Genomic DNA, 57671 nt, shown 5'->3' with positions numbered 1-57671 from the left:
GAGAAAACTCTACTTTCACACTCGGATCATCCCGGTGATCAAGGAATGCGAAAATCGCTGAGAAGAACAAATACGCAACCAGCCACGGAATAACGAACCAGATCAGCCAAACTCCGATAATGAAAAAGCCAGTGCGTAAGAAACCATCCTTAGAAAAGCTCTCAGCCAAAAATAACAACACTACCGGCGCAAGCATTAACAACACATTTATAAGAAACTGCCCAGATTTAATGGTGCGCCACTGTTGCCGCCCCATCAGCAAGACCGCAATCAAGGGCCCCACAATCACAAGAATCACTAAGTCCCCCAAAAACTGGATGGCATACCAGACATCCGGTTCGGGATCCATGAACCCATGCATAACATAAGAGGTAGTACGCGCTAGATAACTCCGATATTCAGTCATCCCGGCCGACCACAACCACAGCAGTCCCCAGGTCAGCAAATATCCAACCAGGGCACTCAAGTACTTGGAAACTTTGAACCAAGCACGCAGGATCGGGTTATCTATAAACCTGTTCCATAAACTACGCGGCTTCGTGTCTTGCGCATCCATAAACCCATTATTGTGCACATACCGACACTTTATCAAGGCCTGATTTACACACTGATCACCTATACTTAAGGAGTATGACAGGTCGGATTGATACCGTAGAGCGCCTAATCAAGGCCACCCGCGAAGTGCTCATTGAGCACGGCTTCGCAGGAGCAACTTTAGAGCGAATTTGCGCCACCGCCGGCTTTACTAGAGGCGCCTTCTACTCCAGCTTCGGTGACAAGGATGCCCTCTTCACCGTCGTCGCCGAAGACGAATACACCGAATCCATCAAACGACTCAAAGCCGTCTCTGACCAGTGGGAAGAAGACCTACACCCCAGAGCCGTAGCCCGCGGGGAAGCCAGCGTCGTCATGACCCAACTACTACCCCACGCACTCAAAGCCATTGGCCTGGGCCGCGACTTCTTCATCCTGCACAACGAATTCCTGGTCCGCGCCGCCCGCGAACCCGCCTGGGGACTACAGTTCCGCGAAGTAAACCGCGACTTCGTCCTCTCCCTATCCCAAGTTCTCACCCAAATCCTGGCAGCCGTCGGAAGGGAACCCACCGTCCGCGGTGAAGCACTCTCACAGGCTGTCATCGGGATCGCCCTTCGAGCCACCGGTGTAGACGCTTGGCGACACGAACTACCCAACCACGATCCCGAACATCCCGCCCCGCGCGGCACCATGCTGGACCTGAACGACATCAGCGCCCTCATCATTAACCTGCTAACCGCCTGCTCCAAGCCGGTTGGCACCGCTGAGCTTCCTGCTCAGTAATCTATAGAAAAGTCCAGGGCCCGTCCCATGAACCCCCAAGTCCCCATTATTCAGTTACCTGAAGTGACCTCCACCCAAGATGAAGTTCGCTTCGCTTGGAATCCAAAAGCACCTCTACGAATCCCCGCTGAAGAGCTAGAAACCAATGCAATCGACTTAGACGCAAGGCTCCCCGTCACCGACCTAGTCCCCTTCGGCCTACAAGCCTCCCACCAATCCCAGGGACGAGGACGCTTCAACCGCACCTGGGAAGACCACCCCAGTGGTAGCATCCTACTTAGCTTGGCCGTCCAACTCCCCCAGCAACAAGCTCACCAAGCCGGCTGGCTACCCGGACTATTGTCCCTAGCTGCCGCCGAAAGCATCAACCAACTAGCCCCGGAAGTCAAGAACGAATGGTCACTAAAGTGGCCAAATGACCTGTGGCTCTCTGGGAAACTCGCGGGCACCCTAGCCCAAGCGCTAACTGTTGCCAACCAAAAAGACGGTTCGGGAGCGCCCTCGGCAAAAGAAAATGGAAGCCAAACGGTCGAAAATAGCGAGGCTAACGGACTGGAACCTAAAAACTCCAAAATGGCCGCCCAACCGCAACGCTATATCTGCGGAATCGGCATGAACCTCAAAGCGCCCGTAACCACAGAAGAACTGCCGTACGTGGCCGACCTAGAAAGTCGCCTACTGAACCGCGCGCCCCAAATCGAACTGGACCCCTGGGTGTGGGGACAGCAGATTGCGGACAACTTCCTGCGCATCCTCAAAAGCTGGCAAGAAGCAGATTGGGACATTTCACATTCTCTGCTCCCCTACTTCGAATCCAAACTCCTGGGATTAGGCCGTGAAGTAACCTTCCAGCAGCCCGGACCAGACGGGGAACTAGCTCCTGCCCGGACCGGGGTGATCCGCGGAATTACCAGTGAAGGCGCGCTAAAACTAGAAGTAGATGACAACCTATTAATCTTCACCAGCGGGGAACTCACCTTCCCCAATAAGGAAGAATTCAAACGCTACTAGGCACCCATTTTGAGGTTCCTGGTGTGCCTCGATGCGCCCAAAATCGGCCGCTAGCAGCCGGCTGACAGAACGCTAATACACAAATGTATTTCCCTCAAAGAAACCCAGAAATTACGGTTGGAACATTCCAAACAGTAATAAGGGGGATACATGCAGATCACCAAGGTACTGGTAGCCAACCGGGGCGAAATCGCCGCCCGCGTCTTTCGGACGCTCACTGAAACCGGCCGCCAATCCGTCGCGATCTACGCTACCCCCGACCGTGGCTCCGCCTGGAGTCAACTAGCTGACGAAGCCATTCACCTGCCCGGGGAAAGTGCCGCAGAAACCTACCTGAACGGCCCCGAAATCCTACGGATTGCGCAGGAAAGGGGCGCTCAGGCCATCCACCCCGGCTACGGGTTCCTCTCTGAAAACCCCGAGTTCGCCGCGCAGGTCGTTGAAGCTGGGCTGATCTGGCTGGGCCCCAGTGCCGCCGCCATTACCGCCCTGGGTGACAAGGCGGAAGCTCGGGCCCTAGCGCAGAGCCTGAACGTGGGCACCATCCCCGGCACCAACGAACCCGTCCGCACCTGGGCGGAAATCCGCGCGTTCGCGCAAACAGCCGGCTACCCGATCCTGCTGAAGGACCCCGCCGGCGGTGGGGGTCGCGGCATTCGTGAACTAGCTGACCTGAGCGCGCTGATCCAGTTGGCTGCCGACCAGGGCGTAAAACTAGCCGCCGAGGACGCACCAGACCAAGACAGTTGGGGCCAGCAGATTGGGGCTGACTCTGCCCTGCGCACTTCCTTCCTAGAAAAGCGCCTAGTTGGCGCTAGGCACATTGAAACCCAATGCCTGCGTGACCAGGCGGGGAACTTCTGGCTGGCATCCACCCGCGACTGCTCGGTCCAGCGTCGCAATCAAAAACTTATCGAGGAAGCCCCCGCCTTCCTGCCCCCGCATACCGAAACACAGCTGCGGGAATGGTCCGAAAAGCTCTTCCAGGCAGTGGACTACGTGGGCGCGGGAACCTGCGAATACCTGGTCGATAAGGACGGGAACGCCTACTTCCTAGAGGTCAACCCGCGACTACAGGTCGAACATACCGTGACCGAGGCCGTGACCGGCACGGACCTAGTGGCCCTACAGTTGGCGATCGCGGAAGGCCAGGCCCTACCCCAGGTCCTGCCGGCAGATCCCACTCCGCGTGGTCACGCCCTGCAACTACGTATTACCAGTGAGGATCCGGCCCGCGGACTGCTACCGACCGGCGGTACCGTCAGTGAGATTAAGTGGCCGGCAGGCCCGGGGATCCGCATTGATGCGGCCCTAGCCCCCGGGGAAACCATCCCCACAGCTTTTGATTCCCTGATTGCCAAACTGATTATTAGCGCCCCGACCCGCCAGCAGGCGGTCGCCCGGGCACTGCGGGCACTAAGCGAACTGCAGATCGCGGGCGTACCGAACTCTGCCAGCCTGTATACGGAACTACTTTCAGATGCGACTCTGGCTGGGGATCCGCAGCAGATTCATACTCGCTGGCTGGAAAGTACTCACTTGGATCCCGCTTGGCGTGAGGCTCAGGGATTGCCCGCCACTCCGAGCGGTACCTCTGGGATGGCGGCAGAGGCGACTGATACGGCAGGTCAGCACGTCGGACCAGCTAATGCTGCGGGTCAACAAATCGGAGCGGCTAATGCTGCGGGCTCCGCCACTAGCAGCGGCCCGGCGGAAAGTGCCCCTACCTGGGCTGAAATCCAGATCGAACTGGGCGGGAAACTACAAAGCCTGGCGGTCAACACCGTCCAACTGCGCGAAGCCCTAGGCCTGTGCGGGGTTGGTGGGCAAAACCTAGGGGGCGTACCTGTCCAACCCGTTCGGCGTGCTCGTCGAAATACTGTCGGAAGCGCCGGCGGGAACGCGGGCGGCAAGGACAACGCGGTAACCGCACCTATGCCCGCCACCCTCATGAAACTACCGGTTGAAGTGGGCCAAAACGTCCAAGCCGGGGAACTGGTTGCCCTGATTGAAGCCATGAAAATGGAGCAGCCGCTCTACGCCCCCAAAGACGGGGTGGTCAGCGAAATCCTCGCACAGGTGGGCGATTCACTAAGTAGCGGACAGACCATCATCACGCTGGCTGACCAAACCAAAGAAAATGCGACCGACGAAGGGCAGGTAAACGATGCTAGGTAACCTACTGCGCCGAATCAAACCCACCAACGAGCGCCCCGCCCGCGACCGCAAAACCTACAGCGAACACGTCGACAAGCTAGCCGAACTGGCCGAAAGTCGCGCCCAAAAAACCCAGCACGCCAAAGGCAAACTCACCGCCCGGCAACGCATCCACACCCTGGCCGACCCCGGCACCTTCCAAGAAATCAACCGCTTCCTGGGCGGCGACATTGACGAAGACTACCTAGGCAGTGGGGTCATCACCGGCTTCTGTAAAGTTGGCGGACGCCCCGTGGCCGTCTACGCCCAAGACTTCTCTGTCCGCGGCGGTTCCCTAGGGCAAGTTGAAGGCCAAAAAATGATCCACCTGATGAACCAAGCCGTCCAGCTGGGCATGCCGCTGGTTTCCCTGCTGGACTCAGGTGGTGCGCGCATCCAGGAAGGAGTGGCCGCGCTAGCCCAATACGGGAAAGTCTTCCAAGCAACCTCGCTAGCATCGGGGGTAATCCCCCAGATCAGCGTGATTCTAGGCCCCTGCGCGGGCGGCGCCGTCTACGGTCCCGCCCTGACCGACTTCGTGATCATGACCAAAAACTCCTCCTTCATGTTCGTCACCGGGCCCGAGGTCGTCAAAGCCGTAACCGGCGAGGACGTCACCAGCGACGAACTGGGCGGCGCACAGCTTCACTCCGCAATCACCGGCGTCAGCCACTACCTGGCCGAGGACGAGGAAGACGCCCTGGACTTCACGCGCACGCTACTTAGCTACCTGCCCTCCAATAGTGGCGAAAAACCACCCACTTTTGCCTACCAGCCCAATGCGGAAGATGAGGCCCGGGCACAGAAAGTAGGCGAGCTAGTCCCCGCGAACCCCAAGCAGTCCTATGACATGAACGCCGTCATTGAGTCCCTGGTGGACTATGGGGAATTCCTTGAAATTCAAGAGCTTTTTGCCCCCTCGATCATTACCGGATTCGGGGCCTTCTGCGGGCAACCCGTCGGGATCGTCGCCAACCAGTCCCTAGTCGATGCGGGCACCCTGGACGTTAACGCGTCCGAAAAAGCCGCCCGCTTCGTCCAGTTCTGTAACGCCTTCTCACTACCGATCGTCACCCTAGTGGACGTGCCCGGATACCGACCTGGCACGGAACAGGAACGCGCCGGAATCATTCGCCGCGGCGCGAAAGTCATTACCGCCTACTCCACCGCCACCATCCCCCTGATTACGGTGATTGTCCGCAAAGCCTACGGGGGTGCCTACATTGTCATGGGCTCCAAGGCAATGGGCGCAGACTTCAACTACGCCTGGCCCGGTGCCGAAATTGCCGTCATGGGCTCTGAAGGTGCGGTCAACATTGTCTACCGCAAAGAACTCGCCAAAGCCAAAGCTGACGGGGACGACCTAGAGGCAGCCCGCAAACGACTCGAAGAAACCTACGCCACCCAGGCGGTCTCACCCAACCTGTCCCTACAAATCGGGGAACTAGACGGGCTGATCTCACCCGAGCAAACCCGCCAAACCATCTGCCAGGCGCTCATGGCTACGCGACAAAAACACCGCCGGGCAGCCCCCTGGAAATACGGGACCAACCCGCCACTGTAGGCCGCCAGCGGCCTCGGCAAAATCAAGCCGACCAGACCTAAAAACCCAAAACCGAAAACTTTAGACCTTGCTCCCAAGCCGGAACCCAAAGGAACAACATGGAAAACCAAAACAACAACCGCTCCTTCCCCGCCCTCTTCGCCGGGCAGGCCGCTGACTGGCAACCCGCCTGGCAGGACGCCCCCACCCAGCCCAGCTGGCAGGTCGCCCGTGAAACCTGGGAGCAAGCACAAGCTCTACTAGTGCCGGTTACTCGCGAACTAGTCACCATCGCCCCGCACGCCACTGGGCAGATCCAGGCCCTCTTCAACGGCGAAAACCCCAACCTGAACGACGCGGACGTGACCGTGTCCATGCCCGCCATCCTGCTGGCCCAGATTGCCGCCCTCGCTGAAGCCCAGGCTTCCGGACTGCGGATCGACGCCGAAAACTCCCTTGGGCATTCCCAGGGTTCCTTGGCTGTGGCCGCCGCTCAGGCTTGGAATCGTGGGGACCGCGCGACCCTCGCCCAAGTAGTGGCCCTGTCCGTCCTGATTGCCAATGCCGCCCAGGCCCAGGTGGCCGCCGCCGGCTGGCCCCGCCACCAAAGCTGCATGCTTTCAAGCCGCGGCCTGTGCCGAAACGCCATCAACAGCATCCTCGAAAAACAGGGTCAGGACGTCCAGGTTGCCCTACAAAATGGCTCCCAAACCTTCGTCCTCTCCGGGCATCCCCAACAGTTGGCCGCCTTCCAGCAGGTCGCGGAAAAACACGTCCAAAAACGCAACCAAGAACTGGCCGACAAGCAGCGCGGGGGCACCGAAATCAACCCCATCTTTGAAGCTCTCCCCGTCGGCGTCCCCTTCCACCACCACGTCCTAAAGCCCGCCCTAGAGCGCACCCTGGCCTGGGCGGAAAACTGCCAGCTACCCGCGGACCTCAGCCGCGACCTGGCCACCGCGATCCTAGTCGAGGCCCACAACTGGCCCACCGACCTAAGCGAACTAGCCCAAGCACACGACTGGGTGATCAACCTGGGCCCCTCGGACGGACTCACCCGCCTCTCCCAGGCCACCGTCAGCGCCCAAAAACTACAAATCCTAGAGGCCGGCACCCGCACCCAACGCGAAAAGCTAGCCAACCCGCAAGAACTAACCCGCGCCCTGGCCAATGGGGAAGCCCGCCGGGCAGCCGCCGACTACCGACGCTTCCAGCCCCAACTGATCGCCCTGCCCGACGGTAGTGTCCGGGTCGAAACGGCCTTCACCCGCCTAACCGGTAACTCCCCCGTCCTACTAGCAGGCATGACCCCCACGACCGTGGACGCAGAGATCGTCGCCGCGGCCGCAAACGCCGGCTACTGGGCAGAAATGGCCGGTGGCGGCCAATACTCCCCTGAGGTTTTCAACCACAACCTCAAGAACCTGACCGCCCAGCTGGAACCGGGTCGCTGCGCCCAGTTCAACTCCATGTTCTTTGACCGCTACATGTGGAACCTGCAGTTCGGCACGCAGAAGATCGTCTCTAAGGCCCGCGCGGCCGGCGCCCCCTTCAACGGCGTCACCATTTCTGCCGGTATCCCCGAGGTCGCCGAGGCCACCGAACTCCTCGAATCCCTAGCGGCAGACGGCTTCAGCTACGTGGCCTTCAAGCCCGGTACCGTCGCCCAGATTAAGGCTGTCCTAGAGATTGCCGCCGCTAACCCGGAACGTCAGATCATTATGCAGGTCGAGGACGGTCACGCTGGTGGTCACCACAGTTGGGAAAACCTAGACGACCTACTTTCGGCCACCTACCCGCAGATTCGCGCACATGAGAACGTGGTCCTGTGTGTCGGTGGTGGGATTGGTACGCCCGAGCTGGCCGCCCGCTACCTGCTGGGTACCTGGTCGGAGCAGCTCACCGGGGATCGCCGTCCCGTCGATGGCATCCTGGTGGGCACGGCCGCGATGACCGTGAAGGAAGCAAAGACTTCCCCGCAGGTCAAGACCCTACTGCGTGATACTCCCGGCGTTGACGCCCAGGATCAGGGTGGCTGGGTTGGTTCGGGCCAGGAACGCGGTGGCGTCACCTCTGGTTTGTCTCACCTACACGCGGATATGTACGAGGTCGCTAACGACTCGGCCGCCTGTTCGCGCCTACTGAGCGAGGTGGGTAGCGATATGGAGGTCATTGAGGGCCGCCGCGCAGAGATTATTGCGGCCCTGAACCGGACCGCGAAGCCCTTCTTTGGGGACCTAGAAGCCATGACCTACCTGCAGTGGGTACAACGCTTTGTGGACCTGTCTTTCCCGTGGACCGACCCAACTTGGCCCGATCGTTTCCTAGACCTACTGCACCGGATCGAGGGCCGCCTGAACGAGGCGGACCACGGCCAGATTGACACTCTATTCCCCAGCCTAGCTGAGGTTGAAGACGGCCCGGCCGCAGTGGAAAAGCTGGCCGCCGCCTACCCGCAGGCCGCTGAAATCTTGGTGAATCCGGCTGATGCCGCCTGGTTCCCCACCCTGTGCCGCAAGCACCACAAGCCCCTACCTTTTGTGCCGGTAATCGATGGCGACCTGGCCCGCTGGTGGGGCATGGATACCCTGTGGCAGTCGCAGGATGAACGCTACCCGGCCAGTGCCGTGCGGGTCATCCCCGGCCCGGTTTCAGTAGCCGGTATCGACCGGGTTGATGAGCCGGTAGCCGAACTACTGGGGCGTTTTGAAGCTGAAACTGTCAACCAGTTGCAGCAGCAGGGAGCCAGCGCGACCCGCACCTACGCCCGTCTGGGTGGGGCCCGTGAGGCGGCCGATTTCATCCGTAACTGCCCGTGGCTAGATTGGCGCGGTCACCTAATGGCTAACCCGGCCGCTAGCGCGGACCCGGAGGCCTGCCAGGTCGTGCAGACCCCGCAGGGTTGGGATCTGGTGATTAACTGTGATACCCGCTGGGATGACCTACCCCAGTCCCCCGCCTTTGCGGTCAAGGAAGTTCGCATCCCCGTAGAGTTGCCCGCGTCGGTAGCTACCGGTGCGGTCCTTCCCGTGTCTGATGAGCGTCTCTCTGAGGCCGTTTACGGCCTGCTAGCTTGCGTGGCCGGGATTGGTTCGACCAGTGCCAGCGGTGATGAACTCACCGCCCTCCCCCAGGTTTCGAAAGAGGCAGGCTCGGTCTTTGGGCGCGTGGATTATCAGTTCACCCTCAACGGGCGCGTCTTTGCCCAGCACTTGGCGACGACCGGCGCAGGCCTTGAGGTCGTGCAGGATGCCAGTGGCGCAGAGGGGTTTAACCTTCCCGCTGCCCTTCCTGATGCGCTGGTGGGTCCGTGCTGGCCGGCAATTTATGCGGCCTTGGGCTCGGCTTACCTGCCCGATGGTTTCCCCGTGATTGAGGGCCTACTACAGGCCGTGCACTTGGATCACTGCGTGGACTTTACCGCTGACCTGCGTCCCTTCCTGGCGGGCGAGCAGACCGTGCAGGTGCAGGCTCGCACTTCCCCGCTGGAAGAATCAGCTTCGGGCCGGATCGTGACGGTCACCTTGGAACTGCGCGTCGCCGGCGAACTGTGGGCCGTGTTGACGGAACGTTTTGCGATCCGAGGCCGCATTACTACCTCGGCAAAACCGTCTTCCGTTGGTGGTTTTGGCGGTCAGGGACGCCAGGTAGTCAGCGCGAAACGTCAGTTTGTGCGTCGTACCGTGGTCGCGGCCCCGGCTGAGATGACACCTTTTGCTTTGGCTTCGGGGGACTTTAACCCGATCCACACTTCGCAGCGGGCGGCCGCCCTGGTGGGCTTGCAGGCTCCGCTGGTTCACGGCATGTGGCTGTCGGCTACCGCGCAGGCGCTAGTGTTGGCGGGGGCGGGTCATCATGATCCGCGTCAGCTGCTGGGTTGGACCTACTCCATGTACGGCATGGTGCAGTTGGGTGACCTGGTTGAGTTGGTCGTTGAGCAGGTTGGTCGTGGTGCCAATGGTGAGTTGGCCCTAGAGGTGACCGCGAAGATTGATGACACGGTCGTCTCACGCGGTCAGGCGCTGGTGGCCGCCCCGGTGACCGCCTATGTGTACCCGGGTCAGGGTATTCAGGCGGTGAAGATGGGTGCTGCGGATCGTGCCGCTAACCCGGTGGTTCGGGACGTGTGGGCGCAGGCGGATGCGCATACTCGTCAGGCTCATGGTTTCTCTATTTTGCGCGTGGTGGATGAGAATCCCACTGAGATGCGCGTGGGCGGGAAACTGCTGCGTCACCCGCAGGGTGTTCTGCATCTGACCCAGTTCACGCAGGTCGCTTTGGCGGTTTTGGCCTATGGTCAGACGCGCCAGTTGGAGGCCGCTGGGCAGTTGGTGCCTGGGTCTTTCTTTGCCGGTCACTCCCTGGGTGAGTACACGGCGTTGGCTTCCTGTGGGCGGATCTTTGACCTGCCGGCCGTGATTGATGTGGTTTATTCGCGCGGTAGTGCCATGCATTCGTTGGTGCCGCGTGATGAGCAGGGTCGTTCGAACTATCGTCTGGGTGCCCTGCGCCCGAACCAGTGCGGTTTGGGTGCGGACCAGGTTGAGGACTTCGTGGCTGGGATTGCGGAAGAGACCGGCGAGTTCCTGCAGATCGTTAACTACAATGTGGCCGGCAGCCAGTATGCGGTAGCCGGTACGGTGGCCGGTTTGGAGGCCTTGTCGCAGCGTGCGTCCCAGTTGGCTGAGGCTCGTGGCGGTAAGCGTCCCTACATTGAGATTCCGGGGATCGATGTGCCGTTCCACTCGAAGGTTTTGGCTCCGGGCGTGCCTGCCTTTGCCCAGACTTTGGAGCGCCTGCTGCCCGAAGAGGTCGAGGTTGAGGTGCTAGCAGGCCGTTACCTGCCTAATCTGGTGGCTCGCCCCTTTGAGCTGACTCGCGATTTCGCGCAGGCCATCCTTGAGGTTGCTTCCGCCCCGAAGCTGGCTGAGATGTTGGCCGATGGGGATCGTTTTGAGCGTCTGGCCCAGTCGGAGCCGGGTCGCTTGGCGCGCGTCCTGCTGGTGGAGTTGCTGTCTTGGCAGTTTGCTTCCCCGGTGCGTTGGATCGAAACTCAGGCCCTGTTCTTCACCCCGGCTGCCGAGGGTGGCTTGAGCGTGGAAGAGCTGGTTGAGGTCGGTTTGGCGGCTTCCCCGACCTTGGCTAACTTGGCGCGTCGTTCCCTGCAGTTGCCGGGCTTTGACGCGCAGCGCGTAAATGTCTTTAACCTGGAGGCGGATGCGAAGCAGCTTTTGGCTTCCGAGGCCGTGGCCGCCCCGCCGCGTTCGGCTGAGCTTGAGCGTTTGGTGGCCTTGGCTCAGGGTGCGAAGCAGGCTAATGCCCAGCTAGCTGAGGCTAATAGTGCCGCCGCCGCTGATGCGGTGCCGGCTACGGCTGATACGGTTCCGGCGGTTTCGCAGGCCGCGGGTGCTTCTGCCGTAAGTACCTCGGCTGAGTCTGGCCCGGCGGCGTCTACTTCGGCCGCATCTGCCCAGGCGGAAACCCCAGCCACCCCAGCAGCTGAACCCGCCCCGGTAACTGAGGCTGCGCCCTCGGCCGGAAATGCCAGTTCCGGGCCCGCCCCGGAAGCCCCCTTTGGTGCAGCCCAGGCCGCCCGTGCCCTATTCGCTTGGCAGACCAAGCTACGTGCGGACCAGATCCAAGACGCGGACACCATGGACACCCTAACCAATGGGGTTTCCTCCCGTCGTAACCAGCTACTCATGGACCTGGCGGCCGAACTGCAAGTTGCCTCAATTGACGGTGCCGCAGAAGCACCCGTGAAGGTACTACTGGAACGTGTCCAGCAGGCCGCGCCCACGTATCGTCCGTTGGGCCCGGTCCTGCAGGCCGTGGTCGAATCACAGTTGCGTCCGCTCTTTGCCAGTGCTGGCATGAAGCTGGCCGCGGTTGAGAATCGCCTGCGTGACCAGTGGGCCCTACCCGAATCTTGGGTGGCCCCGGTACAGGTGGCCTTGCTACTAGAACTGCGTGAGGGTGAGTCCCTGCGCGGTGGTCAGCTGGGTGCTTGGCCGACCGCTGGGAACGCGGATACCGCCCAGGTGAACGCTTGGATCGATCAGGCGGCCGCACAGGTCGCTGCCGAACTGGGCTACCAGTTGCAGGCCCCGAATGCGGGTGGTGCCGGCGGCGGTGGCGGTACGGTAGATGCGGCCGCCGTGGCCGAACTCCAGTCCGCCCTGACCGGCCCCGATGGCGTCCTAGCGCGCATCACTCGCAGTGCCATGAAGGAACTGGGCCTGAACACTGACGCCCCCGTGGTGGAATCGGACCCGCAGGCGGCGGCCCTCCTGGCCGCGGTGGAACGCGAACTGGGCCCGAAGTGGTTGGAGTCGGTGACTCCCGCTTTTGATGCGAATCGGGCGGTGGTTTTCAATGACCGTTGGGCTTCTGCCCGTGAGGATCTAGCTCGCGTGGCTACTAGCGCGGATGACGCCCAGCTGCCGGAGCCGATTCGTTTTGCCGGCCTGGGTGAGAAGGTCTCTGAGCAGGCCCAGTGGTGGGCCGAGCAAGGTGGCACGCACGCGGACTGGTTTAGCATGGTGGCCCGTTTGGCAACCCAGCCGCCCTCGGAAAAGTACAGCGATCAGGTGGCTTTGGTGACCGGTGCGGCCCCCGGTTCGATTGCCGAGGCCGTGGTGGCGGACCTGCTTTCGGGTGGCGCGACCGTGATTATGACGGCCTCGCGAGTAAACGCGACTCGCCTTGATTTTGCCCGTCGCCTCTACGCCGATCACGCTTCTGCGAACGCGGTTTTGTGGCTGGTTCCCGCTAACCTGTCCGCTTTTGCGGACGTGGACGCACTGGTTTCTTGGGTGACTTCGGTGCATTCAGAAACCGCCGGTCAGGTGACAAAGATTTTGAAACCGGCCCTGCTGCCGACGCTCCTGTTCCCCTTTGCGGCCCCGCGGGTCTTTGGTTCCCTATCGCAGGCCGGCCCGCAGGCAGAGCGTCAGGCGCGACTCCTGCTTTGGAGTGTTGAGCGTCTGATTGCGCAGGCGGCTTCCGCTTTGGAGCAGTCCGGCACGAATGAACCTCTGCACGTGGTCCTGCCGGGTTCCCCGAACCGCGGCACTTTCGGTGGCGATGGTGCCTATGGTGAAACTAAGGCGGCCTTTGATGCCCTGGTGAATAAGTGGCAGGTGGAGGCCGGTTGGCCCCAGCAGGTGACGTTGGCTCGCGCTCACATTGGTTGGGTGGCCGGCACGAACCTGATGGGCGGCAATGATGGTCTGGTCCCGGCGGCGCAGGCGGCGGGCGTGCAGGTTTATACTCCGCAGACTATTGCGAAGGAGCTTTTGGCCCTGTGTGAGCCCCAGATGCGGGCGCAGGCGGCGAAGGCCCCGGTGGAAGCTGATCTGACTGGGGGCCTGGCTGAGGCGAACTTGCACTTGCCGACTCTGGCGGCACAGGTGGCGGCTGAGCAGGCGGCCCAGAAGGCAGCCCAGGTAGCTCGTGACGAGGCTGCGGCGTCCGCTTCCCGCGCTGGCCAAGGTGCGCTTTCGGGTGCTTCAGCCCAGTCAGCCCAAATCGCGGCCCTGCCCTCTTGGTTGGGTCCGACCCTGGCACCCTCGGTCCCGGTCGGTGAGACCACGGCCCGCCTTGAGGACCTAGTAGTCCTAGTGGGTACCGGTGAGGTTTCCGCGTGGGGTTCGGGGCGTACTCGCCTAGAAGCTGAGTACGGCATTAAGCGTAATGGTCAGGTAGAACTGACTGCCGCTGGTGTCCTGGAGCTGGCTTGGATGATGGGTCTGCTCACCTGGGCTGAGGACCCGGAGGCCGGCTGGTATGACCAGTCCGGACAGTTGGTCCCGGAAGCGGAGATTTATGACCGCTACGCCGCCGAGGTCACGGCCCGCTGTGGCGTGCGCGAGTTCGTCAATGATTCCACCCTCGTGAATCTGGGTTCGATGGATGCCGAAACGGTTTACCTAGAACAGGATGTGGAGTTCACGGTCCCGAATGAGCAGACTGCGCAGGCTTACCTGGAAGCGGATGCGTCGGCCTCGTACTTCCCCAACGAGGATGGCGAGTTCGTGGTCCGTAAACTGGCGGGTACTCCCGTACTGGTTCCGCGGAAGGCAACTTTGACCCGCACGGTGGGTGGCCAGTTGCCGACCGATTTTGATCCTGCGAAGTGGGGTCTGCCGGTGGGCATGCTTGATGGCATGGACCGGATTGCCGCCTGGAACCTAGTGACGTGTGTGGATGCCTTCCTTTCGGCTGGGTTTAGTCCGGCTGAGCTCCTGCAGGCGGTTCACCCCAGTCAGGTGGCTTCCACTCAGGGCACTGGTATTGGTGGCATGGAGTCCCTGCGTCAGGTCTTCTTGGATCGTTTCTTGGGTAAGGATCGCCCGCAGGATGTCCTGCAGGAGGCCCTGCCGAATGTGGTTGCCGCGCACGTCATGCAGTCCTTCGTGGGTGGTTATGGCGCGATGATTCACCCGGTGGCGGCCTGTGCGACCGCGGCGGTTTCCGTCGAGGAAGCGGTCGACAAGATCCGCGTGGGTAAGGCCCAGTTTGTGGTTGCCGGCGGTATTGATGACATTAGCGTGGAGTCCCTGACCGGTTTCGGTGACATGAATGCGACTGCGGATTCTGCGGCCTTGGCGGCTCGCGGGATTGAACCGCGTTTCTTCTCTAGGGCTAATGACACTCGCCGGGCGGGCTTCGTGGAGGCTGCCGGTGGTGGTACGGCACTGTTGGCGCGCGGTGATCTGGCGGCCCGTTTGGGCCTGCCGGTTTTGGCGGTCGTGGCTCACGCGCAGTCTTTCGCTGATGGTGCGCACACTTCGATTCCGGCCCCGGGCGTGGGTGCTTTGGCTGCCGGTTGTGGTGGCGCTGAGTCCATGCTGGCCCGCAGTCTTCGTTCACTCGGTTTGAGCGCGGATGATGTGCGCGTGATTTCGAAGCACGATACGTCTACGAATGCGAATGACCCGAATGAGTCCCAGTTGCATGCTTCCTTGTGGCCGGCTTTGGGCCGTCAGGCGGGTAACCCACAGTTTGTGATTTCGCAGAAGTCCCTGACAGGTCACGCTAAGGGTGGGGCGGCGCTGTTCCAGATTGCGGGCTTGACTGAGGTTTTGCGTTCTGGTCGCCTGCCGGGCAATGCGGCACTGGATTGTGTGGATCCTTTGATTCAGCCTAAGTCGGGCGAGTTCGTGTGGTTGCGTGAACCGTTGCACCTAGGTTCGGGGGCGGTTAAGGCCGCGGCTTTGACTTCCCTTGGTTTCGGGCACGTTTCGGCCCTGGTGGTCTTGGCGCACCCGTCTTGTTTCGAGGCGGTTTTGGCGGCCTCTGGTCAGGACGTGGCGGCTTGGCGGAAGCGGGCGCAGGCGCGTTTGTCCGCTGGTGCGCGTCGCCTCTGGCAGGGCATGATCGGCCACCAGCCCCTGTTCGTAAAGGTGGAAGAGCGTCGTCTTCCCGTCCAGGGTGCTGATGTGACTGAGCGGGCCATGCTGTTGGATGCAGATGCTCGACTTGGTGCCGCTGGCGTCTATGAGCGTGAGGCTTCTGCCGCGCAGGAATCTGCCCGTGAGGGCTCTGCGCAGCAGCCGGCCAGTGGAGGGGCCCGCTAATGTGGGCCACCGCTAGCGTGCCGCTTTCGGCCCAGCAGGAAGCTAAGTCAGGACCCCGTTTTGTCCATGGTCTTCCCAGCGCGGATATTCCCCAACCGGGCCTGCCCCAGTTCGCACATTCTGCCCCCAGTTTTTCGGGGTTGGATTTGGCGGCTGCGGGCCCGGTCTTGGGGGCCGGGATTGACCTAGTACAGGTCAGTACCTTCCGCGCCCAACTGGTGCAGCCAGGTTCTACTTTCCTGCGGGTCTTTACGGATTCCGAACGGGCTACGGCCGCGACCCGACCGGCGCCTCACGCTTCGTTGGCGGCTCGTTGGGCGGCGAAAGAAGCCTTCATTAAGGCCTGGTCGCAGGCCTTGGCTCCGGGCCCATTGGCACTGGCGGATTCGCCCGAGCTTTGGCCCCTAGTTGAGGTTGAGTCCGACCCAATGGGCCGCCCTTCCCTGCGATTACACGGGATGGTACGTCAGGCCTTCGAACGGGATTTTCCGCAGGCGCAGCTCCTAGTTTCCCTTACTCATGAAGGCGATTGGGCCAGTGCGCTGGTGATGATCTGCTCCTAATTAATCTTCCCTCCCATCAATATTTAGTAGAAAGAAAAACCATGACCATTAATAAAACTTCCCAGTCCCTGAAACCGGCCGTGTTCGCTGAGGCGCTTAACCTTGGCCGCCTAAGCGGGGTTGCCCGTGACGTACTGTTGGTTCTAGGTGGCGCCCTGCTGGTGGGCGCCCTAGCGCAGTTGAGCATCCCGATTGGTCCCGTGCCGGTCACTGGCCAGACCTTGGGTGTTCTGCTGGTGGGTGCCGCTTTGGGGGCGAAGCGGGGTGCGACCTCGCTAGCTACCTACTTGGTGTTGGGCCTTGCTGGGGTGCCGTGGTTTGCGAACTTTACGGGCGGACCGGCTGCCCTATTGAAGCCCTCTTTTGGGTTCATCCTGGGTTTCGTATTCGTTGCTGCTCTGGTCGGGGTGGGTGCCGAACGCGGCTGGGATCGTCAGCTACCCACCGCTTTTGCCCTGTATTTTGGGGCCAGCGTGGTGCTGTATGTTTTTGGTTTGACCTACCTGTGGGCGGCACTGGCTTACGCCGGTAAGACCCTGTCCTTGGGCACGCTACTGCAGGTGGGGCTAGTGCCCTTCATCCCTGGTGACCTGTTGAAGACTGCGATTGCTGCGGGCTTGTCCCCGCTGGCTTGGAAGCTAGTTAACCGCGGCTAGCTCGGGTTTCATTTCAAAATGGTTTCATTTATTGGTCGTCTATATTACTTTTTGTAAGTCTGCTCTAATCTATGTGTTCGTACAGTTTTAGTGACTTTAGGACGATCAATGGAAGAAAACCAAAATCAGACAAACCCTGAACTTACGAATACCGCTGTTATCGGCACTCAGGCCGCTCTATCGGAGCCAGAAACCGGCTACCAAACTGTCCCCCCAACCGTTGGTAGCAATGGGAGTTTTGCCGCGGATGTAGACAGCGATCCGGTTGCTGTAGATGCTCCTAAGGCAAAGCTTCCACTACTAAACATTTTGACCATTGTGCTTTCTTCAGTTTGGTTGATCGCCAGCGTGGTTGGTTCAGTCATGATTTTCTCTGCCGAGGAAGTTGACGACTCACCAGTCAGTAGGATTTCTCAAACAGTGATTGAACCTGAGAGTCAACATGCTTTCTATGGTGGAGACGCCTATACCGGAATTCAACAGGCAGCCTCAGATACTGAACACACGGTAGCGACTTCAGCTAATGCAATTCAAAAAGTAAACTTGGATATCGTTGCGTGGCAAACTCGCACCCAATCCAAAGCTTTAGCGATCGCAAACCGTCCTATTCAACTAGGGCTAGGATTCGTGGTTTTGGGGTTGGGAATCGTTCCTTTCCTATTCTCACTGAACTCGCTTGCTTCCGTCATAGCTCGTACCAAAAATGGTCTCACTTCGACCAATGCCCCTGCCCTTTAGGGAGATTTTTACGCGCCTCGAAGCTCGCGTGCCCATGGAGGTGTGGTGGCCCGGGGAGTCTGATTTTGAGATTATGGTGGGCGCGATTTTGACGCAGAATACGGCTTGGACGAATGTTGAGTACGCGCTGGCGAACCTTAAATCCGAAAACTTGATGGACCCGCAGGCGCTTCTAGATTGCTCGACTGAGCAGCTGGTTGAACTGATCCGCCCCGCCGGGTATTTCAACGCTAAAGCTAAGTATTTGAAGAACCTGTGCAAGTGGGTCCTAGCTAACCCGAATGCCGCTGATCTGCCCACACCGGAGCTACGCAAGTCCCTGCTTTCGGTGGCCGGGGTGGGTCCGGAGACCGCGGATGATCTGCTGCTTTACGTGTACCAGCGCCCGGTTTTCATTTTTGATACTTACGCGCGGCGCATGCTTGATGCGGCCGGCTATGACGTCCCTAAGTCTTACGAGGGCGCTCGGCAAGCCTTGCAGCACCACGTGGACTTGGCAGGTTTTGATACCGCGCAGCAGGCCAAACTGCATGGGCTGATTGTGGATGGTGGTAAGCGGGCCCGCACTGAGGGTTGGCAGGACCTGCTGGCCTCGCTCCCCTAGGCGAATAACCCAATTCGGCGGCAACCTACCCACCCTAAGCCCGACTCGGCACCAACCCAAGTAGGCGCGAAGAAGCTTATTAAGCGTCCTCGGCGGGCTTATTTTTGTTGCCAAAAGTGCGCTGTAGGTAGTCGGCCACCTGGTCGATAATGAAGACCACAATCAGCACGAAAATAATGCCAAAGGCGTTATCTAGGATGCGCGCGGTAATGGAGCTGGTGGGGCCCATGAGCAGCATGGCTACACTGAGCGCACCAAGGGAGTTGAAGATGGTCTGGTAGCGGTAACTGGTGGTTAGACCCACTAGGAAGCCGCCGCTTAGGCCCACCAGGGTGGGGGTCATGCCGGGGATGAGGGTGAGCCCGTAGAACAGGATCGAGCCCAGGATGGTCCCTAGGATTCGTTCGAACATTTTGCCTAGGCGTAGGTGCTCGTAGGGGGAAAGTACAGACATGGCGGCAATGCCGATCCACATGACGCGCTCTAGGCCCACCAGGGTGCCGCACCACATGGCTAGGGGCACTAGGATCGCCAGTTTTAGTTTCCATTCGTCCGCTTTGGTGCGGGGGTCAAAATCGCTGAAGACGGCGCCCAGGCCGCGGGTGGAAGTATTGTGCTGGTTTTTGCGGTACAGGATCGAGGCCGCCCAGGCGCCACCTAGTAGTAGGCCGGCAATGCGGGCCGGTTGGGCGGCGCGTGGGGCGGGGTAACCGTAGAGCAGTAGGAAGCTTAGTACTAGGACGATGTGGTTTTGGAACTCGACGCGGTCGCAGCCTAGAATCAAGATGAGCATCAGAGTTGCGGCTAGCAGGGCGAAACCGCCTAGGGCGGGCCAGCCTCCCAGTCCGGTCAGGTATTGGGCGGCGGGTGGGACGGCCGCGAAGAGGATGAAGATGAAGAAGAGGGCCAGGGCGCCTTGGCCACTGGAGTAGCCGAAGTGCACCTTTTGGAAGGTGAGGACGCTTAGCAGGACCACCACACCAACGATCGCGTTATCTGGTCCTAGGACGGTGACGAAGCCGATGACGAACAGGACGCAGAAGATTAGCGTGACTAGGGCTTTGGCGGCGATACCCGCGTAGATGGGGGCTTTTTCTTTGAAGCCGTGAGAGGATCGCAGGTCGTTTTTGAGGTGTGCTAGGTCTTCGTTGATGACTCGCCAAAAGCTCTTTAACGCCGGATGCATAAGCGTAGTTTCCTCTCTATAAGTTTGTGTTGCTGTGGCTTGCGAATGCAAAACCCAGCTGTTTCTAGTCTAGTCTTCTTGAGGGCTAGTGCCCGGCCAGCAGAGTGTGATCCTGGCGCGCTTTGTTCGCTTAGGTTTGTGTTTTTCTTGGGTTTCGCGGTTTAATTGGGCCTAGTTTTGTTAACTGTTTAAGGACTTTTATGACCACCGAAGCGACTGATTCAAACCTTGAAGTACCGGCAGCAGGCCCGGACGCAACCGTGAAACGTTCTAAGCGTAGCCGTCGCCGCGAACGCCGCGCGCTGGAGGCTATGACTCCCCCGCCGCAGCCGCTTCCGCAGAGTGACCCGGATCCGCTCCCACAGCAGGGTGATTTTAGTTTTGAAGTCACCAGTCAGCTTCCTAACGGCCTGGGTCGTACCGGCGTCATTCATACTCCGCACGGTGATATTCAGACTCCCGCTTTTATTGTGGTGGGCACGAAGGCAACCGTGAAGGCGGTATTGCCCGATTCGATTCGCGACTTGGGTGCGCAGGCCACCTTGGCGAATGCGTTCCACCTTTACTTGCAGCCGGGTCCAGAAATTTTGGACGAGGCTGGCGGGCTGGGTCAGTTTATGAACTGGCAGGGTCCGACCTTCACTGATTCGGGTGGTTTCCAGGTGATGAGTTTGGGCTCGGGCTTTAAGAAGGTCCTGGCTATGGATACTACCGGCATGCAATCTGATGATGTGATTGCTGAGGGTAAGACTCGTCGTGCCCATGTGGATGATGATGGGGTTTGGTTTACTTCCCCCTTGGATGGTTCGAAGCACCGTTTTACCCCTGAGGTTTCCTTGCAGATTCAGCACCAGTTGGGTGCCGATATTATGTTTGCTTTTGATGAGCTGACCACCTTGGCGCACACGCGCAGTTACCAGGAGTCTTCTTTGGAGCGCACCCGGTTGTGGGCGCAGCGTTGTTTGCGTGAACACCGCCGCCTGTCGATTGAGCGTGAGCACCGCCCGTATCAGGCCCTGTTTGGGGTGATTCAGGGTGCCCAGTATGAGGATCTACGCCGGAAGGCTTGCCAGGACCTGTCAGAGATGTCCATCGATGGCCAGCAGTTTGATGGTTTTGGTTTGGGCGGTGCCATTGAGAAGCAGCGCCTGGGTGAGATTGTGGGCTGGTGTGCGCAGGAGTTGCCGCAAAATAAGCCCCGTCACCTGCTGGGGATTTCAGAGCCCGATGACCTGTTTGCGGCTTGTGAGATGGGTGCGGATACTTTCGACTGCGTGAATCCGTCCCGGGTGGCCCGTAATGCGGCTATTTACACGAACCGAGGTCGCTATAACGTGAACCGTGCTGTGCATAAGCGGGATTTCCGTCCCTTGGAAGAAGGATGTGAGTGCTACACGTGTCAGAACTACACGCGCGCTTACCTGCATCACCTATTTAAGGCGAAGGAAATGCTGGCTTCTACTTTGGCTACGATCCACAATGAGTACTGGACGGTGAACTTGGTGGAGCAGATTCGTCTGTCCATGATTGAGGGTCGTTTTGAGGCGTTCCGGGATGAGTTCTTGGGTCGGTACTATGAGAATGGTGGCCGCCTAAAATAAGGCTCCTATAAAGACAATATCCCCTAGCTAGGTGGTTAAAACACCACTTAACTAGGGGATAAATTTTTGAAGACTAGGCGGAAATTGCCTGAGCGTCCTCGTAGGAAGGTTCATGCTGTTTGATGTACTTGATGACCTGAGTGGTAATGGGAATTACCGCGTACTGGGCAATGATTTTCCATCCGGCCCCAAACACGGTGTACTTAACGAAATCTTGGAACGTCTGGATGCCGATCACACTTGCGGCAATTGAACAAAAGATCACGGTATCAACGATTTCCCCCACACCCGTAGAGGACATAAGTCGGGCAATCAGGCGCTTTTCGTAGTTGCGGGCTTTGCCTCGAACCATAATGAAAGAGTTAGTTAGCTGTCCCCCTAAGAAACCCAGAAGACCGGCAACGACGATCTGCCAAACCGGCCCAAGGACCATTTCCATGGCGGCATCATGCTGAACCGACCAGTCATCGGTGAAGCCAGGCAGCAGGATCACGATCTCAAAGCAAACCACAGCCAAAAATGACATGACAAAGCCAACTAGGATGCCTTTTCGGGCGGCTTTAAAGCCGTAGACCTCAGTGGTGATATCACCGCAAATGTAGGCCAGTGGGAACAGGAAGAAACCACCATCAGTGATGAACCAACCTAGTTGGACACCCTTGGTGGCAGCAATATTAGAAAGAATCACGACAACGGTCATGACAGTTAGGATCACGGGATAAAAACGCGATCCGGCGGAAGCGTATGCAGGTTTTTTCACGCCCACTATCCTAAGGGGATTTTTCAATCTGTCTATTTTTGCACTCGTAAATCCTTGAAGCTTTAACGCAATTAACAGACCCGGGCGGGAACTATACAAAATGCTTAGTTCCCGCCCAGCACCTCAGGAGATTTAACTATGAAAAGCTCAGGATTCGCGTTCTCGCTTACGCTGCAAAGCTGACCAAGAAGTATAGCCACCATCAAGGTTCGCGGCGTCAATGCCATTAGCCTGCAAAATCTGCACCGCCGTATGGCCACGCACGCCCACGGCACAGTGGACAATCACTTCCTTACCCTCTGCCAGCTGGCGGACCTCATCAATCCGGCCACGCAAATCATCCAGCGGAATATTAATCGCGCCTGGGATATTTCCGCGACGGAACTCAGCTTCCGTACGCACATCCAGCACTGCCTGACCAGAATCCATGCACTGCGGCAGATCCTTCACATCCACACTCTTAGTCAAACCAGTAGCAATATTGTCAGCGACAAAGCCCAACATGGTCACCGGATCCTTAGCGGAACCAAACTGCGGGGCATATGCCAAGTCAATACCAGCCAGATCCGGGGCGGTCAGGCCGCCAGCGATCGCCGTGGCAATCACGTCAATGCGCTTATCCGCACCCGCACCACCAATCGCCTGGGCACCCAGGATCTTCAAAGACTGGGGATCATAAACCAGTTTCAAAGCTAACTTCTCTGCCCCCGGGTAGTAGGTAGCGTGGTTGAACGGGTGCGTGTGAATCACGGCCACTTCCTTACCGGCAGCCCTAGCCTTACGCTCATTCCAGCCGGTGGCCGCCACGGTCAAGCCCATCACGCCCACTACCGCGGTACCAAGGACGCCTGCAGTTTCGCGACGCTCAGCACCCTCGAAAGGCGAATCCAAGCCCACAATAATGTCAGCCACCGTCCGCCCGTCACGGTTCGCACTATTTGCCAAGGGGATATGAACCGGGGAACCATCAATCCGGTCACGCTTAACCACCGCGTCACCCACGGCAAAAATATTCGGGTCACTGGTGCGCTGCTGGGCATCAACAATGATGCCGCCACGCTGATCCGTTTCAATGCCGGCCTGCTGGGCAATGCCACTCTCTGGGCGGACACCCACCGCGGCCACTACCAACTGTGCCGGGACCTGACGGCCCGACTTCAAAACCACATCGGTCTCAGAAACCTCAACCGCCTGATCGTTAGTGATGATCTTGACGCCCTGATCAATCAGGTGATTTTCGACAATCGCGGCCATTTCCTCATCCAGCGGGGCCAAAATATGGGGTGCTGCCTCGACGATCGTCACGTCAATCCCGCGCGCATGGAGGTTCTCTGCCAATTCCAGACCAATGAAGCCGCCACCCAGGATCGCGGCGGTTTCCGGCTTCGTTTCAATGGCCTCCACCATCGCATCCACGTCGCTGACATTGCGTAGGGTCAAGGCGCGTTCAATGCCGGGCATAGGTGGCACGAAGGGGCGAGCCCCCGGGGCCAAAATCAGTTGATCGTAGTGGAAAGTCTTCGTACCCTCTGGGGTTTGAGCCAGCACGCTTTGAGCCTGGCGGTCAATGGCCACGGCCTCATGATTCACCAGCACGTCCAGATTGAAGCGGGACTTTAGCGATTCGGGGGTTTGCAGTAGTAGGCTGTCACGTTCTTCAATGACCCCGCCCGCGTAATACGGTAGGCCACAGTTAGCGAAGGAAACGTGCTGTCCTTTTTCGAGGATGGTGATCTTAGCGTCCTCGTCTAGGCGGCGTAGTCGGGTAGCGGCGGACATGCCCCCGGCGACGCCTCCAATAATCACAACTTCGCGTGGTTTTTCGGTGTTCATTTGCGGTCCTTAAAGTACGGGTCCAAAAGATGACTTACAACACTAACATATACCCCCGGGGGTATACAGTCAAGAGCTTTCCCCCACGAGCCAAGCCCGCACCGAAAAGCCATAATCTCCAGCCTGCGACGCCAAGACCACACTCATCTAACAAGCCACCCGCAAACGAAAGTACTAACCTAGACCGGTGCACGCAATCATTGAATTCCTAGTCAGCGCTCCCCTGCTGACCATGTTTCTAGTCATCGGCCTAGGCACCGCCTTCGGCCAGATCCCCATTGGCCCCATCCGCTTCGGTGCCGCCGGCGCCCTATTCGTCGGACTAGCCGTAGGCGCACTGGATCCACGCCTAGGGGCACCCATGACCATGCTGCGCTCCCTGGGACTAGCGCTCTTCTGCTACACCGTCGGGATCGGTGCCGGCGCCACGTTCTTCCGCAACTTAAAGAAGCAACTGCCCATCATGCTGCTGTGCGTGGCCGCGCTGGTGATCTCAGGTTTGGCGGGCGCTGCCTGGTCGCACCTAGCCGGAATCACCCCCGCCATGGACGCAGGTGCCTTTGCGGGCTCACTCACCTCACCCGTCCTCGACGCTGCTATTGAGGCGGCCGGGAATACTCAGCCGGCCATCGGCTACGCCCTGGCCTACCCGGTGGGTGTAGCCACCGCGATCGTGATTATTGCGCTTCTACTACGCACCCCTTGGGGACGTACCTGGCCAGCCCATAACGACGCACCGGCCGCGGGCGCTGCCGGCCTGACCGCAACCACCATTGAGGTCCTCAAGCCCATCTACGTGCACGACCTACCGGGCTTTGCCCGCAACGAAGTCCGCCTCTCTTACCTTGAACGCGACGGAGAAACCCGCGTGATTCACCCCAACGACCAGCTCTTCCCCCGCGACCGCGTAGTCGTAGTTGGTAGCCCCAAGGCCGTCGAGGCCGCCCGCGCCGACCTGGGTAGTTCCCACTCCACCTGCTTAGCCAAAGACCGCACCAAGGTGGATTTCCGTCGCCTAACCGTGTCCTCCCAGAATGTTGCTGGTCGGACAATCAGCGAAATCGACATGCCTGGGCGCTTTAACGGCGTGATCACCCGCGTTAAGCGCGCAGACCGCGACATTCTAGCGTTAGATGATTTTGTCCTCGAGTTGGGCGACCGCGTCCTTGCGGTAGTGCCCTCAGATAAGCTGGAGGAAGCGGCTACTTTCTTCGGGGATTCCGAAAAGTCCATTGCCACCATTGACGCTTTTACCGTCGGCCTAGGTATGGCCCTGGGTTTGGCCGTGGGTGCGATTCCGATCCCGCTAGGCCCGGGTATTCACCTGAAACTGGGGGTGGCGGCCGGACCGCTAATCATTGGCATGATACTAGGCTGGGTAGGACGCACCGGCCCCTTCGTTTGGGGACTGCCTCATGCCGCTAACCAGACCATCCGCCAGCTGGGTCTGCTGTTCTTCCTAGCGGCGATTGGCTTGGCCTCTGGCCCGGATTTTGCGGCTTCCGCCTTCTCTATGACGGGCGTGGCCGTGGGCGCACTGGCAGCTCTAATCATTGTCGTGAACGCGATCGTCCTAGTGGTAGGTTCACGATTCATTGGCTTGAGCGTCCAGCGCGCCGCTGGCGGCCTAGCTGGCCTGGTGGGCCAGCCGGCAATCCTGTCCTTCGCCCTGAGCGTCGAGGATGATGAGCGTATCGAAACCGGTTACGCCACCCTGTTCGCCTTGGCGATTGTGGTCAAGATCGTGATGGTACAGTTCTTGGTTTCGCTCTAGCGGACGCCGCCGCCAGAAGAGCTGGAACCGTACGAACCGCCACCGCCACCGACGAAACCGGTAGAACCGGAACTCGACGAGGCCATTGAACTGTAGCCGGACTGACCCGCAGCGCCCACTGCCATTGCGAAGTGGAAGGTTTGCTCATCAGGGGCAACGATCTGGCTGAAGTTCGGTACTAGGCGCTTGAGCTGGGCGTAGACTCGATCCGCGCAACCGAAGAGGGCCGCATAGATCAGGTAGTACTTCCACAGGCCAACCTCATTGATTTCTCTTTCATCAATGATTGTGAAGGTTTCAAGATAGTTCTTAAAGCCCCTCATCTTGGCTAGCTCCATGGCGCCGGCCTGGTTAACCCTAGTGACCTTCATGGGGAAGAATAGGGCCTTGGTTTTTACGACCTCGACTAGGCCTTCGGACTTGGTCAGGCGGTCACCGTATTCCTTCAGGTCCTCTAGTAGGTCATCCCATTCTTGGAAGCCGGTCTTGGAACCTAGGTGTCGTTTCATTTCCTTGGGTTCCAGCAGGTCGTTATCCCCGGCTGCTTCCAGCAGGATGAAGAAGGCCGAGCGTTCGTAGCGGTCCGCGATAGTGCTGCTGTCACGATCGGTGATCTGCAGGCCGTATTTGGCGTTACCGAACATGGTGTCCCCAATGTGGACCTGGCGAATGCGTCCGTCCAGCACCCACTTAACGATGTAGGCACTAAGCAGGTTTTGCCGCATGTCCTTATGCAGGTCACTATTGGCGTTCTTAGCCAGTGAGAATAGCCGATCCAGCTGGAATACCGGCGGGCGACCATAGTTCGAAGCGGCCGCGGTGAAGCTAGGATCGTCTAGGAACTGGTTCCGCAGGCGCTTTTCCTTGCTGGTTCCAACTACGGCTAACAGTGCCCCACCTAGGGCCAGTATCAGGGTTGGGATTAGGATTAGTGCACCGATGATCCAGCCCTTCCAGCGTCCCCAGAAGGAGTCGTCCACGGCTGACCTAGCCCCTTCCTTAGAGATATCCACTAGCTCTTGGTAGGTTTTGCTGTCTTGCGCGTTTGTGCTGAAAGTTCCGGGTTCGATCTTGGCCATGAGGGCCAGACCTAGGTCGGTGTCGAACTGGGAGTTCAGTTGGTATTCCAGTTGGTCGTTTTCGTAAACGAAACTTCCCTCGTTACCGAAGTTCAGGGGTTCGGTGACATTGTCGGCGTTGAACAGGGGCGAGCGGATAATGACTCGCAGGTTCTTTGGGCCGTCAGTGATTCCAGTTTGAATGAACCGCCAGTTGATGGCTTGGGCATCTGGGAGGTTTACTACTAGGTTCCGTACCGTGTAGGTGACTTTGTAGGTGTGGGGGCCGTATTCACCGATTCCCCAGCAGAGCTCCGTGTCGCCCTTTTTATTTACCTGGATACCTGATTTCCCGGCTTTTTCTTCGCGGGAGTCTTTAGAGTCCCAGTTGGGTACGGTTTGGAAGAGGGTGCCGTTTTCTTCGACGTGGAAGTCGGCGATTTCTTGGTTTTCCAGTAGGTTACCGAAGCTGATGAAGCGTTCGGTTCCTCTATCGTCATCGACCTGCCAGGTTTCGGTGAAGTGCGCGTCGCCATTTTCGTCAATGTCGACGACGATTTCCTGGCTGTCGAATTCGGTTGCTTGAGCCTGTGGTGTGATCCCCAGGAAGGGGATCAGCACCATCAGGATTGAGAGCAGGGTTGCTTTTAGCTTCCCGTTCATGGTTTTGCTCCAGTCGAGGGGTGGGTTGCGGTCGAAGTGTAAGTTCGGACCGTAAAGGTCAGTTCCAGCCGGGGGCGGCAGCCTTACCTTCAGATACTTGGAAGTATTCTTCGCTCTTGAAGCCGAACATTGAGGCCACAATGGAGGTCGGGAAGACTACTACCATGCGGTTAAACTTGGTGGTGGTGTCGTTGAAGACCATACGAGCCATACGAATGTTTTCTTCGTATTCGGCTACCTGGGTCATGGTCTGCTGGTAGACGCCACTGGCCTTTAGCTGGGGGTAGTTTTCGGCTACGGCCATGATCTTGCTTAGTGCGCCGGTGAAGATGTTTTCGTCTTTTTGTAGTTCCTGAACGCCAGAGTTGCGGCCTACGGAGGCGCGGGCTTCGACAACGTCGGTTAGGACTTTACTTTCGTAGTCTGCGTACTGTTTGGTGGCCTGGATCAGGGAGGTGAGCGCGTCCCAGCGGGTTTCCATCTGGACGGCGATCTGACTCTTAGCGTTGTTGCGTAGTTCGCGGGTCTTTACGAAGTTGTTGTAGCTGACAATCACGAACAGGATCAGCAGTAGTAGCAGTACGCCAATCACGCTGCCGGAAATAATCCATCCCATGATTCACTCTACCTTTCATTGGGTCGTATGTTTGGAGATCGTTTGATTTCCTTTTCAAGATAAGGATATTGCATTAGCTGACCTAATACGGGCTTAACGGGGATTATTGCCCATGTTTTGGATCCTAGGAGTCTGGTACTCCCCTAGCCTTTCTGCCCTTAGGGCCCCTTTTTCAGGTTGGCTATACTCTTCCCGCTTGCCTGAGGTTTTTCGATTCTTGGGCTTTTCTACTTTTTGCCGAGGACGCTTACAGACCAAAACCGGCCGCTCCCGTTTCGGGGAGGGCCGGTTTCAGATTGTCTGTTTGGGTTTCTTTAGCGGATTTCGCGTACCCGCACGACGGGGATTCTTTGGGTGAAGAATTCGTAGATGCGGAAGACCCCGAAGATGATGAATGAGATGGCTACTAGGTAGACGAAGAAGGCGCCAGAGAGCCATGGTTCGATCATGATTACGAAGGCTAGTAGCAGGGTGAGGATGCCTGATAGTAGCAGGAAGGCGGTGGCATGCTTGCCAATCAGAGTGCCGCCTTGGATGGCTAGCATTAGGCGTCCAACGCCCACGAAGATCATCCAGAAGGCTAGAAGCAGCGGGACGGTGGCGGCCTGCTCGATTAGAGTGTCGCCCAGTAGGCTGACGCCTAGGATGATGGTGATGACGGCTAAGAATAGGTGCCAGCCGGATCGTTCATGTTTTTGCCTAGAAAGGTAGTCGGCTAGGCTGATGATGCCGTCGACGAAGACGGCAATGGCGAAGAGCCAGCCCATGGCCGCTAGAGGCCAAAGCGGGTTGATGAACATGAGGACGGCCATCAGGATGAAAATAATACCGGTGACCAGTGCCCACCAGTTACGCGATTTAAGCATTAGTTTTCCTTTGCTTACTGATCTAGGTGATCTTTATGATTATCTGCTTACTTCAAGTCTAGCCTTAGCCCCGACTTTTTCCTTAAATACTGCGGATTAGTGGCCAAATGCACCAAGTTCCACTATCTACAATCGCTCTCACTTAGGTATATAGTGGAGCGGTGCCAAAAACTACGCAGAATACTTGGTTAAAGAACTTATCGCCCGCCTTTCCGGGACTGTTAGTGGGCGTCCTGGTCGCCCTCGTATCTATTGCCTTAAACTGGGCGGTTCCCCTAGTTTCTTCCCTACTATTTGCCATGATCATTGGCCTACTGTTAGCCAATGTGGGGCGTAAGGGTCAGGGCCTGCCGGCCAGTTGGCAGCCGGGCGCCAAACTGTGCATGAAAACTATCTTGCGAGCGGGCGTGGTCCTGCTGGGTTTGCGCCTGTCAATCCCGGCGGTGATTTCGCTAGGTTGGGGCGTCGTGGGCGTAATCCTGCTGACCGTCACCTGCGTTTTTGTCTTCACTATTTTTCTTGGGCGTTGGCTGAAGATTGGGCCCACCACTACCCTACTTACCGCCACAGGCACCGCTATTTGTGGGGCCGCTGCCGTAGCCGGCATGAGCGCGGTTTTTACCGACGATGATTCCGAGGACGTTGACGACGCGGCCGCTACCGCCATCGCTTCTGTCACCCTATTTGGTTCTTTGGCGATCCTACTAATCCCAGCCTTGGCAAAGCTTTTGGGTCTGGCTCCCCTACAGTCTGGGGTGCTGGTTGGCGCTTCCATTCACGAGGTCGGTCAGGTGGTGGCCGCTGGCGGCCTAATGGGCCCAGAGGTACTAGACGTGGCAGTAGTGACCAAGCTGGGGCGCGTGGCCATGCTGGCTCCCCTAGTGGCGATTGTGGGCGTAATTCATGCCCGGAAAATGAGCCAGCTTCCCACAAAGGGTCATGCGAAGCGCCCACCCATCGTGCCGCTTTTCGTGGTGGGTTTCTTAGCCATGGTGCTGCTGCGTTCAGTGGCGGGCGCCTACCTGCCCGGATGGTTCCTGTGGGGCGCGAACCAGGTGTCGGTCTTCCTGTTGACCATGGGCATGTTCGCGATGGGTGCGGGCGTTAACCTGCGGGTTGTGGCCACCACCGGTCTGCGCGCCCTGGGCCTAGGTGCTTTCGCTGGGGTCGTTGCCACCCTAGTCGCCCTGGGCGGTATCTACGCACTGGTCTAGAAAAGTTCAGTTTCTTTTAAACTAGTCTTTATTCCATCAGACCTAACGCACGAAAATATAGATCCGGCCTACGATCTACTTACCAAGCTAATCGTAGGCCGTTTTAATATCTATCGACGAAAGTCAGTTACTGTTTAGCACTTGCTGACGATAGTTAAAAATGTGAGCATCCAGTTCATCAAATGAATCAGGCAAAAGTGAAACTAGATCTGTACGCATCAGTTTTTTCACGCCTTCAAATGGTGTGAGCTCACCTAGTGCTACTGCTTGACGAACATGCTCTCGCACTAGCCAATAACGCCGCCCTAGCTCGTCCAATTCGGGTTTATAGGCCTTTGAGAGCTGTTTCTTAACGGTATTAGATCCGGCTTTACCCGTCTTTTTCACCAAGAAAACAACGATAATAATCGACAACACTACGGATGAAGCAATCGTAATTTCTCCGCCCAGTCCCTGTAGTGCCGGCACAAAATTATGAATGATCTGACCAACAAGCATAAGAGCAATCAAAACAATTACTAAGAGGTAGCGCTGTAAAAACGGTCGGTCGTCTTTCTCTTTTACCGCTTCAAAGGGGTAAGGCATCTCGCTAAGACGATTCAAGACCCATAGTTGCGAGATATCTTGGCGAACAACCGGATCAAACACCGTAGTTCGATACTCGTAATAGCCTTTTTCTTGGGCATTGGCAACGATTGCATCACCCGCTCGCATTCCCAGGTTTACAGCGGCATTTCCCAGAGTCAACCCTGCACCAACGTTGAAGGCTTCCTTCATAGTAACTTGAGGCATTTCCATCTCCATTTAGTCTGTCCTCGAAATGTATTGCTTTAAATAATACTCCAGCAATACAGGTGCATCGTAGAACTTTAGCCTTAGAAACATCAGAGCAGCACTTTTCCGAATGGTCGAAAATTTCGAAAGTTTCAAGATATGCTGTTTGTAGTTTGAAAGTTTTGAAAGGACTTGAGCATGCTTCTGCATCGGCCCGATACCACAATTTATTTCGTAGTCCTAGCTGTATCTGCAGTTATTGTTCTGTCTATGAAGCTTTTTGAAAGCATCGTAAAGGACAAAGTCGCCGAGTTATTGCTTGCAGCTGACGGCTCAATGAATATCAAAACTGTCCGACCAGAACTGAACCTAGATCAGCCAACCCTGGTCACCAAGTTACGTTCAGAGCTAGTAAAGTACCGGGCGTTATACACCGTGATTTTAGGAATCTTGGCTATCATCGCCCCGGTTGCTGCTTACAGTTCAGTGATGATTAGTTTTATTCGCAAGTCGACGCTCTTATCACTTCGCGAGGACATGAAGCTTGTTAACACGTATGCCCCCTACGTGACTATCGTGCTGGTGGCTGGTTTCCTCATCTTCATGTTCGTTGCATGGCGGAAGAACTCCCTTCCGATTAAGGTAATTGACCAATACGTGGCCCAGAATAACTACGACCTACCCTTCGTGAATATCATCCGTAGCGGTGCTTTGAGCGTTGACATGCTTAGCGTCCAGAAGATCATCAGGAAGTACAAACTAGTAGAAGTTCCTGACGAAACAGCAACTCCGGACGCAGCGGATGCTCAGGAGATGCCCATCAACCCGTACACGGCAGATGCTCAGGGAATCCCCACTAACCCGTACGGAGCAAATGCTCAGGACATGCCCGTTAATCCGGGGGTAGCAGAGGTTCCTTATCCTGAAGGTCCCAACTCCCAGCCTCAGAACTATCAGAACTGATTCTTTCAGATTCTTTTAGCGAACCGAGATTTCAGATGATCGCGGTTTCGTATCACCCTAGAGGAGAGTGGTGATGACGATCGATCCAATAATGATCAGGGCAAAAACTACAGCTAGGGTTATTAGGTTTACGCGGCTTAGCTTGTAACGGTTGATTACCCACACCCACAGGTAGGCGAAGAAGAGCAGAATCGCCCCAGAGATTACGTAGGCGTACCAAGGTGCACCTTGCCAGTACATGGTTGCAGCTTGACTGAGCCATAGGACTAGTGCAAGAACGGTGGCATATCCGTAGGTGAAGTTTGAAGTACGGTTAACATTCGTGGCCATATCATTTCCTTCCAGATAATAAGATTAAAGACATCTTAAAATGGATCAAACCACCTATCAACCCTTCAAAAGACCGAGTCCCCCACTGGAATTACAATAGTCTCAGATGCCTATCACACCAAAGGTGGAATCTTTAATGCGTAGCGGGACGACAGAAGGCGCAGCTAAAACTTCAACGATTCTGCCCCACCAGGTGCGGGCTAGGTCGGCTACTAAATAGTTTTTATTGTAGGTAACATCGTGCTCCTCTAGGCATTTTTCTAGCTCAACCTGGAACTCATCAAACATCTAAAACACCTTTCCTATTTCCTACTTCTCCAAGGATAAACAGAAAGAAGCCCTAGCAATTCCACCCACTACAAGCTTCAGTTGGCGCTACAACCTCCGAATCAACTATACAAAGGTACTATGGGTTCATGCAGACAATTAAAAGTTACCTACTCCTCTTAATTCCACTTGGTTTACTTGCGCTACTCCCAATTATTATATTTAAGGTTACGAATCTTGCTGGAGCAGGAATTGAAAGCTCGGTGAGTGACTACATCTTTCTGCTACTTGTTGGAATTCTACCTTTTATGGTGTTGCACATCGTGGAAACAATACTTCTTTCTGCTTATAAAAACATTCCAAAATTCATAACCGAAATCAATGCGCTCTTAATTCAATTCTTTCTATATGCATCCCTCTTCCATATCAGATATGAATGGAATCAGGCATTTATCGCCGCACTAGCGGCAGGAATATACCTCACCATTCTGGTAGCAACGGGATATTTCTTAATCCCCAAAGAGACTCGAAACAAGTTAACCGGGAATAAGAAGAAATAGATACACACCTAGAACACCATCATAACTACGCCCCAAGTAACCATCTATTGTGACACAAAGCACACCTCAAACATTCCGCCCCCCCCGACTTAAACCTTAGACACAATGACCATGAAAATCTTACACATCAAGCAATTTGCTTAAATTAATCAAAAACTTCTATACAGTGTAATAAAAAAGTAAACAGAGCTTTTAGTTTACAAAATGTAAAGTTAGGACTATTCTAAAATCATCTAACATTTGTTAGATAGAACACTACCTAGGGAGGGTCTTAAGATGGCAACTTCGAAGATGAAGTTAACTAGCAAGCTCGCTAGCCTTCTTGCTCTCTTCCCATTTTGTGCTGTGCCAGCTATTCCGACTTCTGGTCCGATACCAAAGTCCACGAAGATGACAAACTCCTCTTGCTCCTCCACCTCCACTGATGGAACAAGCGCTGGTTGTTCATAAAACATGCAACAGTAACCAACAATCTACACTTGTATAGGAGTTCACCATGAAACCCGCGACCCAAAAATTCAGTGCATTATTAGTACCACTCGGAATAATAGGATTGGTTCTATACGGTCTATTTTTTGCGGAAATCATTCAACCGACATCAATCTGGATCGATATTACGCTTCTCGCTCTTACTGGGGCCGCAGCTGTGATCTACTTGCTCTTGAGCAAAAAGCACAATATTCGAGCAATATCGATTACCGTCCTATCAGTGATTGGGGTGGCAGCTATGATGTACATCCTCCTTCAGCCCTCAGGTAATGGTGCCGATGTTGGAATGGGAGCTGTCGCGATGATTTCTTCCGTGCTGGCCTATCTAGTAGCAGCGACGTACTTAGTCCCAGATCGCAAAGCCTAGATCATTGTTGTGGGTGGCACCAACAAAGTGCCACCCACTCTTTTTGTTATGGCATTCACCAAGTAGGTTTGCGCTTATTTTAGGACCGATACTTTATTCCCTTTGTTGTCCAGTGAGAGTAAAACCGACTTTAACGTGACCCCCTTAACGAGCCAAGCTTCTAACTAGAGCAGCGGAGCGAAGAACTTTAAGACGCCCTGGGCGGCTTTGTTTATCCAGGGGCGCCGTTTCCACTGCTCAAAAGTGACTTCCTCACTCTGAGCAAAACACTTTTCGAAATCGTCAGCAATCTCATTTATGACCGGATTTCGGTAAATGTAGCAGCCATCCTCGAACTGAATATTAAGTGAACGGAAGTCTAGATTGATACTGCCGGTAATCACCCGATCATCATCCGCTAAGAAGGTTTTCGCATGCACATATCCCGGGGAGTATTCGAAGATTCTTACTCCCCGCTCTAGGATCTGCCCATAGTTATAGCGCGTCACGTTACCTACCACCCAAGAATCGGCCCGTTTGGGAACCAGCAATCGCACGTCAACTCCACTGTTGACCGCCAGCGACATGGCTTGAAGTAGTGAGTCCTCCACAATCAAGAACGGCGACATCATCCAGACCCGCTCTGTGGCGGTATTCAACAGCTGACGATAGAGCGTTTCTGCGGGATTATCCGGAGTGAAAACTGGTCCGTCAGCAAAAGGAATTACCAGTCCCTGGTTCGTGGCCGTGGACGTAAGCTCGGCGGTGGCAGAAGCTTCTTCCTCGGCCCTTGCCTGTCCAAACAAGAGTGCGGTATCCGGAGTGGTATCGGGTTGCTCGGATGCCCACATCTCAAGGAAGATCGCGCTCAGACCCTGTACGCCAGGTCCCTCTAAACGCACTGCGACATCTTTCCAATACCCTAAGGGGTCGTATAGGTTGGCGTATTCGTCACCAATATTGCACCCACCCGTGTAACCGATGTTCCCATCGATAACGGCAATTTTCTGGTGTGTACGGTAGGTGATGTACAAGCGCGATAGCGATCTAAAAACCGGGTTAAAAGCGACCGCGTGGATGCCTTCGCTGGCCAGCTCCTGGCGAATATCACGCCGAGTATTGGTCACGCATCCTAGGTCATCGTAAAGCAGGAATACTTTGACGCCTTCTCTGGCTTTTTGAATCAGCAGACGCTTCAATTCAGCCCAGATATACCCGTCAGCAATAATGTAATACTCCAGCAAAATCGTATCTTTTGCGGCAGCAATATCCTTGAACAGGGAAACGAACCACTCTTCCCCAGAAGGAAAGTACTCTACGCGGGTATCCTCGTATGCAAGATGGCCGAAGCCCTTTAGATAGGTTAAATCCCGACGGAAAGCATCGCTTATGGGAAGCGAGTCAAGCGAGCCTTGAACAAGTGCCTTTGAAGGGCTAGCTGTCTCTAGCAGCTCATTGGTCTGGGTACGGCACGCCTGCAAGGCAGCAAAATTCTTGCGCAGTGGTCGGCTTCTGCCCCACAACAAATAGAACAGTACTCCCAAGCCGGGCAGGAGCAACAAAATAAGCATCCAGGCGTAGCGGAAGGATGGGGAGCGATCTTTTTGTAGGTCAAACAGGATGATGAAAAGTCCTAGTAGCTCTAGGGCGATGTATAGAGCAAAGCCCCCGGCGCGGAGGGTGTGGACTAGCCAGAGTAGAGCCGAAAATTCAAGGAGTACGAAGATGGCAACAACGCCAAGTTTGATTATCCCATTCCCGCTCATTCGGTAATCAGGGGTAAATTTGTGGGATTTTTTGAGGTAATTTTTGAACTCTTCGGGCGGGTTCACTAAAAGGCTACGCTCAGCGTTGCTCTGATTTTCAGCTTCCATAATCTGGATTATACAAGGTCATGAAAAGGGAAAATACCAGTCCTCACTTTTCGATAATTCGGAAAATGGGGACGCTTTAGAGGCAAAGTCACCCTGCCCCACCAAAAAGAAAAACCACCCAAACTTGACTTTTGTCAATGTTTGAGCGGCTTTTTCGCTGATACTTCTCTATCCAAACGGATACACCAAAACGCTTAGGGTGCTGCGTGGGTGAAAACTGGATGTTTTTCGGCTGAACTGGACGTTTTGGTGCTGAATTGGATGCGGCAGCTAGAAACTAACTGGGAGTAGTTACCTCGAGAGTTTAGCTAAGTTCTTTGCGGTTGAATCGATGGATACTCAGCAGAAACATCACGGATAGAAGCAGTAGTGCACTTCCCACTGGGATGAACCAGTTGTTTACTGATTGTTGCTCTGAGATTTGGTTGCTCAGTCGTGATAGCCCTAGCGGGGTGTAGGTCGCGATTTTTTCAAAGACTCCAGCGATAGAAATCAGTAGGTAGAATCCCATTCCTGCTAACAGTGGTCCACCGATCCCTTGTTTGAATGTTGCAGCGAATAGTTGGAATGCACTGATAAGCATCATTTCGAGTGCCCAGACAAGGCTTGCTAAGAACACAGGTAGATACGGTGCTCTAGGGAATATCAGCATGGTGCCAATCCAGGTAAGTGTTGCCCCAAGTACTGCGTAGACCAAACTGGCGCACCAGGTAGTGATTGTGCCGGTGGTTAGGTAGATGGAACGCTTGACGTTTTTAGTCAAGATAAAGGGAATATCACCGTTATTAGTCAGTGTCGCATAGCCAATTGCGTTGATGGTGATTAGAGCGAGCGTGATGATTTGAGCCAGGTTTTTCATCCATCCCGCATAGGCTTGCTGCCATGACGGTTCGGGCATCGTCGATGCCAGCATTTGACTCATTTCTGGTCCGGCTAGGCTTTTCATAATTTGAGGCATGTGATCGGTGACCAGCCCCTGCGTGCCCGCCATGACCAGGATGATAATGATCATGATCCAAGTGCTGGTTGAACGAAGTTGTCTAACGGCGTGATATCGCCAGATGGGTAGAACTTGTGTTGACGGCATTATTTCTCCTCCCCTTGAGTGGTGAGGTTTTCATAGAAACGCTCTAATCCTTGATGCTGAGGTTCGATGCGTGCTTGCGGGTCAATCGTCCGGATGACCTCGACTATTTGATCGGCGTGGTTCTTCCCGACACTGAGCGAAAAATGTGTTTGGGGATTATCTCCTGCCTCTAGGAGTTCCTCAATTGATCCTTGCGCTAGGAGTTTTCCTTTATGGAGCAGCCCTAGGTGAGTCGATACTTTTTCGACATCTGCCAAAATGTGTGAGGAAAACATGATGGTGGCCTGCCCTTTAAGCCCCTTAATAATGGCCAGAACATCAGCACGACCCATGGGGTCTAGTGCACTAGTTGGCTCATCGAGGATCAATAGTTTCGGGGCAGTGATGAGCGCTGCTGCTATTCCCAATCGTTGTTTCATCCCTCTTGAGAAAGCGCCAACTTTCCCGGGAGCATGCTTGAGTCCTACGAGATCGAGAAGATCACTTGCTCTTTTCGAGGCCAGATCTGAAGGTACGGCGTCGAGCTGGGCTATGGTGATGAGGGCGTCTTTGGCCCCTAGCCACGGACTGATGTTGGGCACATCTGGCAGATATGAGACCCCTTTGACTGGAGTGGGTGGCAATGTGCCACGAGGAGCGCCAAGTACAGTAGCTTGCCCACTACTTGCTGCAGCAAGGCCCAAGAGGATCCGGATTGTGGTGGTTTTTCCCGCCCCATTTGCACCCACAAACCCATAGACAGCCCCTTGAGGCACGCAAAGATTTACATCCTTTAGCACCTGATGACTGCCATAGGTTTTGCATAGGTTCGTCGTTGTCACCGCCCATTCCATGAAGGTTCACTCCCTGTACAAGTCCGAGATAACAGCCCCGGCATCTTTACCCGTGTTGTTTTTCGTTTGCTGTCGGGCTTGCTGGAAGCGATCTTGCTCGGCAATCGCACGGTGTTCTCGAGTCTGCATTACAAGGAAAACCACTGGGCCTATCAGTTGTCCCAACAGAATAATGGCTAGCCAAAGTAACCTAGGAAGTCCCGCGATACGTTCGCGTTTATCGCCTAGTAGTCGGATGAGGGCCCAGACCATCGCGATCAGTTGACAGGCGATCAGAAAACCGAGAACTACTTGGACGCTCGTAGGCAGGTTCATCAAGGAATCGATGCCATTCATGGTTCACTTACCTTTCTTCGTGTGTGTTTTGTAGTTCCGCCTCGATATTTGACAGGGCGGTTTTAACGCAGGCGATCTGTATTCCACCCGAGACAATCGGCCAAAATAATGGTGCGGCGATAGCCAGAAGTTGACGTTTCGCTGGCTGCCTAGCGGAACGAGAAGCAGCAAGCAAGGTTGCAACCGACATCGTCTGCACCCCCAATACCTCTGCACGAGCACTGATATCAACCGCCGTTTGTGACAGTGGGGCCTTTTGGGAAGTAAGTCGTGGTAACAGTGCCACAGCCGCATTGAGCAACACTGGCGGGAGCGCAGCCTTTGAACCCCTGGAAAACTTTGTCGGCATGCCGAATAGGGACCACTTGATCGCAACATTTTTCTTCTGGGCGACGAGTACCGACAGGCCAACAGTTAGCATCCCACCAATCAATGGTGCGACACTGATTGCTTTTCGAAGACTGACGGGAACGTGGTCAGCCAAATCGGGCAAGGAATCATCAGGACGAATCCACCCAGCCTTTACTGCCACTGCCCCCACGTTTAGGCTCCAACCAAGCCCATACTTGCGAGGAACTAACAAACTAGGATTTTCCGGTTCAAATCCATCCAAGAGTGCCTCAGTGTCGCCTCGCCACACATCTGACACAGGCAAACCTGCCACCCTGATGCAACCGTCATCATCCTTACCAAACCACTTCATCGCTCTGCCCCTTCTTTACTCGTCACTTGCGTCACTGCCAAAGCAAGCAAATCCCATTCCTGTTTCATCTGAATCAAACGCTCTCGCCCCAAACGAGTAAGTTTGTAGATTTTTCTAGGCGGACCAACGGGAGATTCTTCCCAAGAAGTATCAACAAGACCAGATTTACGAAGCCTAGAAAGTAGCGGATAAAGAGTTCCTGAAGAGACTTCAATACCAGCCTCTTGAGTTAGACGCTCTAAAAGCTGCCCCCCATATGAGGCGCACGAATCTAGCAGACCAAGAACAATCAGTTCTACTGCTCCCTTACGCAACTGAGATTCAGCCACCACACTCTCCTTGCCTCACCTAGTATCTTGCAATACATAATAGCATGGTCTAAGGGGTCTGCACTTCGAATACTGGCCTAAATCATCACTGTCAGCATGTGAGTGCATGAGATAGTTTCCCATCTCGGAAAGTGAATCGGATTTGCCCATCTGGTTGGGCGGTGGCGTGGTCGATGAGTGTGTGGAACAGGAGAGGTGTGAAGGTCACCTGCTCTTGTGTAAGGTCAGTGAGGCTTCGGCGGTAGAAGTCGTACCGGGTTTTACGTTCCCGGATCTCGTTGACTTGTTCTTGGAGTTGGGAGTGTTTGGCTTGCGCCTGGTCATAGGCGCAGGTGGCGGCCGCATACTTCTGGTCGTACTCCCCTGCCGTGAGGGTGGCGTTCGCTCCTTTTTCTACCAGGTCGGCTAGTGCCTGGCTTGCCGCGTTGAGAACGGCCCAGGCGATTTCGACTTCGGCTTCCAGCCCGCTGGTATCGAACAGGTCAGCGCTTACCTGCTCCACCAGTGTCAGGGGGTCTTTGCCGTTGGCGTGGAGCATGGTGGCTAGGGCGGTTTCGAAGGCTTTCTCGATCTGGTCTGTGGTGTAATGCCTGGTTGTGCAGTGGGTGTGCTGCTCATATTTCGCTGAGCAGCGCCAGATGCGTTTTTCGTTCTTCGTCCCCGCATGCCAGGTCTTAGGGGTGAAGAACGCCCCACACTGACCACAGACAATACTGTGGGATAAGACGTGTTTGCGTGAACGCCGCCCCTTGCTTTGTGCCAGTTGGGTTTGGACGAAGTCCCATACGAGCGGGTCGATAATCGCCTCATGTGAACCAGTCACATAGTACTGGGGAACTTCACCGTTATTCTTCACCAGTTCCTTGGTTAAGAAATCCTTGGTATAGGTCTTTTGTAGTAGCGCGTCACCCTTGTAGCGTTCGTTAGTCAAGATGGAGCGCACAGCGGTGCGTGACCACTGGGTTTTACCTCGGGCAGTCAGCCTGCCCCGCTCGGTAAGTATCCGGGCGATCTCACGTAGGGATTTTCCTTCCAGGAACAGTGAGTAGATTTCACGCACCGTTTTGGCTTGTTCCTCGTTGATAACCGGCTGACCATCCTCACCACGGTCATATCCCAAGAAGGACCCAAACGGCATCGTCACCTTCCCATCGGCAAAGCGTTTCCTATGCCCCCAAGTCACGTTCTCGCTAATGGAGCGGGCTTCTTCCTGAGCTAGGGAGGACATGATGGTGATGAGCAGTTCACCCTTGGAATCCAGAGTCCAAATATTCTCACGCTGAAAGTAGACCTCAACGCCTTTGTCTTTGAGCTTGCGCACGGTGGTCAGGGAGTCGACGGTGTTACGGGCGAAGCGTGAGACGCTCTTGGTGACAATCAGGTCAATCTTGCCCGCCAGGGCGTCAGCAACCATGGTTTGAAAGCCTGCACGTTTCGCTGTGGAGGTGCCGGTGATGCCTTCATCGGTGTAGACCTTGACCAGTTCCCAGCCCGGATGGTCGGTGATATAGGTGGTGTAGTAATCCACCTGCGCCTGATAACTCGAGACCTGGTCTTCATTATCGGTTGACACACGCGCATACCCCGCCACCCGCTTCAAAGCGGTAGCACTCAAGGGTTTGCCAGTGTGCAGGGCGCGCGTGGCAGGAATCTTGGTAACAGTCGGACTCACTTAAACACCCCTCCATCAGGTGTCGTGTTTTCTTCTTTGTGGTTTTCGGCTAGTTGTTTGGCTTGGGCGAGGCTCACCTGTACGGTCGTGCCGCTTTGTAGGTGGAAGTGCAGCGTTGCAGTCTGGGTATCAACCGTGATGTGTTGGATCTGTTCCCACACCACCCCCTCACTAAAGGTTTCAATCTGGAGGGCGTGAATGGTAGCGGCATGCAGGTGGGCCTCACGGATGGTGGGAGCCTTACAAGGGTTACCTTTCCCCAGGCAGGCGGACCAGCATTTCCACACTTTGTACGAGCCGCCCTGGGTGTACTTGGTTTTACGGTGAAACGCTTTGCCGCACTCGCCACAAATCACCCTCCCGGTAAAGCAACCGGTGTTGAGGGATGGGACTGCGCCTTTACCCAGGGTGCGCCGACGCTGAATCTCAGCCTGCACTGCCTTGAAAGTATCCCGGTCGATGATGGGCGGGTGCGTGTCTTTAGCGTAATACTTGGGGAGTTCGCCTTTGTTAGTGCGCTGGGGGCCACGGATGCCGTCGAGGTAGTGTTTTTGCATGAGCGTATCGCCCATGTAGCGTTCGTTTTCGAGCATCCGGCGGATGACCATCGCATCAATCTTTTTCCCTCGTTTGCCCCGTATGCCCTCACGGTAGAGCTGGTCGGCTAGTTTGTCTGGGGAGATACCTTCAAGGTAGGAGGTAAAGACCCGCCGCACGATGGGTGCCTCGCGCGGATTGATATGGAACTGGGTGCCATCCCAGTCATACCCGTACAAGTAGTGGCTATTAGGCTTACCCTGCTCATAGTTACGACGGATCGACCACTTGACCGCCTCACTATTAGCCTCAGACTCACCCTGGGCGAAAGACGCCAGGAGGGTTAGGAGTAGTTCCCCGTCGGTAGTGGCCGTGGAAATGTTTTCGCGTTCGAACCGAACTTCCACCCCCAAAGCGCTCAGTTCACGGCAGGTCGCCAGCACGTCCACCGTATTACGCCCCAGACGCGAGATCGACTTGGTCAAAACCAGATCAACCTCACCAGCTCTACAAGCGGCCATCAGGTCCTGGAAGCCGTCACGGTTTTGGTTAGTACCACTTTTACCGTTATCGACAAAGACCCCAACGTAGTGCCAGGTCGGGGTGGATTCAATCAGGTGCATGTAATACGAGACCTGGGCGGCCAGCGAATGCGGGGAACGCTCGTTCAGTGCGCTGATACGCGCATAAGCCGCCACCCGCACCCGGCGCGGAGTTTGAAGGGGTGGGCGGATGCGTTCAATACGGGCCATCATTACGCTCCTTTCACGTGTTGTTCTGGTGTATCCATGTGGCTTAATAACTCACTTGAAACCCCAAATAAGTCCAGTGCAGTGCCGGCATGAAAAGAGGCAATAAAAGCCCCCGGGATCGCCTCGTCTACACGCTCCTTCACGGCCAGCAGATCCGCAGGCGTCAGTGCCCCCAGGGCGTGAAGCGCAACGAGGTGATGCCACACTGTTTGGTAGTGCGCCTCTGCCAAAGCCTCTGGCATGGCGGCGCTCATGAGGCCACCTCAACGAAACGGTGACGGATATAGCAGGCGTGCGAACAGTACTTACGCGCCCTCCTGCCATAAACCCGGCAGCGACTGCCGCACCCCAGGCAGGTGAACTTACGCCACGCACCGCCACGAGTCTGTGCTTGGTGGGTGCGCCACCACGCCTGGCGGTGAGATGGGCAGCAAAACAACGCCCCCGCACGCATCCCTTCAAGAGGAGCCGCGCAATAACGGCAATAGGCCCCTAACAACACCAGGTTCTTATCCACCTCAAGGTCGGGATAAGCCCGCCGGCAATAGCCACGTACCAGCTCCGCGTCCAAGCCCAGGCATTGTGCAACGCGCACATACGAACCACCCGCACCAGCCAAAACGTCGATATGAGCCTTATCAGCCGACGTGAGTTTGCGTTTCACACCTTCCCTCATCAGTGCTGCCCTCCAGTGCCAAAATTCAATGAATGTTCACCACTTGGCGACGGCACACAGCAGGTGTTAACCACCCACCCACAAGGCACACAAAAAGCGCCCCCACCCAGCCACATAAAAGTGACGAGATGGGGGACTAAAAGATAGTATGAGGGCCGATTTTAGAAAGCAAAGTGAATCTCAAATAAACTTAGCGAAGATACATACGTCTATGCTTGATACCCTCTAGTTTTGCTCTCAGGGGCAATTGACCTCTACGTTTTCTTGAAATCCAGAGGGGTCACCCATTTTTGCTCTATTGAGATAATCTGCGAAAACTCTACGAGTCGCATCATCTGCACGCTGTGGACTCATGTATCCCATCTGGGGAACTTTTTCAAGCTGTTTTAATGCGTTGTTGGCTCTCCCCTTATCTGTTGTATAGGTTTTCAACCATTCTTTTTCCCACGCGCATTCAAAGTACAAAGATGCACGACTGTCGCCGTATCCACTTTGATAAGCTCCTCCCTTTTCTTCACCTTCCATTTTATTGGGCGCGATATAACCTTGAGGCCATTCGAGATTTTTAACCGAGTCTTGATACTCTTTTTGGATCTGATCATAACTAAGAATCTTACGTTCTGATGAAGTCGACTGATCGGATAATTCAGAACTGCATCCACTCGTTCCCAGAATGACGGCAGTGGAAGTAGCTAGGGCAAGAAATATCTTTATGTATTTCATTTTGCAACCTTTCGAAGTGATTAGATAGTTTTATCTTAATGCCAATGCTGGTTCTAGTCGCGCCGCCTTTATCGCAGGAAGTATGCTTCCGAGAATTGCCGTTATTGTCGCTGCCAAAACCGCATAGACCGCTGCCGCATAGGGATACAAGGGAGGGTCGATAGGTGAGCCAACTGGCAGCACAAAAGGGATCAATTGGATGAGTAATATTGAGAATATCACTGCAATTAGCGACACGACCACGGCAAGCAAAATCGATGATCCTAATACCAGCCACGCGACTGAACTTCGACTTGCCCCTAATGCACGTCGAATTAGCAATTCATGTGATCGCTGTTCTAAAGTTGATAAGCCAATATTAATAAGACCAATCATTGAGACTATTAGCAAAAGCAATGCTGTGCTGAAAAATGACATCTGAATAACATACAAAACACTGGCATATGATTGCCCCGAATCCACCCTAGAAATCTCATCTGCCTTGCCACCTATAGAGTCCGATAGTTTGTCATTCAAGAATGAGACTTTTTCTTCTTTAGAAGTGCTATTTGAAGTATCATGCCAAAGAACACTCCCGCTATCCGTTTCTAACAAATGGGGTATTAAAGAACTTATGCCAGCTATATTAAGATATATTCGAGCATCTGGGACACCATCGTTTACAACGCCTACTACGGGAATTGGCGTAGGATTCAGCGAGTTTTTATTCGCAACAAACGCAAATTGTCGATACGGGAAAACCTCATTTGCAGACTGATTAACAACAGCCTCCAAGCGGGGAAAGACATTCTCATTTTCTAACCATCGTCCTTTTAACAATGGCAGCCTGTAAATGTAATTATATTTACTTGAAATATAAATAGGGTCCACGTTACGAGGCGAAGACATGATTTCCCTAATTTCTTGTTGATTTGGAGCTGCTTTCGTCCCAACACCAAAAGTCAACGCTTGTTTCGGGTTTAAAACTAAAGCCAAATTAGCTTCAGGAACGTCAATACTATTTAGGAATCGTGCTAACAATTGTGGATTCGCTAAACCTCTAGCAGTAATCGAAACCCGGTATGTAGGGTCCCTACCATAGAGTTGCTCAGTGGTTCCCAATAAATAGGAACGTCCAATCGTACCAACCAGCACTGAACAAATTATCGCGACAATACCAATGAACATCGACAACCCTGTCAATGTTGTACGCATCGGAGCTACTTTAAGATCTTTCCATAACATCCGCAGCATGCATTATCCTTCCCTGAGACATAACAAAGGTATGGTCACATGTCGTAGCTAGTTCGGAATCATGCGTTACCAGCAGAAGCGTGGTCTGCATTTGTGAAACTAATTTATGTAATATAGCCATTACTTGCGTACTTGTAGATGTATCTAGCGCACCTGTAGGCTCATCACAAATTAACAGTTTTGGACTAGTAACTAACGCTCTCGCAATTGCCACCCGTTGTTGCTCACCTCCAGATAACTTGCCTGGAAATTCATGCGCACGGGCATTAAGGCCAACTTGCATTAAAGCATGATTTATCAATCGTTTTCGAATCCTAGGTGTAGGGCGATCGGGAAGATACATCAATGCCAGCTCAACATTCTCAAAAACGTTTAAATGCCTAATCAAAGAATAATTCTGAAAAACAAACCCTATGCTTTCAGCCCTCAGTTCTGATAAATTACGGTCTTTTAGTGTCGCAACATCAGTGCCTTGATAAATAAACCTTCCAGTATAGGCAGCGTTAAGGAGACCAACGATAGACGCCAAAGATGTTTTACCCGAACCAGACTTACCTACTAAAGCATAGCTTTTACCAACCTCAAGCTCGAGCGACACACTGTCAACGGTTCGTAGTATTTGACCGTTGCCTAGCTCAACTTCTGCCGATACGTTTGTTAACGACACTAACGACATATTTCTACTCTCGCGGATCTAGATTTGGGGCAATTGCGCTTATTTTTTCTCCTTCTTTCAACCCTGAGGTAATCTCAATAAAAGCTCCGTCATTAACCCCCAAACCTACTTCCACAGCTTCAGCTTTCCCCGTACTAATTAAAGTAACTTTCCCTTTAAAGGCGCGGCCTGCAACGGCGCTTATAGGCACAGCTAGAACGTTATTACGTTTAACACCATGAAGAACTAATGTAGCTTGCTGGCCAGTACGAACGGGTACAGACTTATCAATTAAACACAAAAAGCCACCAGGGTTACTTATGGAGTTGCCATTTTCGGATATAGCACCACTCTCCGATCCGTTCCCCTCAGAATTTTGAGCTAACACCAAAGCTCCGCATTCTGATGGCCCTAGTCCATTTTGAATTTGAAACGACCCCTGGACACCAGAGGCTTCTCCTAGGCCAGATGCAGATTCATCTTGAAACGCCAACGAGAACCCCTCATATCTAAGTTCAACTACCGGGAATCGACTTGGTAAATCTGTAGAAGCATCTGAAATCTTGACAACTTTTGCATCTACGGGTGAGACTAACTGAACATCACTATTCAAAGCTAATACATCACCTTTTTTGACTATAGAACCCACCGGCACCTTGGGAACAAAAGATCCTTGTTTACTCGTTTCAACAATAAAATTTGAAACCGACTCTACAGACGAATGGGTGGAATACGTTGCAACAAGATCTTTTTTCTCTACAGTTAGCACAGCACTCTTGCTAACATCTCGACTGGAGTTTTCTGCAAGTTCCCCACTTGTGGTGTCGGCACCGCAACCACTGATTACGAGTGCCGACACCAGCAAGCAGAAAGCAAGCTTACTTAGCTTTGCAACTTTCACTGCACTAAACCCAATCAGTAAGTGAGATCTCCGCCCCAGTTGATGTCACACCACCAGCTGCAGGCCTTCATTCTTCCCTGGAAAGCGAAACGAGTATTCTTCTTAACCCTATCCCAGGATTTCGCACCAACCGCATTCCACTGCAAGGTATCGGTGAATTGCGGTCCACCAGATACCTTCATATTACGCAACCCAAGCCGAAGATGCCCTGACGGCATGTCGTTAATGCTGAGACTGATAGGACCATCATAGGTGTGCGTACGAGTGTAATCGTATTTCACAAGGGAACCCGACTTGTTCAGCTGTCCACCGACATACGAGTTGTCAGCGTACGCAAGCCCGGTTCCACCAATCGCAAGCAGCAAGGCGGTAGTACCTGCCACAATTGGCATTCGTAACTTTTTCATGTTTCCCTCCATCATTGGCTGAAAATAGTGTGTAGAAAGATAACTTCCCACGTGCTTAGTGTAGCACAAATCACCCGCATGTGTCTACAGTTACACATTTCTTTCTAAATTACTATTTTATTTATAAATACAACACAAAAAAGCGCCCCCACCCAACCCCAGAGGGGTTAGATGAGGGCGCATGAATAGGGTTGAAGCCCGGCTGTTTTAGTAGCCGAGCTTCCGATTCACTAGGGCTTGAACAGCCTTGTAGTTGGCTCCGAGGCGTCGTTTGCGTTCGTCTCCGTTGCCGTAGTCGCCTCGGATGACCGCATCGGCTAAAGCATTCAGGTTAGGCCCAGTGGAGGCGGGCGCTGTGCCGTAGCCTAGGCGCTGGTTCACAATCGCCTGCACCGCCGAATACTTGGAGCCCAGGCGGCGCTTGCGTTCCTCGCCATTGCCGTAGTCGCCGCGTAGTACCGCGTCTGCTAGGGCGTTGAGGTCACCAGAAGGAGCAGTTGCGGTGGTGGCGGGTTTGGCGTTGCCGCTACCTCCACTGAGCCAGGGTGCGAGTACACGTGTGGGTGGGTAGTAGCGTCCTGGGCAGTCCGTGGACGTGCAGTCCTTGTGGCCCAGGATGGTCAGTGGCCCATGCTTGGCTTGCAGGTCTCGAATCAGCTCAGCCACGGTGGCTTTGTCGGCGTCGGAGCAGCGGGGGTTGCATTCGATACCGATGGACTCAAGGTTCTTCACCCAGTTACCCGCATGATAGGCAGTGTCCCCGTCCGCAACCAGTTGTGCGACGCGTCCGGCCTCAGCCACGTAGTGGGCACTGGTGTTGTTGCCGCCGCGTTCGAACCAGCGGATAGTGCCCTCAAAGGTGGGGTGTTTGGCGGGGTCATCCCAGTGATGCACCACAATGTATTTGATGCGGTGGCCTTGGCGGCCTGTCGTGAATGCGGTGGCGTCGTGGGAATGGTCAATCGTGTAAGACATGAGAATCTCCTTAGGTAGTGGATTGGTTTTTAGGGTTGGACGATCACGTGCAACCAGACGAGCACGGTCAGTAGCGGGGTGATGACCTGGTCCCATACCCACCAGCCCACCCCCACCACAGCAGCGAACGAACCGGTGGTTGCCAAAGCAGTGAGGATGGGCGTGAGGTGAGAGTGGGGTTTAGTCACCTCCACCACCTGCCTCGTCATCTGGTGTGGATTTGGTGGTGTGGGTCAGGGGTTTGCGCACCTCACTGATAGGCACCTCAGGCTTAGGAATGCGCGGGCGCGGCACCACCGACAGGTCCTGATCTGCCCGGGCATGGCGTCCATGAGCGCTATTGCTTTCAGGATCGTGGTCGGTGAGAGTGGCCAGAGCCTGCTGGAACTTGGGTGGTACTGGCAGGCCGAGGACTGTGGCGTTTTCAATCAGGGAGATGCCTTCGTTGGCGATGTAGAAGAAGATCACCGCACCGCGAAGCACCCCCACCCCACCAAGCACATGGGTATCCATCAACTGGGCTAGGGCAACGAAGGCGAGGATGAGCATCTTGCCAAACAGCCCCTTAAACCCAACCGCGCTAGAAAGGCGGCGGGTGGCGATGGCTGCCATCACGCCGGAGATGTAGTCGGCAGTGATGAACGCGAGCAGGGTGTAGAGCAGAGCATCGGGAGTGCCAAACACCCAACCAGCCCCCGCCCCGATGGCAGTGGCGATGGTGCGTAGATAGTGGTCTAGTGGCATGAGAAATCAGTTCCTTCCAAGAAATGGGTAAGCGAAAGCCCCGAGGCTTATTTGCCGTCGGGGCTTGGTGGGATTGTCAGGGTGTGGGTTTCGGGCTCCACCAGAGGCGGTGGAGGCTCTGCCTGCTGTGGCGTTAGTGGCTGAGCGACCACAGGCTCTGGCGGGGTGGGATCAATATCCATCAGGCACCCTCCTTGACAGTGGCTTGCTCGAGCGCGTCGCAGAGCAGGTCATAGGCGGTGGCATCAGGTCCTTTGAAGGTTCCCGGGTAATCTGCCAGTGCTTTGGCCAAGACCCGGTATTGCTCCTCATACAAGGACGGGACAGCAACCGTCTCGTTCATCAGCGCCCCATGTTCGCCTGCGAACTCGCTGGACTGACTGGGGTCTTTGAGGGTGAAGCCGCCGGCCTCATCCAGGACAATCTCGCCAGTTTCGTCGAGGGTGGCGTATTGGCGGGCTAGCTCCACCTCACTAGCACCCAAAGCTTCAAGGTGGGTAAGCAAGGCAGTGTGGAGTTTAGTTCTAGCCCGTGATGCCGCTCCAGCAAGCTCTAGCCCATCAAGCAGGCCGGTAACGGCAGGGAGGGTGTGGTTGGGGATTTTCAGTGTTGGCATGGATGCTCCTTTAGGTTGGTTAGCTGAGGTTGGTGGATATAGTGGATAGGCCGGTGTTTGGGTAGGAGGTCCAAGAAACATTGGATCCCCCGATACGGTGAATCTCTTGGACCCAACCTTTGTTGAAGTAGCCGATCAAACTGTTGACGCGGCTGATGACTTCGGTGAGGCGTTTGGTTATTTGGGTGACCGAGTAGATGTAGTTGTCGCTGACCAAAAACAAGGCTCCGCTGGAGAAGGCAACTTGGGAGCGAGTGTTCTCGCTACACCAAGCCGGCAAGAGAGTGCGGTTAATCGAGGAGTCAACCAACTTGATGCCACGCTTGGTTGTTGTCATCACCTTGTTGCCACCCAGGTGCAAATCCACACCCAAATGCAAACCCCTAGAGCCCATCACTGAGCCTTTCGGGTCAAGGGTGAGGAGCACGAAGTGGTCATTAGAGCCAGCCCCATACGTCCAAGCCGCATAGGAGGCATCCTTAGAGAGCATGGTGTTCAGGCCCTTAACATGCTCGGGCTGGTTTTTGAACCCGGCCTCGCCCATCTGCCCAATGTACTTCGACCCGTAGTAAAACTGCAAACCCAAACTGGAGACTTTGCCCGTCAGGGTATTGCCGTCATACCAGCGGATCTCCGTAGGGCTAATACGGATTGAAGATGACCATCCGGCTAGGCCAACTTGGATGGCATTCGTTGCGAGCTTGTCAGCCGTAATACTCCTGGCCCCAATCCGGCCCGCAGACAGCGTGCCGGTGGTGATCTTGCCAGCATCCAAGGAAGCGATCTTCGCGCTCGTGATCGCGGCATCCTTGATCATGGCGTTGGTGATGAACCCATTACGGATGGTGAGCTTCTCCGATGTGATACTGCCGGTTCTAATCCGAGCAGCGTCGAGGTAGCCTGTGCGGATTTTGCCCGCATCCAGGAAGGCGATTTTCGCGCTGTCGATCGAAGCGTCTTTGATCATCGCCCCCGTGATTACTGCCTGGTCAATGGTGGTTTGACCGGTGATGTGAACCTTGGCCCCGTCGATGAGGATGCCCTCACGCGAGATGTTGATTTGGTTGATGACCTTCTCTTTTTCCACCCTTAGGTTCACAGCATCAGAAAGTTGGGTGATAGAAGATCTGGCCCCTTGGATGAGGCTGCCGACTACTACCTGGTAGTCCTCTAAGTGCTGGGCGTTCTCGGCTGCTTTATCAACTGCTTCTTGAGCTTTAACAGTAGCGAGTTTTGTTTCTCTTGCTACTTGCCGCACACGAGCTTTAGCTTCACTACCAGACTTAGCTGCCTCATCAGCCACCCCCTTTACCTGGGAAACCACTACTTCAGCCTCATCAAGACGCCACTTAGCTCCCTCCCACGTCAAATCCGTCGAGATGGGATACCAGTCGTAACGATTGTTTACCTGTTTGTAGATCCAAATCTCCTGCTTCTCACCATTCGTCTTAAACCACACGTCACCCGGGCGCGGATCCTTAGGGATATCGGTGCCGTAGTGGTTACGGTTTTTACCATTCGCCGCCACCAACGCACTATCGGCTTTCCCACCAGCAGCACTAGCCGCATCAAAGGCCTGGTCCGCCCGCGCCATAGCATTACCCGCCACGGTGCCAATAGCCCCGGCCTGGGCAGAGGCATCAAGGGCCGCACCCATCGCGCCAGAAGCAAGGTTGACCGCGCGGGCGGATTGGCTTGTGATTCGCGGGGTGAAGGAACCCAGCGTCACCTGCGCATATCCGTTGGTGAGGGGGTTGTATTGGTAGGCCACCACCCGCGCCGACACATCCACACCAGCATCCAGGTCCTTGACCGTGACCACGTCACCGATTGCCACACTCTCCAAAGCACGCAAATGCTGATATTCTCGTGTAGAAGCGAGGTCAACTAGGTTCACTGTCCAGGTTCGGGTTGGCTCATCAACGCGGTGGAGGGTGAACTGTTCCTTGGCTGCCCGTCGTAGTGCTGTTTCGGCCTGTTTTGGTGGTAGTGCGTCCTCAGCGGTGGCTCCGTTTGGGGTGGCGGTGGATTTGATGTGATCAAACTTCACCACCGCAATACGGGGGTGAGGGTATTGGCCAAGTTTTCTCGAGTCGACCCATTTCTCCGGAAGCATCAGGCCATCAAACCCCACCGGCACGATGCGGGTGACCACGGTTGAGTAGTCCACTGACGCGGTCATGGACAGCAGGTTCTTACCTGCCCGGATTTGCACCCCGTTATCCGCCCCGCGCCTGGCAACTAAAGAGAGGTGGGTGTTGTTGCGGATCAGCTCCCCACCCCAGCGGTTCACGATCCCGTTATCAAGGTCGGGGTCCATCAGGACTGATGCCACAGACACCCTAACGAGGCGGGCTGAGGCACGAGTACTCAGGTTGCTGGTTGCGGTAAAGGGGTGCTTGAACTGCGCCCCAGCAAGGACGCGGTTCAAAGCACCGTTGGCGTCTTCGTTTATGAGGTTGGTATCCATCAAAAGGTTTGCAGCCAAGTCATAGAACACATGCTGCGCCGTCACATGCACCTGGTGATGCTCGCTGGTCTGGAGGTGGTGGATGCGGAAAAACTGGCCCCCAAGTACTGGTGCTGGGCAGCGCACCAAGTTCCCCACCTGCAAGGATGAGGATCCTTTGGCTGTGAGTGGGTAGTCGAACTCCAGGCAGAAAGCGCCACCGAGTTCTTCAGTCACAATCGGGTTGATGATCTGGGCGTCCAATACTGCTAGGCCGTTGTCTGTCGTGACATCTGTCTTGGGGATCGCGTTTGCGGGGTGTGTGGTGATCATTGGTTCCTCCAGCCAGGCTCGATGACGAGCCGCTCAATACCGGCATCGATAACAACCTTGTTCAATCCAGGAGACAGGTACGGGAAACCACCTCGCATGTACTGGTTTTGCGCCACCAGTCCCTTCCGACACTCCATGAGAGAACTGTCGACAGTCAGGGAGTCAGCGTGGATGGTCAAATCAACGCGCGTCGTTCCCATCACGAAAAACACCGAACCAGACCCATAAACCGTCACAACGGGCCTGGAGTAAACATTCCCTGGATTGATGATCGTCCCAGTCTTGGTCAATGTCACCGGAGCGACCCCCGCCAAGTAAGCAAATGGGTCACAGGTGAGGGTGGCTTGGAACTGACCCATCAAAGGCGAAAGTCGGGTTAACTCACTCAGGGTGGCATTTTTGATCTGGTAGAAGACGGTGGGGTCGTGGCGGAAAGCAATCCGCTTCGCGTTCGACAACGCGGTGATGGCTTTGCGCCACGCCCCCATCACATCACCAGAGCGGATGATCAGGTCGAGGGTGATAACCCGATCATTCCACCCTTGCTCGCGGGTCAACGTGCCTTCGCGCCCTGGCACCACAATCTGCTCCACCACCCGCACCGCCGGACTCATCTTCACCGGAGCCGCCAGGTGGAGGCCTAGGTCGCGTCTGGCATGGATGGTTCCATCCAACGTGAACATGCCCCTCTCCTTTCTAAATAGTGAGTGATGGGTTTCGGCGAGCTAGACCGGCTAGGCCTTGGTCGATGCGGGGCGCGAGGCGACCAACCAGAGTGCCGTCATCCAGTACCACCCGAATATCCATGCCCCGTAGTAGTGCGGGCACGACCTCCTCCACTACAGACCGCACTCCATCAGCCGACAGGCCGGCAGGCGTTGAGGATGACAGGCTCGAAGTACTCACGCCTTCAGCCATCTGATCTAAAGCAGCGAACTGGGCCTGGGTCTTGACATCCACTGGGACGTCCAGACCCTCGGTGAGGTCGGCGAACGCGGCGTCGATATCAGCAGCCATCTCGTTGGCGGCTTTGGTGGCGCGCCCTGCGTTGTCGTCGATACCGGCGGCGAGGCCTCGTGCGAGCATTTCACCGGCCCACGCCATCTTCCTAGACGGGGAATGAATCCCGAAGAATGACGTAATCCCGTCCCAAATACTTGAGGCCCATGAGGACACCTGGTTCCATAGCCATCCGGCGAGGCCTTGGATGCCGTTCCACAAGCCCCGCACCAAATTCCCACCCACACTCACCATCTGACTTACGCCCTGCCCAAACGCCGAGACAATCCCCGAAACAATCTGTGGGATCGCAGAGACGATTGTGCTGATGATGGTAGGCAGATTACGAATAAGCGCAGTCAGTAGGGTGACGCCCATCATCATCAGCTGTGGAATATGAGCGCTAATCGCGTTCAACACCGAGCTGATGATTCTGGGGATGGCGGAAACAATAGTGGCGATGATCGTCGGAAGAGCCTCCACCAGTGCGACGAACAGTTCGATGCCAGCATCAATGAGCAGCGGCAACGCCCCGAGGACCGCGTTGATGATGGCGTCAATAATCTCCGGCAATACTGCCACGATCGTTTCGATAATCGTTGGTAGGGCTTCGACCAGACTGGTGAGTAGGGTGATTCCTGCTTCGATGATCTGCGGGATCGCACCCACCAAAAACTCCAGCAGTGACTCAATGAGTGCTGGTAGTGCTTCGATGAGCACGGGGATGGCTTCGATGATGCCTTGGGCTAAACCGGTCACCAACTGCAGAGCAGCATCAAGCAGCAACGGCAGGTTGTCGATGAGTGCTTGGACGATTCCGACGATTGCGGCAATAGCCGCCGGAATCAACTCCGGCAGCGCCTGGCCGATACCGGATGCCAACGTGGCGACCATGGTGGCAGCCGCCGTCGTCAGCTCCGGCAACAACTCCAAGATTCCTTGGACGAGGGCGATGAGTAGTCCGGTTGCGGCCTCGGTAATCGCAGGCAAAGCCTGAATCAAACCATCAGCCAGGCTGGTGACAATCCGCAACGCAGCATCCAAAAACGCAGGCAACTGCTCGCTGATGAAGGCGAGGGCTTCTTGGATGACCTGCCCAAGGGCGGTAATCAGCCCATCCACACCATCCTTCTCAAACGCCTCAGACAGTGCGCTTACCCAGCCGTTGACCATCGGCATCACCGAGCCTGAGAGCATTTCGGTCAGCCCACCAGCCAACTGGCCCTTCAAATTGGCGACGCCATCTTGGAGTGTGGAGAGTTGTCCGTTGAAGGTTTTGGACTGATTCTCCATAGCCCCATAAAACCGGCCACCCTCAGCCGTAGCACTCTCGAAGGCCTGGGCGACCATCTCAGCGCTGATAGCGCCCTTACTCATCTCATCCTTGAGCTCACCGATGCTTTTGCCGGTCTTGCGGGAGATTTCTTCGAGGGGGTTGAAGCCGGCGTTGATCATCTGCATCAAATCCTGGCCCGTCAGTTTCCCTGCGGATGAGACCTGAGCAAACGCCAAAGACAAAGAACTAAATTTTTCTTTGTCGCCTTGGGCCACATCCCCAAGCATCCCCATGTACTTCTGCGCATCATTGGCGCTGATACCAAAGGACATGAGGGTGCGGGTCGCATCAGCCAAATCCTGCATACCGTATGGCGTGGAGGCAGCTTTGGCTTTGAGGTCGGCGACGAGTTTGTGGGCCTTGGCCTCATCCCCAAGCATCGTGGTGAACGAGGCCGTGTAGGACTCCATGGTCGCGTTGTACTGGACGCCATCTTTCATCGCGTCCACGAACCCACGCCCCACGGCTTTGATAGCACTGCCGATGGCTTTGACCCCGGCGACGATGGCCTCACTGGCGAGGTTGGCTTTGAGTACGTCGCCGAAGGAGAGGGCTTTCTTGCCGGTGCCGTCGAGTTCGCTCCCTAGGCCATCAACAGAGTGCTCAAGCTTGTCAGTGTCTTTGGCTGCGTCCCTAGCGTCGTCCCCAGCATTATCAGCGTTATCCCCGAAGGAGCTGAGGGCTTTGTTGTTGTCCTCCAACTCGCCTTCAAGGTCAGCCAACGCCGCCTTCGCATTATTCAACTGGGTCTGCCAGGCCAGGGTGCGCCGGTCAGTCTCCCCGAAGTTCGTCGCAGCGTTTTTCAAGGCTGCTTCGAGGGTGTTGATCTTGTCCTTCTGAGCGCTGATTTGCTCAGCCAGAACTTTGCCTTTAGCGGCGTACTTGGCTTGGGCATCATCAGAGCGTTTGAACTGGGCATCCACCAGCTTCATCTCAGAGCCGAGTACGCGGAAGGACGCGTTGATCTCAGTGATCGCCTTCTTGAACTCCCGCTCACCCTGGAGCGCGATCTTCAGTCCAAAATCTTCAGCCATGAGGGGTTCCTTATGTGGTAAAGCGTGGATAATGGAGATGGAATTTCAAAATGGCTAGTCAGCTGACGTTCCCGCATAATGACAAGAGCCATTTCAGTTTGAACAAGGAGAGTTCCTGATGGGTTTTTGGTCTCGACTACTCAGCTTGGAAAATCCTGATACGGTCGATAAATCAATGAAAAATATCCCCATAAGGGGTGAAATCGGATACTACGGTCTTGAGGATTGGTGGTTACATGAACTTAATGAGTCAGAACGAAAGCTCATCATCAATACCTACAAACCAATGGGTACATCTAATTCAAAATCCACACTCTTAATGAATGAAGTAAAGTCATCGCAAACTACTGCATTTTGGTTGTCAGTTTTAGCTGGATGGTTTAAGCCGAACGACCCCGAGCAGTCTAGATTGATCCTGAAGATTGCTGATAAAGCTTGGCAAGTTAAGGATGACCTATCACCAGCGACCGGAGACGACGCGATTTTTTCAAAGCATCTAGCCCTTGGGGCCTTGGCAGAAATTTATTATCGTTTTCGTGAAAATCCACTACTTCTTGAACGTTGCATAGCTGCCGCTCGGATGCAAGTAGAAATGCAGTCAGAGGCAATGAAAGCCCACATTAGGCAAGAAAAGCGTCTTGCCGCACCTGGAAAGAAAAACCAACCAATTATTTATCCCAGTCACAAAGGGTTCAAAAGGCTGGCAATTATTCTTGAAAAAGAAAAACGCTATGAAGACGCCCTTGAACTGCTGGAGGAAGCTGCAACTAGTAAATGGGATGGCGATTGGGATAAACGAATCGAGCGAATCAAAAAGAAAGCTCGCTCCCAAAAATGTTGAAAATCATCTAAATCCCGTATGGGATAACGTCGTCAATAAACGTTTCCCGCACAGGGGTCGCGGTGCCGGTGTGTTGGCGGTGGCATTCGATCAGGTCAAGTAGTAGGCCGAGGGGCATGTGCCAGGTTTCCGCCTGCCCCAAACCCAGGACAGTTACGCCCCAGTGGAGCAGGCGGATGAACGTGGCCTCATCACTGTCTGCTACTCGGCCTGCTGGTCTTTTCCCACCGGTTCCTGGGAGACAACCTCACGCCTGGTGCCGTTCACCAAAGCGGCCGTGATGGCCTCACGGTAGCCAGCCAAATCAGCCGGACACGTCAGCAACTCAACCAGGTCTTCGGTGAGCAACTCCTGCTTGTCCTCAGGATGGGCAAAGTTGTGGATTTGGATGCCCTGGTTAGCCAGCAGGGTGACGATCCAGATGATCTCACCCAAGGCTTGGTCCATATCCTCACCCGTGAGGAGTTTTTCACCGAGCTGGTCTAGGCCCCCGTAGCGGGCCGCGATCTTACGTGTCGCCCCCGTCGAGAGGACGAGGGTGTACTCACGGCCTGCGATGGTCACAGAAGCGGTGCGGCCATCGAGTGCGGGGTTTTCCATGGTCAAGGTTTCGCTACTCATGATTCAGTCTTCTCCTTCCTGCCTCAGGCGCCCTTGGGGGTGATGGTGGGTTCGTAAACCTTCTTGTACCAATCCGTAATCGTCTGGGCCTTGACTCCATCGGCTCCTTCGGTGACTTCGGCCTTCCACGGGTGCAGGCCGTTCTTCTCCGCCTTGTTACGCCGCATGATCGTCCCCTCAATCGAAGGGGTCGCAAAACTAATGCTGTCGCCCTTGGTGTTCAGGGATGTGGCGGGCGGTGCGAACTTGACCCGATAGAGCCAAAAGTACGTGTACTTACCGTTGGAGCGGCGGGCGCGGAAAGAGATAGCGACCGGCTTGGCCCCATCCTCACTTGTGGCGACCAGGACCTTATTGTCATCGAGGGTGCAGCCGGTCAATTCCGCTGCGACCTCGGGCTTGAGATCATCAATGCCCAGGGTGAGGGTGCCGGATTTGAACTCCTTGACCACCTCTGATGCACCGTCGTCGGCGTAGAGGATGGCCTCTGCTAGTTCGACAGACAACTCTGCGGAGATTGCTTTGGCTAGGGGCTTGGGAGTGGCGTAGGTTTCCTCACCACTCTCGTTTTCGGTGATGGTTGCGTAGTAAAGCTTGTCAAGACCAATCGTGGCCATGGCGATGTCCTCCTTCAAAGACAAATGCGGGTGGATATGAAAAGACCCCCAGACTTAGTGGGGGTCTACTGCGAGGGCGACTTCGATGACGTAATGGTGGTAACCGGCCTCTGGGTCATGCCCGATGTAGCGGCGCTCGGTAATCGTCAGGCCGGCGTTGCGGAGCATTGGTGGGATGTTGGTGGCGTGCAGTTTGTAACTGCCGGTAGTGAAAATGTTGACCCGCACGTACTGGATCTCCACACCAGGCGCGTTGTCTGCGTGCAGGTCATACACATCGGCCAAGGGTGTTAAGACGATGTAGTTGCCTACCTGTTGGGGTGGGAAAGAACCGGTGAACACTGGCATGCCAAGCCCGTTAAACAACCGCATCAGCAACTCAAGGCACTCCATTTACCTCACCCGCCTTTCATCCGGTTGTGCAGGACTTGTTTCATCGCTTCTAAGCAGGCACGGCGAGATGAGGCTCTGGCTGGGCGCAGGAATGGGCGTGGCGTTTGCCCGGCCTTGCCGTATTCGAGGACATTGGCGATCAGGGCGTTCGGCCTATCATCCCTGCGGTTCTCGGTGAAGCCGACTTTCACATTGTGATCACCCCGCCTATCCACCCTCGCCGGAGACAAACCGAGCGCACCAAGGAGTTGGCCGGTAGAGCGAGACTTGCCCTTCGTGCCAGAACCGATTGCGGCACTCAGGTTGCCTCTTACTTTAGCTTCGACTACGCGGCCGCCGGCAGTGACAGCCTCTTCGGCGATGTCGGGCATTGCTGTGGTGATGTGTGCGAATTGTTCCAACGTTTTGGTGGGCATTTTGATGCTGCTTTTAGCCACGGTGCACCTCCTTGCGTAGGAACAGGATGAGGTAGCGGCCTCGGTT

54 protein-coding genes (2 of these 54 running past the window's edge) are annotated in these 57671 nt (G+C 55.4%); 16 read left to right on the top strand and 38 right to left on the bottom strand.

The annotated features are described in order from the left end of the window. Positions 1–556, bottom strand: the 5' portion of a protein-coding gene (locus tag BSR28_RS06480) for a hypothetical protein (RefSeq protein WP_143237611.1). The gene continues 26 nt to the left of window position 1, outside the view; only the first 556 of its 582 coding nucleotides appear in the window; its start codon is at positions 554–556; the stop codon falls past the left edge of the window. A 74-nt stretch (positions 557–630) separates the two neighbouring features. Between BSR28_RS06480 and BSR28_RS06475 the strand changes: the two genes are divergently transcribed. The 9 genes from BSR28_RS06475 to BSR28_RS06435 all read left to right on the top strand — a co-directional run bounded on the left by BSR28_RS06475 (position 631) and on the right by BSR28_RS06435 (position 18212). Beyond that, the gene (locus tag BSR28_RS06475) at positions 631–1320 is read left to right on the top strand and encodes a TetR/AcrR family transcriptional regulator (protein WP_073713678.1); all 690 of its coding nucleotides are present in this window, start codon (positions 631–633) and stop codon (positions 1318–1320) included. Between the two features lie 27 nt (positions 1321–1347). Next, positions 1348–2331 carry a biotin--[acetyl-CoA-carboxylase] ligase gene (locus BSR28_RS06470; RefSeq protein WP_073709251.1) on the top strand — a complete coding sequence of 328 codons (984 nt, stop codon included), beginning with the start codon at positions 1348–1350 and terminating at the stop codon, positions 2329–2331. A 150-nt stretch (positions 2332–2481) separates the two neighbouring features. Continuing rightward, positions 2482–4509, top strand: a complete 2028-nt coding sequence (locus BSR28_RS06465; protein ID WP_073713677.1) for an ATP-binding protein — start codon at positions 2482–2484, stop codon at positions 4507–4509. Beyond that, positions 4499–6091: an acyl-CoA carboxylase subunit beta gene (locus tag BSR28_RS06460; RefSeq protein ID WP_083563141.1), complete on the top strand. Its 1593-nt coding sequence runs from the start codon at positions 4499–4501 to the stop codon at positions 6089–6091. The genes BSR28_RS06465 and BSR28_RS06460 overlap by 11 nt, the downstream gene beginning before the upstream one ends. A gap of 98 nt (positions 6092–6189) precedes the next feature. Continuing rightward, on the top strand, positions 6190–15651 hold the full coding sequence (locus BSR28_RS06455; protein ID WP_073713676.1) for a type I polyketide synthase: 9462 nt from the start codon (positions 6190–6192) through the stop codon (positions 15649–15651). Next, positions 15651–16214, top strand: coding sequence for a holo-ACP synthase (locus BSR28_RS06450; protein ID WP_083563139.1), 564 nt, complete (start codon positions 15651–15653; stop codon positions 16212–16214). Before BSR28_RS06455 ends, BSR28_RS06450 begins: the two co-directional genes overlap by 1 nt. Positions 16215–16255: 41 nt before the next feature. After that, a complete protein-coding gene (locus tag BSR28_RS06445; RefSeq protein ID WP_073713675.1) occupies positions 16256–16870 on the top strand; it encodes a biotin transporter BioY in 615 nt (204 codons plus the stop codon). A gap of 108 nt (positions 16871–16978) precedes the next feature. Then, positions 16979–17608: a hypothetical protein gene (locus BSR28_RS06440; RefSeq protein WP_073713674.1), complete on the top strand. Its 630-nt coding sequence runs from the start codon at positions 16979–16981 to the stop codon at positions 17606–17608. Continuing rightward, positions 17592–18212: an endonuclease III domain-containing protein gene (locus tag BSR28_RS06435; RefSeq protein ID WP_083563136.1), complete on the top strand. Its 621-nt coding sequence runs from the start codon at positions 17592–17594 to the stop codon at positions 18210–18212. The genes BSR28_RS06440 and BSR28_RS06435 overlap by 17 nt, the downstream gene beginning before the upstream one ends. A 79-nt stretch (positions 18213–18291) precedes the next feature. Here the strand turns inward: BSR28_RS06435 and BSR28_RS06430 are convergent, their stop codons facing one another. Further along, positions 18292–19398: an FUSC family protein gene (locus BSR28_RS06430; protein WP_073709257.1), complete on the bottom strand. Its 1107-nt coding sequence runs from the start codon at positions 19396–19398 to the stop codon at positions 18292–18294. Between the two features lie 311 nt (positions 19399–19709). On the opposite strand from BSR28_RS06430, the gene tgt reads away from it, so the two are divergent. Continuing rightward, the gene (gene tgt, locus BSR28_RS06425; RefSeq protein WP_073709382.1) at positions 19710–20999 is read left to right on the top strand and encodes a tRNA guanosine(34) transglycosylase Tgt; all 1290 of its coding nucleotides are present in this window, start codon (positions 19710–19712) and stop codon (positions 20997–20999) included. Positions 21000–21072: 73 nt separating this feature from the next. On the opposite strand, the gene BSR28_RS06420 is transcribed toward tgt, so the two are convergent. Then, positions 21073–21759: a queuosine precursor transporter gene (locus BSR28_RS06420; RefSeq protein ID WP_233120622.1), complete on the bottom strand. Its 687-nt coding sequence runs from the start codon at positions 21757–21759 to the stop codon at positions 21073–21075. 147 nt (positions 21760–21906) lie between these two features. Continuing rightward, positions 21907–23592 carry an FAD-dependent oxidoreductase gene (locus tag BSR28_RS06415; RefSeq protein ID WP_073713672.1) on the bottom strand — a complete coding sequence of 562 codons (1686 nt, stop codon included), beginning with the start codon at positions 23590–23592 and terminating at the stop codon, positions 21907–21909. Between the two features lie 232 nt (positions 23593–23824). Between BSR28_RS06415 and BSR28_RS06410 the strand changes: the two genes are divergently transcribed. Beyond that, positions 23825–25366 carry an aspartate:alanine exchanger family transporter gene (locus BSR28_RS06410; protein ID WP_073713744.1) on the top strand — a complete coding sequence of 514 codons (1542 nt, stop codon included), beginning with the start codon at positions 23825–23827 and terminating at the stop codon, positions 25364–25366. Here BSR28_RS06410 and BSR28_RS06405 read toward each other — a convergent pair. From BSR28_RS06405 to BSR28_RS06395, 3 genes are all read right to left on the bottom strand, one after another. Further along, a complete protein-coding gene (locus BSR28_RS06405) occupies positions 25363–27087 on the bottom strand; it encodes a DUF2207 family protein (RefSeq protein WP_073713671.1) in 1725 nt (574 codons plus the stop codon). The two genes, BSR28_RS06410 and BSR28_RS06405, sit on opposite strands and share 4 nt — an antisense overlap. 58 nt (positions 27088–27145) lie before the next feature. Beyond that, positions 27146–27703, bottom strand: coding sequence for a LemA family protein (locus tag BSR28_RS06400; protein ID WP_073709260.1), 558 nt, complete (start codon positions 27701–27703; stop codon positions 27146–27148). 314 nt (positions 27704–28017) lie between these two features. After that, complete coding sequence (locus BSR28_RS06395) at positions 28018–28569, bottom strand: HdeD family acid-resistance protein (protein ID WP_073713670.1); 552 nt, start codon at positions 28567–28569, stop codon at positions 28018–28020. A 161-nt stretch (positions 28570–28730) separates the two neighbouring features. Here BSR28_RS06395 and BSR28_RS06390 point away from each other — a divergent pair, with 161 nt between their 5' ends. Then, positions 28731–29783, top strand: a complete 1053-nt coding sequence (locus tag BSR28_RS06390; protein WP_073713669.1) for a YeiH family protein — start codon at positions 28731–28733, stop codon at positions 29781–29783. Positions 29784–29906: 123 nt separating this feature from the next. Here the strand turns inward: BSR28_RS06390 and BSR28_RS06385 are convergent, their stop codons facing one another. Next, entirely contained in the window at positions 29907–30587 is a 681-nt protein-coding gene (locus BSR28_RS06385) for a hypothetical protein (protein WP_073713668.1), read from the bottom strand. A gap of 240 nt (positions 30588–30827) precedes the next feature. Between BSR28_RS06385 and BSR28_RS06375 the strand changes: the two genes are divergently transcribed. Next, a complete protein-coding gene (locus BSR28_RS06375; protein ID WP_143237609.1) occupies positions 30828–31520 on the top strand; it encodes a hypothetical protein in 693 nt (230 codons plus the stop codon). A gap of 57 nt (positions 31521–31577) precedes the next feature. Here BSR28_RS06375 and BSR28_RS06370 read toward each other — a convergent pair whose 3' ends face one another. After that, complete coding sequence (locus BSR28_RS06370) at positions 31578–31850, bottom strand: hypothetical protein (RefSeq protein ID WP_073713665.1); 273 nt, start codon at positions 31848–31850, stop codon at positions 31578–31580. 102 nt (positions 31851–31952) lie between these two features. Continuing rightward, positions 31953–32138: a hypothetical protein gene (locus BSR28_RS06365; RefSeq protein ID WP_073713664.1), complete on the bottom strand. Its 186-nt coding sequence runs from the start codon at positions 32136–32138 to the stop codon at positions 31953–31955. A 128-nt stretch (positions 32139–32266) separates the two neighbouring features. Here BSR28_RS06365 and BSR28_RS06360 point away from each other — a divergent pair, with 128 nt between their 5' ends. Beyond that, on the top strand, positions 32267–32677 hold the full coding sequence (locus tag BSR28_RS06360; RefSeq protein ID WP_073713663.1) for a hypothetical protein: 411 nt from the start codon (positions 32267–32269) through the stop codon (positions 32675–32677). A 233-nt stretch (positions 32678–32910) separates the two neighbouring features. Here the strand turns inward: BSR28_RS06360 and BSR28_RS09050 are convergent, their stop codons facing one another. Further along, complete coding sequence (locus tag BSR28_RS09050; RefSeq protein WP_073713662.1) at positions 32911–33132, bottom strand: hypothetical protein; 222 nt, start codon at positions 33130–33132, stop codon at positions 32911–32913. A 41-nt stretch (positions 33133–33173) separates the two neighbouring features. Between BSR28_RS09050 and BSR28_RS06350 the strand changes: the two genes are divergently transcribed. Beyond that, positions 33174–33533 (top strand): hypothetical protein, encoded by a 360-nt coding sequence (locus tag BSR28_RS06350; RefSeq protein WP_073709277.1) that lies wholly within the window; start codon positions 33174–33176, stop codon positions 33531–33533. A gap of 164 nt (positions 33534–33697) precedes the next feature. Here the strand turns inward: BSR28_RS06350 and cls are convergent, their stop codons facing one another. The 22 genes from cls to BSR28_RS06250 all read right to left on the bottom strand — a co-directional run bounded on the left by cls (position 33698) and on the right by BSR28_RS06250 (position 54716). Beyond that, on the bottom strand, positions 33698–35386 hold the full coding sequence (gene cls, locus BSR28_RS06345; protein ID WP_083563135.1) for a cardiolipin synthase: 1689 nt from the start codon (positions 35384–35386) through the stop codon (positions 33698–33700). A 304-nt stretch (positions 35387–35690) separates the two neighbouring features. Next, the gene (locus tag BSR28_RS06340) at positions 35691–36377 is read right to left on the bottom strand and encodes a hypothetical protein (protein WP_233120621.1); all 687 of its coding nucleotides are present in this window, start codon (positions 36375–36377) and stop codon (positions 35691–35693) included. 95 nt (positions 36378–36472) lie between these two features. Then, the gene (locus BSR28_RS06335; RefSeq protein ID WP_073713660.1) at positions 36473–37306 is read right to left on the bottom strand and encodes an ABC transporter ATP-binding protein; all 834 of its coding nucleotides are present in this window, start codon (positions 37304–37306) and stop codon (positions 36473–36475) included. A gap of 6 nt (positions 37307–37312) precedes the next feature. Next, positions 37313–37621, bottom strand: a complete 309-nt coding sequence (locus BSR28_RS06330) for a PLD nuclease N-terminal domain-containing protein (protein ID WP_158020329.1) — start codon at positions 37619–37621, stop codon at positions 37313–37315. A gap of 28 nt (positions 37622–37649) precedes the next feature. Continuing rightward, positions 37650–38345 (bottom strand): DUF5808 domain-containing protein, encoded by a 696-nt coding sequence (locus BSR28_RS06325; protein ID WP_073713658.1) that lies wholly within the window; start codon positions 38343–38345, stop codon positions 37650–37652. Continuing rightward, the gene (locus BSR28_RS06320) at positions 38342–38674 is read right to left on the bottom strand and encodes a PadR family transcriptional regulator (RefSeq protein ID WP_073713657.1); all 333 of its coding nucleotides are present in this window, start codon (positions 38672–38674) and stop codon (positions 38342–38344) included. The genes BSR28_RS06325 and BSR28_RS06320 overlap by 4 nt, the downstream gene beginning before the upstream one ends. A gap of 91 nt (positions 38675–38765) precedes the next feature. Beyond that, the gene (locus BSR28_RS06315; protein WP_073713656.1) at positions 38766–40346 is read right to left on the bottom strand and encodes a recombinase family protein; all 1581 of its coding nucleotides are present in this window, start codon (positions 40344–40346) and stop codon (positions 38766–38768) included. Next, positions 40343–41635 carry a recombinase family protein gene (locus tag BSR28_RS06310; RefSeq protein WP_071164533.1) on the bottom strand — a complete coding sequence of 431 codons (1293 nt, stop codon included), beginning with the start codon at positions 41633–41635 and terminating at the stop codon, positions 40343–40345. Before BSR28_RS06310 ends, BSR28_RS06315 begins: the two co-directional genes overlap by 4 nt. Before the next feature lie 2 nt (positions 41636–41637). Beyond that, on the bottom strand, positions 41638–41889 hold the full coding sequence (locus tag BSR28_RS06305; RefSeq protein ID WP_071164534.1) for a hypothetical protein: 252 nt from the start codon (positions 41887–41889) through the stop codon (positions 41638–41640). A 659-nt stretch (positions 41890–42548) separates the two neighbouring features. Further along, on the bottom strand, positions 42549–43034 hold the full coding sequence (locus BSR28_RS06295) for a hypothetical protein (protein ID WP_071164535.1): 486 nt from the start codon (positions 43032–43034) through the stop codon (positions 42549–42551). Positions 43035–43064: 30 nt separating this feature from the next. Beyond that, positions 43065–44267, bottom strand: a complete 1203-nt coding sequence (locus BSR28_RS06290; protein WP_083379138.1) for an ABC transporter permease — start codon at positions 44265–44267, stop codon at positions 43065–43067. Continuing rightward, on the bottom strand, positions 44239–44943 hold the full coding sequence (locus tag BSR28_RS06285; RefSeq protein ID WP_071164536.1) for an ABC transporter ATP-binding protein: 705 nt from the start codon (positions 44941–44943) through the stop codon (positions 44239–44241). Before BSR28_RS06285 ends, BSR28_RS06290 begins: the two co-directional genes overlap by 29 nt. A gap of 4 nt (positions 44944–44947) precedes the next feature. Further along, positions 44948–45823 carry an efflux RND transporter periplasmic adaptor subunit gene (locus BSR28_RS08970; protein WP_071164537.1) on the bottom strand — a complete coding sequence of 292 codons (876 nt, stop codon included), beginning with the start codon at positions 45821–45823 and terminating at the stop codon, positions 44948–44950. Between the two features lie 14 nt (positions 45824–45837). Next, positions 45838–46230 (bottom strand): hypothetical protein, encoded by a 393-nt coding sequence (locus tag BSR28_RS06280; RefSeq protein WP_071164538.1) that lies wholly within the window; start codon positions 46228–46230, stop codon positions 45838–45840. Positions 46231–46437: 207 nt separating this feature from the next. After that, complete coding sequence (locus tag BSR28_RS06275; protein ID WP_071164539.1) at positions 46438–47205, bottom strand: N-acetylmuramoyl-L-alanine amidase; 768 nt, start codon at positions 47203–47205, stop codon at positions 46438–46440. Positions 47206–47234: 29 nt separating this feature from the next. Continuing rightward, positions 47235–47393 carry a hypothetical protein gene (locus BSR28_RS09045; protein ID WP_156982005.1) on the bottom strand — a complete coding sequence of 53 codons (159 nt, stop codon included), beginning with the start codon at positions 47391–47393 and terminating at the stop codon, positions 47235–47237. Further along, positions 47386–47949: a phage holin family protein gene (locus BSR28_RS06270; protein ID WP_071164540.1), complete on the bottom strand. Its 564-nt coding sequence runs from the start codon at positions 47947–47949 to the stop codon at positions 47386–47388. Before BSR28_RS06270 ends, BSR28_RS09045 begins: the two co-directional genes overlap by 8 nt. A 47-nt stretch (positions 47950–47996) precedes the next feature. Further along, on the bottom strand, positions 47997–48131 hold the full coding sequence (locus BSR28_RS09260) for a hypothetical protein (protein ID WP_257786286.1): 135 nt from the start codon (positions 48129–48131) through the stop codon (positions 47997–47999). Then, a complete protein-coding gene (locus BSR28_RS06265) occupies positions 48131–48565 on the bottom strand; it encodes a DUF1617 family protein (RefSeq protein WP_071164541.1) in 435 nt (144 codons plus the stop codon). The genes BSR28_RS09260 and BSR28_RS06265 overlap by 1 nt, the downstream gene beginning before the upstream one ends. Positions 48566–48584: 19 nt before the next feature. After that, a complete protein-coding gene (locus tag BSR28_RS06260; protein WP_071164542.1) occupies positions 48585–51347 on the bottom strand; it encodes a phage tail spike protein in 2763 nt (920 codons plus the stop codon). Continuing rightward, the gene (locus BSR28_RS06255; RefSeq protein WP_071164543.1) at positions 51344–52030 is read right to left on the bottom strand and encodes a hypothetical protein; all 687 of its coding nucleotides are present in this window, start codon (positions 52028–52030) and stop codon (positions 51344–51346) included. Before BSR28_RS06255 ends, BSR28_RS06260 begins: the two co-directional genes overlap by 4 nt. A gap of 13 nt (positions 52031–52043) precedes the next feature. Further along, the gene (locus BSR28_RS06250) at positions 52044–54716 is read right to left on the bottom strand and encodes a phage tail protein (RefSeq protein WP_071164544.1); all 2673 of its coding nucleotides are present in this window, start codon (positions 54714–54716) and stop codon (positions 52044–52046) included. A 145-nt stretch (positions 54717–54861) separates the two neighbouring features. On the opposite strand from BSR28_RS06250, the gene BSR28_RS06245 reads away from it, so the two are divergent. Then, on the top strand, positions 54862–55557 hold the full coding sequence (locus BSR28_RS06245) for a hypothetical protein (protein ID WP_125899175.1): 696 nt from the start codon (positions 54862–54864) through the stop codon (positions 55555–55557). A gap of 201 nt (positions 55558–55758) precedes the next feature. On the opposite strand, the gene BSR28_RS06240 is transcribed toward BSR28_RS06245, so the two are convergent. The 5 genes in view from BSR28_RS06240 to BSR28_RS06220 are tightly spaced (at most 54 nt apart) and all read right to left on the bottom strand, a layout consistent with a single transcriptional unit that may run on beyond the window. Further along, complete coding sequence (locus BSR28_RS06240; RefSeq protein WP_170299674.1) at positions 55759–56178, bottom strand: hypothetical protein; 420 nt, start codon at positions 56176–56178, stop codon at positions 55759–55761. Positions 56179–56201: 23 nt separating this feature from the next. Beyond that, positions 56202–56795, bottom strand: coding sequence for a major tail protein (locus BSR28_RS06235; RefSeq protein ID WP_071164546.1), 594 nt, complete (start codon positions 56793–56795; stop codon positions 56202–56204). A 54-nt stretch (positions 56796–56849) separates the two neighbouring features. Then, a complete protein-coding gene (locus tag BSR28_RS06230; RefSeq protein WP_143237607.1) occupies positions 56850–57143 on the bottom strand; it encodes a hypothetical protein in 294 nt (97 codons plus the stop codon). A gap of 50 nt (positions 57144–57193) precedes the next feature. After that, complete coding sequence (locus BSR28_RS06225; RefSeq protein WP_071164548.1) at positions 57194–57625, bottom strand: hypothetical protein; 432 nt, start codon at positions 57623–57625, stop codon at positions 57194–57196. Next, positions 57618–57671: the end of a phage head completion protein gene (locus tag BSR28_RS06220; RefSeq protein WP_125899174.1), read on the bottom strand. Its footprint extends 279 nt past the window's final position; the window shows 54 of its 333 coding nt (coding positions 280–333); its start codon lies off the right edge, out of view; the stop codon is at positions 57618–57620. Before BSR28_RS06220 ends, BSR28_RS06225 begins: the two co-directional genes overlap by 8 nt.

This window comes from Boudabousia liubingyangii, assembly GCF_001907245.1.
In the GTDB taxonomy this organism is placed as follows: Bacteria; Actinomycetota; Actinomycetes; order Actinomycetales; family Actinomycetaceae; genus Boudabousia; species Boudabousia liubingyangii.
The sequence above is the reverse complement of the archived record's forward strand: the minus strand, read 5'-3'. Positions and strand labels throughout refer to the sequence as shown.

What these genes read in the sequence shown, in the direction of transcription:
- BSR28_RS06475 (WP_073713678.1), top strand. Translation starts at nt 631, where the DNA reads ATGACAGGTCGGATTGATACCGTAGAGCGCCTAATCAAGGCCACCCGC.
- BSR28_RS06470 (WP_073709251.1), top strand. Translation starts at nt 1,348, where the DNA reads ATGAACCCCCAAGTCCCCATTATTCAGTTACCTGAAGTGACCTCCACC.
- BSR28_RS06465 (WP_073713677.1), top strand. Translation starts at nt 2,482, where the DNA reads ATGCAGATCACCAAGGTACTGGTAGCCAACCGGGGCGAAATCGCCGCC.
- BSR28_RS06460 (WP_083563141.1), top strand. Translation starts at nt 4,499, where the DNA reads ATGCTAGGTAACCTACTGCGCCGAATCAAACCCACCAACGAGCGCCCC.
- BSR28_RS06455 (WP_073713676.1), top strand. Translation starts at nt 6,190, where the DNA reads ATGGAAAACCAAAACAACAACCGCTCCTTCCCCGCCCTCTTCGCCGGG.
- BSR28_RS06450 (WP_083563139.1), top strand. Translation starts at nt 15,651, where the DNA reads ATGTGGGCCACCGCTAGCGTGCCGCTTTCGGCCCAGCAGGAAGCTAAG.
- BSR28_RS06445 (WP_073713675.1), top strand. Translation starts at nt 16,256, where the DNA reads ATGACCATTAATAAAACTTCCCAGTCCCTGAAACCGGCCGTGTTCGCT.
- BSR28_RS06440 (WP_073713674.1), top strand. Translation starts at nt 16,979, where the DNA reads ATGGAAGAAAACCAAAATCAGACAAACCCTGAACTTACGAATACCGCT.
- BSR28_RS06435 (WP_083563136.1), top strand. Translation starts at nt 17,592, where the DNA reads ATGCCCCTGCCCTTTAGGGAGATTTTTACGCGCCTCGAAGCTCGCGTG.
- BSR28_RS06430 (WP_073709257.1), bottom strand. Translation starts at nt 19,398, where the DNA reads ATGCATCCGGCGTTAAAGAGCTTTTGGCGAGTCATCAACGAAGACCTA.
- tgt (WP_073709382.1), top strand. Translation starts at nt 19,710, where the DNA reads ATGACTCCCCCGCCGCAGCCGCTTCCGCAGAGTGACCCGGATCCGCTC.
- BSR28_RS06415 (WP_073713672.1), bottom strand. Translation starts at nt 23,592, where the DNA reads ATGAACACCGAAAAACCACGCGAAGTTGTGATTATTGGAGGCGTCGCC.
- BSR28_RS06410 (WP_073713744.1), top strand. Translation starts at nt 23,825, where the DNA reads ATGTTTCTAGTCATCGGCCTAGGCACCGCCTTCGGCCAGATCCCCATT.
- BSR28_RS06405 (WP_073713671.1), bottom strand. Translation starts at nt 27,087, where the DNA reads ATGAACGGGAAGCTAAAAGCAACCCTGCTCTCAATCCTGATGGTGCTG.
- BSR28_RS06400 (WP_073709260.1), bottom strand. Translation starts at nt 27,703, where the DNA reads ATGGGATGGATTATTTCCGGCAGCGTGATTGGCGTACTGCTACTACTG.
- BSR28_RS06395 (WP_073713670.1), bottom strand. Translation starts at nt 28,569, where the DNA reads ATGCTTAAATCGCGTAACTGGTGGGCACTGGTCACCGGTATTATTTTC.
- BSR28_RS06385 (WP_073713668.1), bottom strand. Translation starts at nt 30,587, where the DNA reads ATGGAGATGGAAATGCCTCAAGTTACTATGAAGGAAGCCTTCAACGTT.
- BSR28_RS06375 (WP_143237609.1), top strand. Translation starts at nt 30,828, where the DNA reads ATGAAGCTTTTTGAAAGCATCGTAAAGGACAAAGTCGCCGAGTTATTG.
- BSR28_RS06370 (WP_073713665.1), bottom strand. Translation starts at nt 31,850, where the DNA reads ATGGCCACGAATGTTAACCGTACTTCAAACTTCACCTACGGATATGCC.
- BSR28_RS06365 (WP_073713664.1), bottom strand. Translation starts at nt 32,138, where the DNA reads ATGTTTGATGAGTTCCAGGTTGAGCTAGAAAAATGCCTAGAGGAGCAC.
- BSR28_RS06360 (WP_073713663.1), top strand. Translation starts at nt 32,267, where the DNA reads ATGCAGACAATTAAAAGTTACCTACTCCTCTTAATTCCACTTGGTTTA.
- BSR28_RS09050 (WP_073713662.1), bottom strand. Translation starts at nt 33,132, where the DNA reads ATGTTTTATGAACAACCAGCGCTTGTTCCATCAGTGGAGGTGGAGGAG.
- BSR28_RS06350 (WP_073709277.1), top strand. Translation starts at nt 33,174, where the DNA reads ATGAAACCCGCGACCCAAAAATTCAGTGCATTATTAGTACCACTCGGA.
- cls (WP_083563135.1), bottom strand. Translation starts at nt 35,386, where the DNA reads ATGGAAGCTGAAAATCAGAGCAACGCTGAGCGTAGCCTTTTAGTGAAC.
- BSR28_RS06340 (WP_233120621.1), bottom strand. Translation starts at nt 36,377, where the DNA reads ATGGCGGGCACGCAGGGGCTGGTCACCGATCACATGCCTCAAATTATG.
- BSR28_RS06335 (WP_073713660.1), bottom strand. Translation starts at nt 37,306, where the DNA reads ATGGAATGGGCGGTGACAACGACGAACCTATGCAAAACCTATGGCAGT.
- BSR28_RS06330 (WP_158020329.1), bottom strand. Translation starts at nt 37,621, where the DNA reads ATGAACCTGCCTACGAGCGTCCAAGTAGTTCTCGGTTTTCTGATCGCC.
- BSR28_RS06325 (WP_073713658.1), bottom strand. Translation starts at nt 38,345, where the DNA reads ATGAAGTGGTTTGGTAAGGATGATGACGGTTGCATCAGGGTGGCAGGT.
- BSR28_RS06310 (WP_071164533.1), bottom strand. Translation starts at nt 41,635, where the DNA reads ATGGCCCGTATTGAACGCATCCGCCCACCCCTTCAAACTCCGCGCCGG.
- BSR28_RS06305 (WP_071164534.1), bottom strand. Translation starts at nt 41,889, where the DNA reads ATGAGCGCCGCCATGCCAGAGGCTTTGGCAGAGGCGCACTACCAAACA.
- BSR28_RS06295 (WP_071164535.1), bottom strand. Translation starts at nt 43,034, where the DNA reads ATGAAATACATAAAGATATTTCTTGCCCTAGCTACTTCCACTGCCGTC.
- BSR28_RS06290 (WP_083379138.1), bottom strand. Translation starts at nt 44,267, where the DNA reads ATGCTGCGGATGTTATGGAAAGATCTTAAAGTAGCTCCGATGCGTACA.
- BSR28_RS06285 (WP_071164536.1), bottom strand. Translation starts at nt 44,943, where the DNA reads ATGTCGTTAGTGTCGTTAACAAACGTATCGGCAGAAGTTGAGCTAGGC.
- BSR28_RS06280 (WP_071164538.1), bottom strand. Translation starts at nt 46,230, where the DNA reads ATGAAAAAGTTACGAATGCCAATTGTGGCAGGTACTACCGCCTTGCTG.
- BSR28_RS06275 (WP_071164539.1), bottom strand. Translation starts at nt 47,205, where the DNA reads ATGTCTTACACGATTGACCATTCCCACGACGCCACCGCATTCACGACA.
- BSR28_RS06270 (WP_071164540.1), bottom strand. Translation starts at nt 47,949, where the DNA reads ATGCCACTAGACCACTATCTACGCACCATCGCCACTGCCATCGGGGCG.
- BSR28_RS09260 (WP_257786286.1), bottom strand. Translation starts at nt 48,131, where the DNA reads ATGGATATTGATCCCACCCCGCCAGAGCCTGTGGTCGCTCAGCCACTA.
- BSR28_RS06265 (WP_071164541.1), bottom strand. Translation starts at nt 48,565, where the DNA reads ATGCCAACACTGAAAATCCCCAACCACACCCTCCCTGCCGTTACCGGC.
- BSR28_RS06260 (WP_071164542.1), bottom strand. Translation starts at nt 51,347, where the DNA reads ATGATCACCACACACCCCGCAAACGCGATCCCCAAGACAGATGTCACG.
- BSR28_RS06255 (WP_071164543.1), bottom strand. Translation starts at nt 52,030, where the DNA reads ATGTTCACGTTGGATGGAACCATCCATGCCAGACGCGACCTAGGCCTC.
- BSR28_RS06250 (WP_071164544.1), bottom strand. Translation starts at nt 54,716, where the DNA reads ATGGCTGAAGATTTTGGACTGAAGATCGCGCTCCAGGGTGAGCGGGAG.
- BSR28_RS06240 (WP_170299674.1), bottom strand. Translation starts at nt 56,178, where the DNA reads ATGAGTAGCGAAACCTTGACCATGGAAAACCCCGCACTCGATGGCCGC.
- BSR28_RS06235 (WP_071164546.1), bottom strand. Translation starts at nt 56,795, where the DNA reads ATGGCCACGATTGGTCTTGACAAGCTTTACTACGCAACCATCACCGAA.
- BSR28_RS06230 (WP_143237607.1), bottom strand. Translation starts at nt 57,143, where the DNA reads ATGCCAGTGTTCACCGGTTCTTTCCCACCCCAACAGGTAGGCAACTAC.